Consider the following 56,804-nt stretch of genomic DNA (forward strand, 5'->3'; position numbering starts at 1 on the left):
CGCAGGCTCTGCGGGAGTTTGCCGAAGAAGAAATGCAGCAGTGAGAGAGGCGGCAGCCGGCATCCGGGATACAAAAGAAGCTGGAAAAAGGAAGAAACGATATGAGACAGCGAAAAGAAACCTGGATTCTGACGTTTGCGGGGACAACGCAGGCGATGCAGATGGAGCAGTATGCGAGAGCGCACGGCCTGCCGGGAAGGATGATCCCCGTTCCGCGGGAAATTACGGCGGGCTGCGGCCTTTCCTGGAAAGCAGCGCCGGAAGAGGGAAAAGAAATCCTTGCGGCACTTCAGACGGCGGGACTTGCCTATGAGGCGGAGTACCGTGTGCTGTTGTAGAGGTGTGAGGTGGAAATGGAAGAAAAAGAAGAAACATTACGACAGAAGCTGCGGTACGACATGCGGCTGCGCGTCAGCCGGACGGATCATGCCTTCGGTCCCGGTGTGGCGGAGCTGATGGAGCATGTGGAAGCAACCGGCTCCCTTTCGAAGGGCTGCAAATGCATGCAGATGGCGTACTCGAAGGGATGGAAAATCTTAAAGCGCGCCGAGGAGGATCTCGGCATCCCGCTGGTACAGGGCAACCGGGGCGGCAGCAACGGCGGCCAGACGGTACTGACCCCGGAGGGAAAAGAATTCCTGAAGCGGTACCGGAAGTTTGAACAAGAAGTCCGCGCAGGCGCCGATGCGTCGTTTCAGAAGTGGTTTGGAACAGAAGAAAAATAACATTTTTTACGGGGACACGTTGACAAAACGGGTCCTTTCCTGTATTTTTATTAATGGAAAAAGCGTTATTCTCGCACGAGAATAACGAGGCAGACCGCGGAAGACGGAAGAAAACGGCGGCTGCTGAAACGAAAGAAGGAAGACAGCGAAGATGAAAAAGAAAGATCTGATCGTGGTACGGGGAGCAGGAGATCTTGCAACCGGTACGATCCATCGTCTGAAAAAAGCGGGCTTTCGTCTGCTGGTTCTGGAAGCAGAGCACCCGGCGGCGATCCGGCGGCAGGTGGCTTTGAGCGAAGCGGTATATGCCGGCAGCGCCAGGGTAGAGGACGTGGAAGCCGTGCGCATGGACGTGGATCTCGCAGAGAAAAAGAACCGGAAAGAACTTCTGGAACAGGAAATGGAGCGGATCTGGAAGAAAGATGGTGTTCCGGTGCTCGTGGATCCGGCGGGACTAAGCATTGCAGCACTTCGCCCGGCCGTCGTGGTCGATGCGATTCTGGCGAAGAAAAATCTCGGGACGACAAAAGAGATGGCGCCGCTTGTGATTGCCCTCGGACCGGGCTTTACGGCAGGAGAAGATGTGGATGTTGTAATTGAGACGAAGCGCGGTCATAATCTTGGACGCGTGATCCGAAGCGGGAGCGCGGTTCCGAACACTGGCATTCCGGGCATCATCGGCGGGTACGGAAAAGAGCGTGTGATGCATGCACAGGCGGAAGGTATTCTGCGGAATGTGGCTTCGATCGGAGACATTGTGGAAGCCAGGGCTGTGATTGCAGAGATTGAGACAGAAAACGGGACGGTACCTGTGGAAGCATCTCTCTCCGGTCTGCTGCGCGGGCTGATCCGCGACGGCTATCCGGTGACGAAGGGATTTAAGATTGCGGACATCGATCCGCGGAAAGAAGAACTGCAGAACTGCTTCACGATTTCCGATAAGGCGCGGTGCATCGCCGGAAGCGTGCTGGAAGTGATCTGCGGGGAACTGGAATAGATTCAAATAGAAAAAGTGAGGCGTTTCAGATGAAACTGATGAAAACAGAAGACGCGGTAGGCCAGGTGCTCTGCCACGATATTACACAGATTATCAAAGGTGTGACAAAAGATGCGGTATTCCGCAAAGGCCACATCATTACAGAAGAAGATATTCCGGTGCTGTTAAGTGTCGGAAAGGACAACATTTACATCTGGGAAAAGGACGATACAATGCTGCATGAAAATGAGGCGGCACAGATTCTTTACGATATGTGTAAAAACGATCACATGCATCCGTCCGATGTCAAAGAAGGAAAAATTGAACTGATCGCGGACTGCGACGGTCTTTTGAAAGTGGACCGCGAGAAGCTGAAAAAAGTAAACAGCCTCGGCGAGATGATGATTGCGACGCGCCACGGTGATACATACGTGAAAAAAGGCGACAAACTGGCGGGGACGAGAATTATTCCGCTCGTCATCAAAAAAGAGAAGATGGAGACGGCACAGGCAGTCTGTTCCGACGGGCCGATCCTGACCTTAAAGCCGTTCCACAAGAAAAAATTTGCGGTTCTGACAACGGGAAATGAAGTGTATTACCATCGGATCGAGGACACCTTCACACCGGTTATCCAGGAAAAGCTGGCAGAATTCGGCGCGGAGATGATCTTTCATGAGGTTTACGATGATGATGCATCGAAGATCACAGACGGATGCCGACGCGCGATGGAAGCGGGTGCCGATCTTGTCTTCTGCACCGGAGGAATGAGTGTGGATCCGGACGACAAGACGCCGCTGGCGATCAAAAATACCGGAGCACGCATCGTTTCTTACGGCGCGCCGGTGCTGCCGGGAGCCATGTTCCTTCTGGCGTATGCCGAAAACGGAACACCGATCGTCGGCCTGCCGGGATGCGTCATGTATTCGAAACGGACGATTTTCGATCTTGTCCTGCCGCGCCTCATTGCAGATGATGAGGTGACAGCGGAGGAACTGGCCGGTCTTGGCGAGGGCGGTCTCTGCCTGAACTGCAAGGTCTGCACCTTCCCGAACTGCGGTTTTGGAAAAGGCAGATAAACGATGAAGGATCAGTATGGCAGAACGATAGATTACCTGCGGATTTCCATCACGGACGCGTGCAATTTGAGATGCCGGTACTGTATGCCGGAGAGTGCGGCGGGCTGTGCACTGGAGCAGGCGGAACAGAATCCGCCGCTTACCGTCGAAGAGATGCTGAAGATTGTGCACGCCGCGGCTGGGCTTGGCATCACGCATTACCGGATTACCGGAGGGGAACCGCTGGTAAGAAAAGAGTGCGTGGAGCTGGTGCAGAAAATAAAAGCAGTGCCGGGCACCGCATCCGTTGGGATCACGACGAATGGCGTACGCCTGGCATCGTGTGCGAGGGATCTGAAGGCGGCCGGCTGTGACAGTGTGAATGTGAGCCTGGATACAGTGGATGCGGCAGAGTTTGCGGCGCTTACCGGACGCGATGCGCTGGAGCAGGTAAAGCAGGGCATCTGCGCGGCCAAAGAGGCGGGTCTTTTAGTGAAGCTGAATGCGGTGCATCGAAAAGAACTGCATGCGCAGGAACTGCTTGAATTTGCAGAGCAGGAAAAAGTCCCGGTGCGGTTCATCGAGGTGATGCCGGTGGGCGCCGGAAAATCGTACGTGGGTCCGTCGAATGAGGCGCTGAAAACAGAGCTGGAACAGTGGTATGGGGCATGTACGCCGGACCAGGAAAAAGAAGGAAACGGTCCTGCGGCTTATGTGCGGTACGAAAAGCTGTCGATGCCCGTCGGCTTTATCAGCGCGATCCACGGAAAGTTCTGCGGAAGCTGCAACCGCGTACGGCTGACAAGCCGCGGCTTTTTAAAGCTCTGTCTCTGCTATGAGAACGGCGTGGATCTGCGGGAGGTTCTGCAGAACGGAACGGCGGCGGATCTGCGTGATGTGATGGCACAGGCAATCTTAAAAAAGCCGATGGAACACTGCTTTGAGCGGCCGAAGGATATGACAGAGCACCACCTGATGTCCGGTATCGGCGGATGAAATGACGGCGGTTCGAAAAGAAGAGGAAACAAAAGAAATGGGAAAAATCATAGGAATCTGTATCAGTGAAAAACGGGGAACGGCAAAGCACGAGGTGGAAACGGCGAAGCTGGTGGAAGACTGGGGCATCGAGGGCGATGCACACGCCGGGCACTGGCACCGCCAGGTGAGCCTTTTGTCGTATGAAAAAATAGAAGCCTTCCGTGCAAAGGGGGCGGATATTCCGCTCGGCGCCTTCGGGGAAAACCTGATCGTGGAAGGATATGATTTCCGGAATCTGCCGGTCGGCACGCGGTTTTCCTGCGGGGATGCGCTGCTTGAGATGACGCAGATCGGAAAGGAGTGCCACAGCCACTGCGAGATTTTCAAACGCATGGGTGAATGCATCATGCCGCGGGAGGGCGTTTTCGCGGTGGTGCTGCGCGGCGGCACGATTCAAAAGGGTGACACCATCGAACTGGTGACGGAAAAGTAGACCAGAGATCAGACACAAGGAGAGGAAACATGGACGAACTTTACCGGAAACTGCTTGCACAGCTGGAAGAGGGACAGGACACGGTTCTTGCCTTTATCACCGAAGGGGACGGCTCCATTCCGCGCACGACGGGCGCCTATATGCTGGTCGGCCGGGAAGGACGGGTTTTCGGAACTATCGGCGGCGGAAACCTGGAATATCAGGCGGTTCTGCATGCGCAGGAGCTGGTGCAGGAGAAGAAAAGTGAATACAGAGAATACGATCTCGGAACCGGAGAGGGGAAGGGGCTTGGCATGGTCTGCGGCGGCAGAGTGAAGGTGTGCTTCTATTTTATGAATGGAGCGCACGGCGAAGCAGAAAGTCTGGCGCAGGCGCTTGCGGCGCAGGAGCGGTACCGCAGTTACTGGATTTTTTTTGCGCTGGACGGAACCGGTATCCGCGTGCTGGAAAAAGAAGCGTGGGAAATGCTTCCGGCGGCACAGGAAAAAGCGGGCCACTGCCGGATTCTGGAACTGGACGGGAAAACGTATTACGCCGAGGAATTCTGCTACGACGGAAAGGTTTATCTGTTCGGCGGCGGCCATCTGGCCCAGGAACTCGTTCCGGTGCTGCATCATCTGGATTTCTGCTGTATCGTACTCGATGACCGGGAGGAATATGTGGACAAAGCATTGTTCCCGGATGCCGGGCAGACCATGCTGGTGGATTTTACGAAACTGGACGAGATTCTTTCGATCCGGAAAAATGATTATCTCGTGATTGTGACACGCGGCCACCGGTGCGATGCGGATGCCGAGGCGTTTGCGCTTCGCACCGGCGCGTCGTACATCGGTGTGGTGGGAAGCCGCAGAAAGACAAAGTATGTGCGCGAAAAACTGGAAGCGCAGGGTTTTACCGGAGAACAGCTCGACAGTGTCTATGCCCCGATCGGAATCGAGATCGGAAGCGAGACGCCGGCGGAGATTGCAATCAGCATTGCCGCACAGCTCATTCAGATCCGGTCAGCAAAAACCGGAAAACGAAAAGGTGCACATCCGGCGCTTCATACGTAAATATACAAAATGAGGAGTCAATTATCATGAAAACGAAAACCGTATCCATTCTTCTGATGGCAGCTATGGCACTTTCTCTTGCCTCATGCGGATTTTCCAATTCCACAGATTCTTCCAGTAAGAGCAGCTCCAAGGCAGAGAGCACATCTGCATCCAGCGCTTCTTCGGAAGCAGAGAGCGCATCCAGCGCCAAGAGCACAGCAGACGGCGAAGTATTTGACGATACCACCGTCACCGTATTTGCCGCAAAGAGCCTGAACTCCGTAATGGAGATGCTGATCATCGAGTACAATAAGACCCAGCCGAATGTCAAACTGGTTGGAAGCTATGACAGCTCAGGAACCCTGATGACACAAATCGAAGAGGGTGCATCCTGCGACGTATTCTTCTCCGCAGCAGCAAAACAGATGGATCAGCTTGAGAAAGAGAATCTCCTGGTTGAGGGAACCCGTCACAACATCGTAAACAATCAGGTCTGCGTTGTAACCTATGAGGGAAGCAATACAGAAGTTACGGGCCTGGAGGATCTGAACAAGGCATCCAGCATCGCACTGGCAGACGGTTCCGTTCCGGTTGGAAAATACACAAGAGAAGCACTGGTCAATGCAGGCATTCTGGAGAAAGCAGACGACGTATCGGCCATCACAACCCAGCAGGTTTCCGAAGCGCTCGGCGGCGTGGAAATCAATGAATGCGCAAACGTAGGAGCCGTTACTTCCGCTGTTGCAGAGGGATCCAACGAGGTTGGTACGGTTTACTATTCTGATACCTACGGTCTGGAAGACCGCCTGAAGGTTCTGCAGGTCGTTCCGTACGATCTGACCGGAAATGTCATCTACCCGGCAGCACAGGTTGTCAACAAAGAGGCAGATGAGACCGAGCAGGCAGCAGCGAAAGACTTTGTAGAGTTTCTGACTTCCGATGAGGCAGCCGCAATCTTCCGGAATTATTACTTTGATACAGAGGTAGAATAAAAAGAAGATCCCACAAAAAACAGCAGGGATTTGAAATCACCGTCCGAAAAAGAAAGATTTCGTTTCTACGGACGGTGGTTTTGCATCAGAGCAAATCCGGGCAGGATGCGTGATGCAGGTATGCAGGGCTGCCGTGGATAGAAAGGAAATGTTATGCAGGAAATACTGGATTTTTTACAGTCACTGGACTGGAGCCCGCTTGTCATTTCGATCAAGACCGGTATTGTGGCGACGATTCTGTCCTTTTTCTTTGGCATTTTTGCCGCACGTGCGGTGATGAAGCTGCGTCCCGGTGCGCGTGCCGTGATTGACGGCTTTCTGACCCTTCCGATGATTCTGCCGCCGACCGTTGCAGGCTTTTTCCTGCTTCTGATTTTCAGCCTCCGCCGTCCGTTTGGTGCTGCACTATATGAGAATTTCGGTATCAAGGCAGTGCAGACATGGCTTGGCTGTATTCTGGCGGCAACGATCATCGCATTTCCGCTGATGTACCGCAATACGAGAGCGGCATTTGAGCAGGTGGATACGAACCTGATCTATGCGGCGCGGACGCTTGGTATGTCGGAGTGGAAGATTTTCTGGAAAGTGGTCATCCCATCGGCAGGTCCCGGCGTGCTCTCCGGTACGGTGCTGGCATTTGCAAGGGCGCTCGGTGAGTACGGCGCGACGTCGATGCTGGCCGGAAATATTCCGGGAAAGACGGGTACCGTTTCCCAGAAAATCGCAATGGTGATTCAGGACGGGGATTATAAAACGGCGGGTTTTTGGTCTGTTGTCGTACTGCTCGTCGGATTCCTTACGATGACAGCGATGAATCTTCTCGGCAACCGGAGAAAGAAAAATCAGAAACAGTGGTAGAGAGGATAAATCATGGCGCTTGAAGTAGATATTACGAAAAGACTGGACGGCTTTTTTATGCATATGCAGTTCCGGGCGGAGCAGGAGATTTTTGCGATTCTCGGCGCGTCGGGCTGTGGAAAAAGCATGACCTTAAAGTGTATCGCCGGAATCGAAAAGCCGGATGAGGGGCGGATTGTCCTTGACGGCAAGGTGCTGTTTGATTCGGAGAAAAAAATCAATCTGCCGCCGCAGAAGCGGAAAGTCGGCTATATGTTCCAGGATTACGCCCTGTTTCCGCATATGAATGTTGTGCAGAATATTGAGGCAGGCATGGGAAAACGGCCGGACCGGAGCCGGACGGAATCGTTGATCCGCCAGTTTCAGCTGGAAGGGCTGGAGAAAAAGATCCCGGGACAGCTTTCCGGCGGACAGAAACAGCGCGTCGCGATGGCACGGATGCTCGCAGCAGAGCCGGAGCTGATTCTGCTCGACGAGCCGTTTTCAGCGCTCGATACCTATCTGAAATGGCAGTTGGAGCAGGAGATGTACAAACATCTGAAGGAGGCCGGAAAACCGGTCATCTTCGTATCACACAACCGCGATGAGGTGTACCGCCTCTGCGATACGGTCAGCTGTATGAACCGGGGAAAGATGGAAGTCATGGAACCGCTGAAGGAATTTTTCCAGAATCCGAAGACGCGCACAGCGGCAATTTTGTCGGGCTGCAAGAACATTTCGGCGGCCGAGCGGGTGGATGCGCACACGCTGCGGGCCGTGGACTGGGGCGTAACGCTGCACGTAAAGGAGCGGGAAATTGCAGACGATATCCGCGCAGTCGGCATCCGGGCACATTTTCTGGCCACAGTAGAAAGGCCGGGTGAGGAAAATGTATTTCCGGTCAACGAATCCGAAATCTGGGAAGATCCGTTTGAATGGAACATTTCGTTCCGGAAGAATGCCGAATGCAGCTGGCTGCAGTGGAAGATCGCAAAAACAGACTGGAGTCCGGAAATGGGGATTCCAAAGGAGCTGTATCTGAAGGAGGAAGATATTCTGCTGCTGACGGATTCCTGATGCTGGTGTGACAGATTTGGATAAAAAAAGATTGTTTTCGAAATCGTGATCGTGTTTCGAAAACAATCTTTTTTCATCGTTTACAGATTCATTACATGGTGATCCAGCCGAATGCATTTGCCACGGAGCTGAACAGAATGATCAGCGCAAACACCGGGCAGAGATACTGGATCATGACAAGAAAGATTTTCTTTCTGCGGAAGCGGCTCTCGCCATGGATGATTTCTTCCTCGATTTTTGCCACACCGATGACTCTCGAAACGAGAAGACAGGTGGCAATGGCAGCAATTGGCATCATTACGGAGTTTGTCAGGAAGTCGAAGAAATCCAGGAACTGCATGCCAAGAATGGTGACGGAGGAAAGCGGTCCGTAGCCAAGGCAGGAGAGCGTTCCGAGCGCAATCATGATAACGCCGATCAGAACGGTCGATTTTTTACGGCCCCAGCCGAGCTCATCCTCAAAGGTGGAAACGGCGCTTTCTGTCAGTGCAATGGAGCTGGTCAGTGCGGCAAACAGCACCAGAAGGAAAAACAGAATACCGATCACAGTGCCAAAGCCCATATTGGCGAATACCTTCGGGATGGTGATAAACATCAGGGAAGGTCCTGCCTGCAGGGTATCCGGATTTCCGCCGGAGAAGGCAAAGACGGCAGGAATGATCATCAGGCCTGCCATGATCGCAATGGCAGTGTCAAAGATTTCGACGTTGCGTGTGGAATCCTCGATCGAGGTGTCTTTTTTCATGTAGGAGCCAAAGGTGATCAGAATACCCATCGCAATCGAGAGGGAGTAGAACATCTGTCCCATGGCGGCAACAACGGACATCCATGAAAAGTTTTTGAGGTTCGGAACAAGGAAATACTTCACGCCTGCCAGTGCGCCCGGTCTTGTTACGGAATAAACGGCAATGATAACGGAAAGGACGATCAGAATCGGCATCATCACCTTGGAAACGCGTTCAATGCCGTTTCGCACACCGGCGTAGATGATGGCGACCGTAATAAGGCAGAAAACGGCAAAACAGAGCTCTGTGGAAACTCCGTTTGAGATGAAGCCGGAAAAATAGCCGTCCTCTGCGAGCAGGGTACTGTTGCCCTTCACGTATTCGATCAGATATTTGATGACCCATCCTCCGATGACAGAGTAGTATGGAACGATCAGAATCGGGATAATGGCGTTGATCCAGCCCCCGGCGGAAAGCCATTTCGATTTGCCGAACGACTGGAAAGCGCCGACCGGGCTTTTTCGTGTCATGCGTCCGATGGCGGACTCGGCAACGATCATGGAGTAGCCGAAGGTGAGCGCCAGCAGGATATAAATGAGGAGGAAAATTCCTCCGCCGTATTTTGCTGCGAGGTAGGGAAAACGCCAGATATTTCCAAGTCCGACGGAAGCGCCTGCTGCAGCCAGCACGTAACCGATTTTGCCGGAAAACGAGCTGCGGGATTTGTTGTGTTTGTTCATAGAGTTCCTTCCTTTTGTGTGTTACAAAAATTTTGGGTTTATGGTCAGTTCTTGAAGATTTTTTATGCTGACACCATAAAGAAGATTGTAACATTATTGGGAAGGAAAGTCACTACTAAATTTTTTATTTTTTGCTGTCCGGCAGGGATTCCCCGGCCAGTTCCGCCATCAGCTCCGGCACGGTGGTCATGTGATCGAGACGCCATGCATTTTCTCCGCAGAAAAGGAGAGCGTTGTCGGTATCGCCATCGGCAGCGCGGGTCAGGGCAGTGGTAATACAGTAGGGAATGGAGGCTTTGTCGCATTTTTTGAGGCACTGGTAGCAGTGTGAGATTTTTTCCCGTTCCTGTTCGCGTTCCGTCAGAAACGGATTGCGGATTGCGCGGCCCGGCATGCCGACCGGACTGTGCATGATCGTGATATCTTCTTTTTTTGCATTCAGGTATGCCTGTTTGTAGCGGGGATCGGCATCGCATTCTTCCGTGACAACGAAACGGGTAGCCATCTGGACGCCTGCGCAGCCAAGCGACAGATAGTGAAGGATATCCTCATGGGTGTAGACGCCTCCGGCAAAGACGACGGGGATGGTACAGGCATATTTTTCTTCGTAGACATGTACAATCTGCAGAATTTCCCGGATTTCGTCATCGTAGCCGCGCCGTGCTGTTTCTTCCACGGTTTCGGCGGAGTAGCCGAGATGGCCTCCGGCTGCAGGACCTTCGATGACAACGAGATCAGGAACGCGGTGATAGTGATTGTCCCAAAGCTTCAGAAGAACCTTGGCGGTCCGGGGCGGGGAAACGATAGGCGCGAGCTTGATGGAGCTTCCCGCTGTGTATTTTGGCAGATCAGTCGGGAGACCGGCCCCGGAGATGATGAGATCGGCTCCGTTTTCGATGCAGCAGCGGACGTATTCCTCGTAGTGGGTCAGGGCGCACATGATATTGACGCCGATGATGCCGCCGTTTGAAATTTCTTTGGCGCGGCGGAGGTGGAAGGCGAGTGCGCGGAGATTGGCACTTAAGGGATCACGCGCGAATTCCGGATCGCGCCAGCCGGGCTGGGCAGCGGAGATGACGCCGATTCCGCCGGCTTTGGCAACGGCACCGGCGAGGGATGAGAGGCTGATGCCGACGCCCATTCCGCCTTGGATGATGGGGTATTTGGCGGTGAGATTTCCTATTTTTAAATTTGGTAACATATGAATTCTCCTTTTTGATAAATGGACGATCCCGTGCCCGCCGCCGCGCCGGGGATGTTCCTCCAGGATGGCGCGGTTTCGGAGGCCAGGAAACTCTAAGGCTTTGGGATTTTGCTAAGGGCGCTTGAAAAAACGGCGAACTCGCTGCACTCAGACAGTGCCGTTTTTTCAAGCAACGCAAAATTCCATAGCCTAAGAGTTTGCAGGCCTCCTGCAAATGCGCCATCCTGGAGGAACATCCCCGACACGGCGGCGGGCACGGGATCTGGTATTGGTAAAAATGTAATGTAAAAAACCTTACTATGTGGTTTTGAAAACTAGATATATAATACTTTGAATATCAAAGTATGTCAAGAGGGAAAATGAGAAAAAGGTGATTGATAGGGGGTGGGAGGTGTGGTAGAGTGGGAGATAGAAAGAAAAGTTAAGACAGGAGGATGAAGAATGATGTTAAAGGATCTGGTATTAAAAAACAGGAGTTATCGTGGTTTTGATGAGTCGGTGAGGATTTCGCGGGAGACGTTGGAAGGGTTTGTGGATTGCGCGCGGCTTTGTCCTTCGAGTGTGAATAAGCAGCCGTTGAAGTATTTTCTGGCGTGGGAGCCGGACGAAGTGGAGAAGGTGCAGGGTCTGACGAAGTGGGCGCGGGCGCTGCCGGATATGGTACTGCCGCATCCGGGAAAACGGCCGACGGGTTTTGTTGTGATCTGCCAGGATAAGAGGATTGATGAGAATCTGAACCGGTATCAGAAGGATGTCGGGATTGTGGCGCAGACGATGCTGCTTGCGGCTGTGGAGCAGGGGCTTGGCGGCTGCATGATCGGGAATTTTCAGGCGGGCGAGGTGATGGAAGTGCTTGGACTGCCAGAGGAGATCCGGCCGCTTTTGATTGTGGCGTTTGGAAAACCGGCGGAGGAGATTCATCTGGTAGATGTGCCGGAGGATGGGAATACGAATTATTACCGGGATGAAAATGATGTGCACTATGTGCCGAAGAGAACGCTGGCGGATGAATTGCTGAACTGAAGATAGAAACTGAAGATAGAGCCGGAAAATTCCGGAAAAATGTCGGATGAACCGTCCTAAAAAGTTAGATCTAAAAAATCTGATTTCTTGGGGCGGTTCAAAGAATCCGGCATTTTTTTACTTTGCAGGAAACTTCGTTGAATTTTCCTGTAAAGTCAAAAGCCCTCCGGGCAGGATCGCACTGCGGCGGAGGGGAAAGGAAAGCACAGGCTCTTATTAGTTTCGGTGTAGCCCGAAAAAGGGAAAATGTCCCATACTTTCTGGCAATCCGGGGAGATGTCTGGTGGGCAGGAAATGGTGCAAATAAAGATGTTTTTTCCTGCAAAACAGAACCTTTTTTCTCGAAAGGGATCATGATAAAATGAGAAAAAATGGGGGAATTTTCAAAAATAAGATGGAGGAGGATATTGAAATGAAAATTTATCACGCACAGGTGAATCATCTGGAAAATCCAATGGGGTTCCGGATGGAGAGAACGGTCTTTTCCTGGAAAGTGAAAGACGCGGAAGGAAAAAAACAGAGCTATGCGAGAATCCGTGTAGCATCGGATGCAGCGATGGAGCATCTGCTGTTTGATTCCGGAGAGGATGATAAGGCGAGCAGTCTTTTCTATCCGGTGAAGCTGGATCTGGAGCCGAGAACGCGGTATTACTGGAACGTGGAAGCGGGCAGTGATGCCGGGGAGACGGCGGTGAGTGAAGTACAGTTTTTTGAGACCGGAAAACGGAATGAAGCATGGACAGGAAAATGGATTTCCTGTGACAGTAAGGAGAACCGTCATCCATATTTTGAAAAAGAAATTGTTCCGGCAAAAGAGGTAGCGAAGGCCAGGCTGTATGTCTGCGGACTTGGACTGTATGAGGTGTATGTGGATGAGAAGCGTGTCGGGGATGAGTACCTGACGCCGTACAGCAATGATTACAATGAATGGGTACAGTATCAGACGTATGATGTGACAGAGGAGGTTTCAAAACAGGGAATGCTCCGTGTGCTGCTTGGAAACGGCTGGTACAAGGCGCGGTTTGGATTCAGTGCGTTTGAGGACAAGGGATTTTACGGCAATGAGTGGAAGCTGATTGCGGAGCTGCATCTGACGTATGCGGACGGTTCGGAAGAGGTGATTGGCACGGATGAATCGTGGCAGGTGCGGCGCAGTAAAATTGCATTCTCGAATCTTTACGACGGTGAGCACCGGGATGACACGCTGTCGGAACTGCCATTGGAGAAGGCGGTTTTTTGTGAGGCACCAAAAGGAGAACTGACGGAACGCATGAGCCTTCCGGTGACGATTCATGAGACGTTTGAACCTAAAGAACTGCTTCATACTCCGGCCGGCGAGCTGGTCTTCGATATGGGGCAGGAGTTTACGGGAATTTTCAAGCTGCATGTCAACGTGCCGGCAGGAACCAAAATTCATGTTCAGACAGGTGAGATTTTGCAGCGCGGCAATTTCTACAATGACAATCTGCGGAGTGCAAAATCCGAATACATCTATATTTCCGATGGAACCGAAATGGATCTTGTGCCGCATTTTACGTTCTACGGCTACCGTTACGTGAAGATCGAAGGCATTCCGGATCTGAAAAAAGAGGATTTCACGGGTCTTTCTTATTACAGCAACATCACAGCGACAGGCTGGATGAAAACAGGAAGTGATTTGGTCAATCAGCTCATCAGCAATGTGCGCTGGGGCTTAAAGTGCAATTTTGTGGATGTTCCGACCGACTGCCCGCAGCGTGATGAGCGCATGGGATGGACGGGTGATGCGCAGGTGTTCTCGCCGACGGCGATGTATCTCGAAGATACGTATGCATTCTATGCAAAATACCTGTACGACATGGCAAAAGAGCAGAGCGTGTTCGGCGGAAAGGTGCCGCATGTGGTGCCATCGTGCGGCATCGAGGATGCAGCGTGTGTCTGGGGCGATGCGGCGTGTATCATTCCGTGGAATCTATATCTGTTTTATGGGGACAAGAGCATTCTGGAAGATCAGTTTGTGAGCATGAAATCGTGGGTGGACTACATCACGAAAGTGGATGGGGACAACCATGGCTGGAGATATGTATTCCACTTTGGCGACTGGCTGGCGCTTGACAATCCGGTGCAGGGCGCTGAGCAGGTCATGGGTGCAACGGACGAGGAGTTTATTGCAAACCTGTATTATGCGATCAGCGCAGGAATCGTGGCAAAAGCGGCCGGTGTGCTGGGATACCGCGAGGAGCAGGAGAAGTATCAGAAGCTGTCCGAGGAGCAGTTTGCTGTGGTACAGGAAGAATATTACAGCGCAACAGGCCGTTGCTGCATCAAAACACAGACGGCGCTGCTGCTGACGCTGAAATACCATCTGTCGAAGAATGAAGAGCTGACAAAACGGCAGCTTCTGAAGCTGTTTGAGCAGAGTAACCACAAACTGAAGACGGGATTTGTCGGAACACCATTGCTGAACAATGTGCTCACCGACAACGGCATGAATGATCTTGCCTACGAACTGTTGCTGAACGAGGAATTTCCGGGTTGGCTTTATGAGGTTAAGCTTGGTGCAACTACCGTCTGGGAACGCTGGAATTCTCTTCTTGCGGACGGTACGATTTCCGGCATCAGCATGAACAGTATGAACCATTATGCTTACGGCTCCATCCAGGAATGGATGTTCCGTCACGTTGCCGGTATTAACACGATGGAGTCCCATCCGGGTGTCAGAACCGTACAGTTTGCACCGACGCTGAACTGGGATTTGAGGTATGCAGAGGCAAAATATGATTCTGCATCGGGAATGTACAGCATTCGCTGGGAGCTTTCCGATAAAGAGCACGTGACCATCACCATGGATGTTCCGTTCGACTGCACCGCAGAGGCCGTACTTCCAATGGTTGCCAAAAGTGAAAAAGAAGCGGTTGCAGAAGTGCTCGGATCAGAAGAAAACGGCAGATACCTGCTGGAGCCGGGACACTATGAGGTAAGCTATCAGCTTTCCGGTTGGAAAGAAAAAACGGCAGTATGTGTGGAATAAAACCGCAGTTTTTTTCAAAAAATAAGAAGCGAGGTGAACGCTGCAATTTTGCAATGGGACAAAATGAGAAAATTGTTCCAATTATTATGAAAAGAATGTAAATAAAAACAAATAATTTGGAAAATATACAAATTCATTTGTCTTATGAAAACGTTTATGGTACAATCTGACTAAGCGGTTACAAAAATGGAAGACAGAACGCAGACCCGAAAGTCTGACAAAAAAGAGACGGCAGAAAGGGACAGGATATGAAGAAGTGGACGGGGATGATTACCAATCTCACAATGTTGACACAATTCGGACTGTCCCTTGTGACGCCTCTTTTTCTTTGTCTGGCACTTTGCTGGTGGCTTTGCGACCGCTTTTCGGTTGGAACATGGATTTATCTGCTCGGCTTTTTCTTTGGGATCGGAGGCGGTGCCGTGACAGCCTGGAAATTCGGGCAGAGCGTTCTGCGGCATCAGAAACGTATCGAGACGGAGCCGGACGGAAAAAAGAAGAAAAAGCGGGTGTCTTTCAACCGACATATTTAGAACGTGTCTGAAAAAGTTTTCACAGTTGACGAAGATCAAGTGGCAGAGAAAAGATTTCAGACTGATTTTAAGGGGAAAATCCCTTAGAAAGGAAACAAGGCGATATGAGCAATTTCGGAGACAAGGTCCAGCCGGCCGTAAAAAAGGAGACGAAAAATGTTGCCATCTATACTGTTGTCGGCGTGGTTGTGATGTGGGTCGGGTTTCTGATCCTGCACCTGATCTGGCCGGAAAAAATCCCATTTGACTATCGGGTGATCCTCGGGGGAATCGGAGGCGGTGCCGTTGCGGTGCTGAACTTTTTCCTGATGGGCATGGCAGTACAAAAAGCAGTGTCCGAGACAGACGAGGCGGGAGCAAAACGGCGGATGCAGGCAAGCTATTCGCAGAGAAACCTGATGCAGATGCTCTGGGCAATTCTGGCGATTGTGCTTCCATGCTTTCAGTTTGCCGCAGGAATCCTGCCGCTTTTAATTCCGGGAACGGCCATCAAGCTGAAGGGCATAAAAAACAGCATAAAGCGCTGAACCTGATCTTTGGCGAAAGCCGCAAAGACGGGACGGCGTTTTGAAACCGAAACAGCGAAGCAGCGATTCGGTTATGAGCAAGCAGCGAAGCGGATTGTGAAGATCCGCTTTGACAAAAGGTTCAAATTTTTTATTTTATCTCATACAGAGGAGGTGAGAAAAGAGAATGGAGGTTGATATCTCCGGTGCAAAAGTCTTTTTTACGATCCCGATCGATTTTCCGCTGTTCGGGAAAATTCAGATCAGCGAAACGCTGGTGGTAAGCTGGATTGTAATGGCACTCATTACCGGACTTTGCATCTGGCTCACAAGAGATTTGAAGATACGGAACATCTCCAAACGCCAGGCGGTGGCAGAAATGATTGTGGAGACCGCAAATAAATTCGTCATCGGCAACATGGGAGAAAAATTCCGCTATCTGATTCCTTTTGTGTCGGCGCTTTTCGCGACCAGCGTTGTCTCAAACCTGATCAGCCTGATCGGACTTCGAAGTCCGACAGCGGATCTTTCCACCGAGGCGGCCTGGGCTGTTGTGGTCTTTATTATGATCACAACACAGAAGATCAAAACGAATGGTTTTGGCGGATATCTGAAAGGCTTTACGACTCCGATTGCGGTTATGACACCGTTTAACGTTTTGTCGGAGCTCGCAACGCCGATCAGTATGGCGTGCCGTCACTTTGGAAACATCCTTTCCGGCGTTGTGATCAATGCCCTGATCTACGGATCGCTGGCACTGGCAAGCGGAAAGCTGCTGGGACTGCTTCCCGGCGTGCTCGGAAGAACCCTTTCACAGATCCCGATTCTGGACGTCGGTGTCCCGGCTGTTCTGTCGGTCTATTTTGACTGGTTCTCCGGCGTGATGCAGGCCTTTATTTTCTGTATGCTGACTGTCATGTACATTGCGAATGCAGCAGAAGAAGGCTAAAGAGATTAAAAAATGAGGTTTACAAAAAGAAAATACAGGAGGAAAACAAGATGGATTTTCAGATTTTAGCAAAAGGTATCGCTCTCGCAGGATGCGCAATCGGCGCAGGATGCTCCCTGATCGCAGGTATCGGACCTGGTATCGGTGAAGGTAACGCCGTAGCAAAGGCACTTGAGGCAATCGGACGTCAGCCGGAATGCAAAGGTGATGTAACAAGTACGATGCTTCTTGGCTGTGCGATCGCAGAGACCACAGGTATTTACGGTTTCGTAACCGGCCTGCTTTTGATCTTCGTAGCACCGGGAATGTTCATGAACTTCCTGAAATAGTTGCAAGGAGTAAATGATTGCTAGGAGGAAAGAAACTATGCAGGTTCAGGAACTGGTAGGAATTGTCCCCTGGACTTTTATCGCACAGATCTGCAACCTCTTCATCCAGATGTATCTGATCAAACGGTTCCTTTTCAAACCGATCAATGAGATGCTGGAAAAACGGCGTGCGGCAGCCGATGCGGAGATCACAGACGCAGAGGCGGCAAAAAAAGAAGCCAACGCCATCAAAGAGGAATATGAGCAGAATATGCAGGAGGCCAAGGCAAAGGCCAACGAGATTCTCGAAAGCGCCAGAAAGACAGCGACGCTGCAGAGCGAGAAAATCGTAAAAGAGGCTTCCGAACAGGCAGCTGCCCTGAAAAACAAGGCAGAAAAAGAGATTGCCCAGGAGAAAAAGAAAGCGGTCAATGAAGTCAAAGGCGAGATCGGCGGCATTGCCATGGATATTGCCGGAAAGGTCATTGAACGTGAGATTAATGAAAAAGACCATGAGAAGCTGATAGATGAATTTATATCGAATGTAGGTGAAGCATCATGACAGAAACTGCCAGAGTATACGGTGGGAGCCTGTATGAGCTGGCCGCAGAGGAGCATCTCGAAGAGGAAATCCTTTCCGAGATGAAGGAGATCCGAGCTCTGTTCCGGGAAAACTCGGAGTATCCGCGCCTTTTATCGGAGCCTTCGATTCCGCGAAAAGAGCGGATCGGGCTGATCGACGCGGCATTTGGCAGCCAGGCGGAACCGTATTTGGTCAATTTTATCAAACTGCTGTGTGAAAAAAATCTTCTCCGTGAATTCGGCGGATGCCAGGAAGCATTCCAGCGCAGATACTACGCAGCCCACAATATTGCTGAGGCAGTTGTGACGAGCGCAGCATCCCTGTCGAAGGAACAGGAAGAGCTTCTGAAGAAAAAACTGGAAACAATGAGCGGAAAAACGGTCGTGATGGAACTGAAAACCGATCCGTCCGTTCTGGCGGGTGTCCGCGTGGAGCTCGACGGAAAGCTGTTTGACGGAACCGTAAAGGGACGTTTGGCCGAGCTTTCCAGAAGAATCAGCGATACAGTGGTGTAGGAGGAAAACATGCAACTGAAACCAGAAGAAATATCCAAGGTCATCCGCAGCCAGATCAAATATTATGAAAATGCGATCCGGCAGGATGAGACAGGCACCGTTCTGATGGTCGGAGACGGAATCGCAAGAGCCAGCGGTCTTTCGAACTGCATGGCAGGCGAGCTGCTGGAATTTGAGGATGGAAGCTATGGAATGGCACAGAACCTCGAGGAAAACAGCGTATCTGTCGTTTTATTCGGTTCCGGCGAGAACATCAGCGAGGGACAGCTTGTAAAAAGAACGGGAAAAGTTGTTTCGGTTCCGGTCGGAGAAGGCATGATCGGACGCGTTGTCAACGCGCTCGGCCAGCCAATCGACGGCGCAGGCCCGATTACGGCAGCAGAGTACCGTCCGATTGAAAGCCCGGCACCGGGCATCTGTGAGAGAAAAGGTGTTAATCAGCCGCTGCAGACCGGTATTAAAGCGATCGATTCCATGGTTCCGATCGGAAGAGGTCAGCGAGAGCTGATCATCGGAGACCGTCAGACCGGAAAGACAACGATTGCAACCGATACCATTCTGAACCAGAAAGGCAAGGATGTGATCTGTATTTACGTTGCCATCGGACAGAAACGTTCGACAGTAGCGTCCTTAGTAGAAAATCTTGAGAAGAACGGCGCAATGGCGTACACCATCGTCGTGGCAGCGACGGCATCCGAAGCGAGCCCGCTGCAGTATATCGTACCGTATTCCGGCTGTGCCATGGGCGAGTACTTTATGTATCAGGGAAAAGATGTGCTGATCATTTATGATGACTTAAGTAAGCACGCGGTTGCATACCGTGCACTTTCCCTGCTGATCCGCCGTCCGCCGGGACGTGAGGCTTATCCGGGAGATGTTTTCTATCTCCATTCCAGACTTCTGGAGCGTGCCGCAAAGCTGGACGATGAACACGGCGGCGGATCCATGACGGCCCTGCCGATCATTGAGACCCAGGCAGGCGATATTTCCGCCTATATTCCGACGAACGTCATCTCCATCACAGACGGACAGATTTTCCTTGAGACAGAGCTGTTCCACTCGGGCGTTATGCCGGCGGTAAACCCTGGCGTATCCGTATCCCGTGTCGGTGGAAATGCGCAGATTAAGGCGATGAAGAAGGTAGCCGGAACTCTGAAACTGATCTATTCCCAGTACCGCGAGCTGGCAAGTTTTGCACAGTTCGGATCCGATCTGGATGCCGATACAAAGGCGCGTCTGGAGCAGGGTGTGCGTATCGTGGAAGTATTAAAACAGAACCAGAATGCACCGGTTCCGGTAGAAAAACAGGTGGCCATTCTTTATGCGGTAACGAAAGGAATTCTGTCAAAGGTTGCAGCTGAGGATGTCCGCGCCTATGAGGACGGACTGTATACCTGGCTTGATACCGACGCAGAGGGTGCTGCCGTGATGCAGGAGATTTCCGCAACCGGAAAACTCGAGGCAGATACCGAAGAGAAGCTGAAAAGTGCGCTCGAATCGTACACCGAAAACTTTATCAATACAAGACCTGCAAAATAAGGAAAGAAGGAGGAGCCTATGGCTGCAAACATGAAAGCCGTAAAGCTGCGGATCAAAAGTGTCGAAAGCACGATGCAGATTACCAAGGCGATGGAACTTGTAGCGTCCTCCAAGCTGCGAAAAGCGAAGGAGCGGGCTGATACCTGCCGTCCGTATTTTCAGGAGCTGTACCGCACTTTGCAGGATATTGCAAAAGGAAACACGGAATTTTATTCCATTTATGCAAAAGAGGCAAAAAACGAGAAATGCTGCTACGTGCTGGTTGCCGGAGACCGCGGCCTTGCGGGCGGATACAACGCGAATCTGTTCCGATGCTTTGAGGCAGATGCCAAAGGAAAAGAGATCTGTGTGGTTCCGGTCGGCAAAAAGGCAGTGGAGTATGCGAAATCCCGGAAGCTGGACATTCTGACGGACAGCTTTGCCGAGATCGCAAATCTTTCCGTGGCAGACAGCTTTGAGATCGCGCGCGCACTGTGCCGTGAGTTCCGGAAAGGGACCTTCGGACATGTGGAGCTTTGCTATACGAAATTCGTGTCGATGCTGTCGCAGATGCCGGTTTCCGTGCCGATCCTGCCTCTGATTGACATTGCAAAAGAGGACGGAGAGGATCCGGAAGCGAAAAAAATCCGGAATCTGATCCTGTATGAGCCAAACGGTGTCGAGGTATTCGAAGCGATTGTGCCGGAATACTTAGGCGGCCTGATCTACGGCGGTATCTGTGAGAGTGTGGCAAGTGAGCTTGCGGCACGCCGTACCGCAATGGAGGCGGCAACGGGAAATGCAGAGGAGATGATTGAACAGCTCAATCTGTATTACAACCGTGCCCGTCAGGCAAGCATTACGCAGGAGATCACGGAGATCGTCGGCGGTGCGGAAGGCGTGTAAGAGTGGAAACAAGAAAAGTGAGGAGAAGTCGTTAAATGAGTGAAAAACACATTGGCGAGGTTGTGCAGGTAACGGGTCCTGTTCTGGACATCCGTTTTCCGGAAGGAGAGCTGCCGGCACTTCTGAATGCCATCGAGATAGACAACCACGGCGAGAAGCTGGTTGTGGAAGTGGCGCAGCAGACAGGCGACAACATGGTTCGCTGCATTGCCATGAAGTCCACAGACGGACTTGTCCGCGGAACGAAAGCAGTCGACACGGGCGGCCCGATCGCCGTTCCGGTCGGAGAGGAGTGCTTAGGCCGCGTGTTCAACCTGCTCGGTGAGACCGTAGACAATAAGCCGGCACCGGAAACAGTAGAAAAATGGCCGATCCACCGCGATCCGCCGTCCTATGAGGAACAGGTTCCGGCAACGGAAATCCTCGAAACCGGAATCAAGGTCGTTGACCTGATCTGCCCGTATGCCAAGGGCGGAAAAATCGGTCTGTTCGGCGGTGCCGGCGTTGGAAAAACAGTCCTTATCATGGAGCTGATCCACAACGTGGCAACGGCGCACGGCGGACTTTCCGTTTTCACCGGTGTCGGAGAGCGTACCCGTGAAGGAAATGACCTTTACAACGAGATGAAAGAGAGCGGTGTTATCGATAAAACAGCACTGGTCTATGGACAGATGAACGAGCCGCCGGGAGCGCGTATGCGTGTCGGACTTTCCGGCCTTACCATGGCAGAATACTTCCGTGATGTGAAAAATCAGGATGTGTTGCTGTTCATCGATAATATTTTCCGATTTACGCAGGCAGGTTCCGAGGTTTCTGCTCTGCTTGGCCGTATGCCGTCCGCAGTAGGATACCAGCCGACGCTGGCAACCGAGATGGGCGCACTGCAGGAGCGTATTACTTCCACAAGAAAGGGTTCCATCACATCGGTACAGGCTGTTTACGTGCCGGCCGATGACCTGACCGACCCGGCTCCGGCAACAACGTTTACCCATCTGGATGCCACGACGGTACTTTCCCGTGAAATCTCCAGCCAGGGTATTTACCCGGCTGTTGATCCGCTCGATTCTACCAGCCGTATCCTGACACCGGAAATCGTAGGCCATGAGCACTATGAGGTAGCACGTGCCGTACAGCAGGTGCTGCAGAGATACAAAGAGCTGCAGGATATCATCGCCATCATGGGTATGGATGAACTGTCCGAGGAGGATAAGCTGACGGTCAGCCGTGCCCGTAAGGTACAGCGTTTCCTGTCCCAGAGCTTCTCGGTAGCGGAGCAGTTTACCGGTATGGAAGGAAAATACGTGCCGTTAAAAGAAACCCTGCGCGGATTCCGCATGATCCTCGATGGCGAGTGCGACGATCTTCCGGAGAGCTGCTTCCTGTTTGCAGGTACCATCGACGAGGTATTTGAAAAAGCAAAAGCACTGAATCAGTAAAGGAGGAATGACGTATGAGTACATTTCCTTTACGTGTCGGCACGCCGGACGGACTTCTCTATGAGGGTGACGTAGCGCGAGTTGTCTGCAGAACTATCAGCGGCGACCTGGCAATTCTGCCGGGCCACTGCAATTACTGCACTGCGCTCGGCATGGGCGAGGCGCATATTGTGCTGGAGGACGGAACGAGAAGAAATGCCGCCTGCATCGGCGGAATGCTTTCCATGATGAACGGGGTCTGCCGTGTCCTGGCAACAACCTGGGAGTGGGAAGAGGATATTGATGCAGAGCGCGCCGAGGCTGCCAAACACAGGGCCGAGCAGGCGCTGGCAAACGGCGGTCTGACAGACAAAGAATACCGTATTGCCGAAGCCAAGCTGCAGCGTGCGCTGGTGCGGTTGAGTGTAAAAGAATAAAAAAACAAAAAAAGCCTTCGATGAATCTGGAAAAATCCGATCGTCGAAGACTTTTTTTATTTTAAGGGGGCTTTTTAAAGAGCAAAAATTCCGCAGATTAAAAATCCCGCTACGGAGAGAGCAGCACTGATCAGGACGTAAGGGAACTGCGATACGGCATGTGACATATTGTCAATCTCGCAGGTCGCGGAGGAAAGAACCGTTGCGTCGGAATAGAAGCATGCATGGCTTCCGAAAACACCGCCGGATACGACAGCACCAAGGGCCAGGAGTACATTTGCATCAAGGGCGATGGCAAGCGGAACAACGATGGAAACGGCTATGGCCTCAATTCCCCAGAAAGAGCTGGTGACAAAGGTCAGAACTGCAATGACAACAAAAATAATAGCTGCCAGTGTTTTGGCATTCATGTACGGAACACACAGGTTGATGACGTATTCCGAGAGTCCCATTTCGCCGCAGGCAGTCTTGATCATAAAGGATGCAAGAAGAATGGCGAGAACCGGAAGAATATCTGCAAAGCCGGCAAAGAACAGTTCCACGTACCGCGTAAAGGTCATTTTTTTCCGCGGAAGATAAAGAATCATACAGGAAGCAAGAGCAAGAATAATCGCCTGCATCATATCCTGTGTGGCTACTGTCACACCGATCAGAATTCCGATGGGGATCAGAAAATCCAGTATATTTCCGGCATTGGTATTTTCGGGCGGGTAATCAACGCTCATTCCGGCCATGGCAATGTCAACGGAAGGGGCATTGTGCATTTTGGGATGCTCCGGTGTCTGCTCTTTCTTTTCCAGATCGGTATAGGCATCTTTCATTTTTCCGAGCTTTGGCATCAGTTTGCAGGCAAACAGAATGACAACCAGAAGTGCAGCCATGGGATAAAACATATAAGGAAGCACTTTTAAGTAAACACTCATACCGGTGGAAAAGCCCATATTGAGAATGCCCGGTTCCTGAATAAAAACACCGGAATAAAAAACTACCCAGGTGGAAAAGGGAATCAGTGCGCAGACAGGTGCACCGGTTGAGTCAATGATATAGGCAAGGGCCTGGCGTGGGACTTTTCGTTTATCACAGACATCCTTCATACAGGTTCCAACGGTCATGATGTTGAGATAATCATCGACAAAAATAATGATTCCGAGAAATACCGACATCATCATGGTGATCCGTTCATTTTTACAGAAGCGGCTTAACAGGTTGGAAAAACCAAGTGTTCCTTTTGCCTCGCGGAGCAGGAAGATGAAGCCTCCGAACAGTCCGCAGAGAAGAAGAATATACTGGTTATCTGCGTTGCTGATCTCCGAAAGCAGCAGATCACACCAGGGCCCGATAAAAGCCGCTTTGTACATGATGAGATAGGCAATCAGGGTTCCGAAAATCAGAGCTTCGAAAGATTTTTTTGTTTTTAATGCAAAAATCAGCATCGCTGCAGGCGGCAGCAGACATAAAACTCCATATTGCATAGCGGTTCTCCTTTGTAGTTAGAATATGTGATGCAGCGTACCGCTGTAGGAAGCGACGGGGCTTTACTGTTTCGTCATGATACGGTAGGTTTCCGGCCGCCGGTCACGGAAAAGGCCCCAGGAAAAACGTTCTTCGCGCAGGCCATCCAGATCGAAGGAAGCATACAGGATTTCCTCGGTATCTCTTCCGGCAGATGCCACGAGTTCACCGGTTGCATCGGCAATAAAGGAAGAACCGTAGAAAGTAAGAGAAGAGGACTGGCCGCCATTTTCTTCACAGGGCGTTACGGTTTCGGTACCAATCCGGTTTGCAGCAGCAACCGGAATAAGATTTGCGGCAGCATGTCCCTGCATGACGCGTCGCCAGTGCCCGCTGCTGTCTACATTCAGGATCGGCTCACTTCCGATAGCGGTAGGATAGAGCAGGATTTCAGCACCCTGAACGGCCATGCATCGTGCTGTTTCCGGAAACCACTGATCCCAGCAGATGCCGACGCCGATGGCTCCAAAACGTGTTTCAAAGACCTTGAATCCCGTATCCCCGGGAGTGAAATAGAATTTTTCCTGATAAAAATGGTCGTCCGGGATATGAGTCTTGCGGTAAACGCCAAGAATGGATCCGTCTGCATCGATCATGGCAACCGAGTTGAACAGGCGCTGAACATCCCTTTCATAAAAGCTGACCGGAATCACGACTCCAAGTTCTACGGCAACGGCCTGAAAACGCCGGACGGCGGGATTTTCTGTCAAGGGCATGGCATAATCATAATAATCGTATCGCTTTTCCTGACAAAAATACGGTCTTTCAAACAATTCAGGAAGAAGGATGAGATTGGCTCCGTTGGAAGCGGCTTCACGGACCATGGTCTCTGCTTTGTCTATATTTTCCTGTACCTGACTGCAGCACGAAAACTGCAGTGCGGCAATTTTTATATTTCGCATAATCTGTTTCCTCTTTTCTTTGCCGGAATCTGCTGGGTAATACAGTGAATGTTGCCTCCGCCGGTCAGAATGACGCGTGCATCGATCGGAAGGATTCGTCGATCCGGGAAGCATTTTCCGAGAATTTCTGCAGCCACGGTGTCGTTTTCATCGCCGAACCGGGGAAGAAGGACACAGTGATTGGCAAGGTAAAAATTGATATAACTGGCGGCAAGACGTTCGCCGGCTTCCCGCTGGTCTTCGCCAGCTTCAAAATTATAGCCGAGAAGATCTTCTTCTGTAATACAGATGGGATGCTTTGGAATGGGCAGCTTGTGAATCACAAAGCTTCGTCCCTTCGCGTCAACGGTATGGGAGAGAAGATCAAAAGCGGCCCTGCTTCTGGCATACTGAGGATCGTTTTCGTCATCTGTCCAGGCAAGAAGCACTTCTCCTGGCTTTACAAAGCAGCACATATTATCAATATGGCCGTTGGTTTCATCGTTGTAAATACCAAAAGGCAGCCAGATGATTTTTTCAACCGAAAGATACTGACGCAGCTTTTCTTCAATTTCCGCTCTTGTAAGAGAAGGATTGCGCCCCGGACTCAGCAGACATTCTTCGGTCGTAAGCAGGGTTCCTTCCCCGTCAACATGGATGGAGCCGCCTTCCAGAACAAAGGGGCGGGCATTATAGAAGGAATCTCCGAGAAAATTGCAGATTCGTTCCGGAACCTCACGGTCATGTTCAAAGTGGGAGTACAGACCGTCATACTGGCCGCCCCAGGCGTTGAATTCCCATTGAATGCCTCTTCGCCCGCCCTGATCGTTGACCACAAACGTAGCGCCGGTATCTCTTGCCCAGGCATCCTCTGTCGGGGCTTCGATCAGATGAATCCGGTCGGAGGAAAGCAGTTCCTGTGCCGATGCTTTATCCTGTGGCCGGACGAAAAGATAAACCTGCTCATAAGCGGCAATTGCTTCTGCAATTTCTGCAAATGCCGCTCTTGCCGCTTTTGCTCCGTAATTCCAGGAGCCGGGGCGCCACGGCCAGATCATCAGCGTGCCTTCGTGGGGCTCAAATTCGCCCGGCATGTAAAAGCCATCGGCTTTTGGGGTTCTAAGACAATCGGTTTTTGAAATCTTCATATCCAAACTCCTTTATCATTCGGCAGTTTCCAGCTTTGTCCATCACCGCGATGGAAGGGAGTGGGATTCCGTTAAAGGTATTGGTTTTTACCATCGAATAAATCGCCATATCTTCAAAATACAGTCTGTCACCGATCCGGATTTGGGAATCGAAGGAATATTCGCCGATTACGTCGCCCGCCAGGCAGGTATTGCAGGAAAGGCGGTAGGTATAAGGCTTTTCCCCAGGCAGTCCGCTGCCTTTGAGCGGAGGGCGGTACGGCATCTCAAGCACATCCGGCATATGGCAGGCGGCGGAAGTGTCAAGAATTAAAATTTTTCCGTTATTTTCAACAATATCGAGAACTTCCGTGACATTGTAGCCTGCGTTTAAGGCAACTGCTTCCCCGGGCTCCAGGTAAATCTGAAGACCATACGTTTCTTTCATATGGTTGATACAGGAAATCAGGCGTTCGATATCGTAATCCTCACGGGTGATATGATGTCCGCCTCCCATGTTAAGCCAGTTCATTTTAAAAAGCCACTTGCCGAATTTTTCTTCCACGGCGCGCAGCGTGGTTTCCAGATCATCCGAATTCTGTTCACAGAGGGTATGAAAATGAAGACCGTCCACAAGATCAGCCAGTTCGTCTGTAAAATCGCAGGCGCGGATGCCCATGCGGGAGCCGGGCGCACAGGGATCATAAATCGCATGGCCTTCCTGCGTGGAGCATTCCGGGTTGATGCGAAGTCCGGCTTTTGCGGTTCCGGAAGCCTTAAGTACAGGGAGGTACGTTCGGAGCTGCTTTTCTGAATTGAAAATAATGTGATCGCAGATCTGTGCGAGCTCTTTCATATCCTGCGGGCGGTAGGCCGGAGAATACACATGATTCTCCAGCCCCATTTCTTCCTTGCCAAGCCGCGCCTCATAGAGTCCGCTGGCAGTCGTTCCGCTGATGTATCTTCCAATCAGCGGATATTCCGAAAAGCAGGAAAAGCATTTCTGAGCCAGCAGAATTTTTGCACCGGTGCGTTCTTCTACCTGATGCAGGAGCTTTAAGTTTTCTTCCAGTTTGCCTTCATCAATGACAAAACAGGGAGTTGGCAGTTCGTTTATCTTATACATAGGCTTAATCTACTAAAACAGGATTTTCTACGACCTTCCACGGAAGACCCCACTTGTTGAGTGCTTCCATATACGGATCCGGATCGAATTCATCTGTGGTGTAGACACCCGGCTTGTTCCAGAGGCCATTCACGACCATCATGGTTCCGATCATGGCCGGAACGCCGGTGGTGTAGGAAATCGCCTGAGACTCTACTTCCCGGTAGCATTCCTGGTGGTCACAGACATTGTAAATGTAAATGCTTCTTTCTTTTCCATCCTTGATACCGGTAAAAATACAGCCGATGTTGGTTTTACCCACGGTGCGCGGACCAAGAGTGGAAGGATCCGGAAGAAGCTCTTTTAAAAACTGGATCGGTACGATCTGCTGTCCATTGAAGGTAATCGGAGTGGTCGAGAGAAGTCCTACATTTTCCAGACATTTCATATGGGTCAGATAGCTCTGGCCGAAGGTCATGAAAAAGCGGATTCTTTTTACGCCCGGGATGTTTTTGGCAAGAGCCTCAATTTCTTCATGGTGAAGAAGGTACATATCCTTCTCGCCTACCTCATCGAAGTTATATTCCCGTTTGATCGACATTGGCGGAATTTCCACCCAGTGGCCGTTTTCCCAGTAAGAACCGGGAGCGGATACCTCGCGGAGGTTGATTTCCGGATTGAAGTTGGTTGCAAACGGATATCCATGATCGCCGCCGTTGCAGTCCAGAATATCAATCGTGTGAATTTCATCGAAATAGTGTTTCTGTGCATAGGCTGCAAAAACGCTGGTGACACCAGGGTCAAAGCCGGTTCCGAGAAGACCGGTGATGCCGGCTTCCTTGAAACGGTCCATATAGGCCCACTGCCAGGAGTAATCAAAGTAAGCAGAAAAGCCAAGCTCTTCGCATCTCTTTTCGTAGATCGCACGCCATGCCGGATCATCCGTGTTTTCTGCTTCGTAATTTGCAGTATCAATGTAAGGAACCTTACATGCAAGGCAGGCATCCATAATGGTAAGATCCTGATAAGGAAGAGCCAGATTTAATACGGCATCCGGCTGATACTGTTTGATTAAGGCGATTAATTCTTCTGTACAGTCGGCATCCACCTTTGCTGTTGTGATAATGGTTTTTGTGGTCGGAGCCAGCTTTTCTTTTAAAGCATCGCACTTGGAAAGGGTGCGGCTTGCAATCATAATTTCAGAAAATACTTCGCTGTTCTGGCAGCATTTGTGAATGGCTACGGATGCAACACCGCCGCATCCGATGATCATAACTTTTGACATTGTTTGGTTCTCCTTTTTCAGAAAATGGTGTTGGGTTCATCTTTGGCTATAAGCACGAAAAAAAGACAGATGACGTGCATCATCTGTCTAAAAATCGAAATTTATACATGATCGTATTGTGCAAACTTCAGGGGATGGACAAAAATCCAGGCTTCTCCCTGTTTTCCTATGCAGAAATATATAGTCACGTACTCTTATTGACCGTTTCATAAGATGATGTGCTCGTCGTAGAGCATCGATTATAAAGTAATCAACTCATAAAATTTGCGCTTTTAACGCAATCAATAATGTGGCTCTTAACCACGCTCGGCAACTACCCCTGCCTGTCCGTCGGTTTTTTACCAGGGGCATATATTTTGCATAAGAACAGAATTGTTCGCTTGCAGTTCCAAATTATAAAGTGAAATGACATGGATGTCAAGAAAAATTTGTGAAACTATTCAGAGCTATGCGAAATGGAAGATTAAAAATCACAGGGTGATCCAGTAACGCTCCAGTGTTTTGTTTTCATCGGCACGATAAGCGGTGCCGTCGAACCGGCCGCCATTTTTCAGGATCGTTCTGCGGCTTCCCTCGTTGGTATCCAGGCAGCAGACCAGAATTTCGGAAAGGCCGAGGCTTTTGCAGTACGGCTGCACATTTTTCAGCATCCAGGAGGCATAGCCTTTTCTGCGTTCCGACGGGCGGACAGAGTAGCCGATATGGCCGCCAAAGGTGCGCAGAAAATCGTTCAGGTAGTGGCGCATCTGAATCATGCCGACAAGGCGGTTGTCTGATTTGCGGATGCACAGAAACTGTGTTGCGAGAACCATGCCCTCCGGCAGAGTCTCCTCTCTGGTATACTGCATGGTATCTTCAAGATACGCCTTCATATCATCAAACCGGCGAAGCGGTCCGCAGCCGTCCATGGAATCGCTGTTTTCCAGAAAATCGTTCCGGTAGGCGGCGAGCTCGGCGAAGTATTCCTCCGACGGTTCAACTAACATCAGTTCATCGTTCATCCTTAGCATTTCTCCGGTTCCGGATACTCGACGCCGAAGGTCTCAACGGTAACGGTAGCCATTCTCTGCGGCTGCAGCGGTTTGTCGCTGTAGTCGGTGTTGACAGATGCGATTTTATCTACGACTTCCAGGCCTTCTGTTACTTTTCCGAAAGCAGCGTATGCGCCGTCCAGATGCGGAGCGGCTTTGTGCATGATGAAGAACTGGCTTCCTGCGCTGTCCGGGAACATGGTACGTGCCATGGAGAGAACGCCTGGGGTGTGTGCGAGGTTGTTCTCAAATCCGTTCTGGGAGAACTCACCCTTGATGCAGTAATCCGGGCCGCCGGCGCCTGTGCCTGCCGGATCTCCGCCCTGGATCATGAATCCCGGGATGACACGGTGGAAGATCAGGCCGTCATAGAAGCCTTTTTTTACCAGACTGATGAAGTTGTTTACGGTGTTCGGCGCGATTTCCGGGTAAAGCTCTGCTTTCATCACATCGCCGTTTTCCATAGTAATTGTAACGATTGGGTTAGACATCATTGTTTTCCTCCTGATTTTTAAACGATTTTTTGATAAGACGTAAGCAGCCATTTTTCGAAGAAAAATGGGCGGATTACGAATGTTTTTGATGATTGCCGGAGTGCAAAGCACGTAGCAATCTGGTATCAAAGGGGTCCCCCCTTTTTCAGACATGCTCCAGGAATGTCTCATGGATCGCACGCATTGCCTGATCTGCGTATGCTTCGTCGATCAGGGCAGTGATGCGGATTTCTGAGGTGGTAATCATCTCGGTATTGATTCCTGCATTGGCGAGCGCGCCGAACATTTTGGCAGCCACGCCCGAATGGGAGCGGACACCGGCTCCGATGACGGAAATCTTTGCCACGTTCTCATCATAATCCAGCTTTTTGATGCCGAGCGAATCCTTATTGTCGTTCAGCACATCGATCGTGCGCAGCATATCCGGCTTTGCAACGGTAAAGGAAACGGACTTTGTGCCGTCCTTTCCGAGTGACTGGATCATGACATCGATGTTCAGATTGTTCCGATCCAGTAAATTTAAGAGGCGGAACGTGCTCTCCGGATCGTTGCCAAGGCCTGCAACACGGATTTTTGCCACATTTTTGTCGGCAGCCACGCCGCTGATTAACATTTTTTCCATTTTGGTTTTCTCCCTTACCATCGTTCCGGAATTCCGGTTCAGACTGGAGCAGACCAGAAGTTCCACGCCGTATTTTTTTGCGATTTCCACGCATCTGCTGTGAAGGACTTTTGCGCCGAGCGAAGCCATCTCCAGCATTTCATCGTAAGTTACCTCTTCCATCTTGCGCGCATTCGGTACAATCCGCGGATCTGCGGTGTAGACGCCGTCTACATCCGTGTAGATTTCACAGACATCCGCGTGCAGCTCTGCAGCGAGGGCAACCGCAGTCGTATCGGAGCCGCCGCGTCCGAGCGTTGTGATATCATCGTATTTGTTGATCCCCTGGAAGCCGGTGACAATGACAATTTTGTTGTCATCCAGCTCTTTACGGATGCGCTCGGTGTCGATCCGTTTGAAGCGCGCGTTCTGATAATCGGAGGTCGTGTGCATCGGTACCTGCCAGGCATTTAAAGAAACAGCACTGACGCCCATCTGAATCATGGTTATGGCCATCAGGGAAACGGAAACCTGTTCACCGGTGGCAAGAAGCATATCCATCTCGCGGCGTGACGGTTTTTCCGTAATCTGTTTTGCGGTTGCAATCAGTCCGTCCGTCGTTTTTCCCATCGCGGAGAGAACGACAACGACCTGGCTTCCGGCCTGCTGTTTTTCGATGCAGCGCTGTGCTACATTGCGGATGTGTGCAAGATCTGCGACGGAGCTTCCGCCAAATTTCATTACAGTCAGCATAACAGTTTTGATCTCTTTCCTTTTTGATTTACGCGGACAAAAGCGCAGAGCGTGTTTTACCGCGTTTTCCGGGCCGAAAAAACAGGAGTGGGACGTTTTCGGGCCGCGAAACTCTGATACATAGTATAGCGAAAACAGATAGAAAAAGCAAGGAAAAGCACAAGGAAAAGCGGTTTCGTTCTGCGGTTGTATTACCTTTTTGTTTGTGTTAAAATGATAGGCAGAAAAAGAGGAGAAGAAAGCATATGATTATAGAAACAAATTCTGCGTCGGAGACGCTTGCCCTTGGCGAAAAGCTGGGAAAAGCGGCGAAGCCTGGCCAGATTTATACATTAAACGGAGACCTTGGTGTTGGAAAAACCGTTCTGACGCAGGGCTTTGCAAAAGGACTTGGCATCACAGAGGCAGTCAACAGTCCTACATTTACCATTATTCAGGAATATACCGAAGGGCGCCTGCCATTTTATCATTTCGATGTTTACCGGATCGGTGATATAGAAGAAATGGAAGAAATCGGATACGATGATTACTTTTTCGGTGAGGGTGTCTGCCTGATCGAATGGGCAGAACTGATTGAAGAGCTGATCCCGGAGGGTGCGATTTCGATTACGATAGAAAAAGACCTCGAGAAAGGGTTTGATTACCGGAAAATTACGGTGGAATAAAAGAAAAAAATCCTGAATGTGGTGGAAAAACAAAAGGAAATCGTAAAGATTCCTGTTTCCGGCAGACTGCCAAAATGAGTTGCACAGGAAGGAAATATCGGAAAGGAAACAAAAAATTATGAAAATACTTGCACTGGACAGCTCCGGCCTGGTGGCTTCGGTGGCTGTTGTTGAAAATGACACACTGCTTGCGGAATACACCGTAAATTATAAAAAAACACATTCCCAGACTCTGCTTCCGATGCTGGATGAAATCTCGAACATGACAGAGCTGGATCTTTCGACGATCGATGCGATTGCAGTTGCCGGAGGTCCGGGCTCGTTTACCGGTCTTCGCATCGGTTCTGCAACAGCCAAGGGACTTGGTCTGGCACTTGAAAAACCACTGATTTCCATTCCAACGACGGCGGCAATCGCGTACAATATCTGGGATACTAACAAATTTGTCTGCCCGATCATGGATGCGAGAAGAAACCAGGTCTATACCGGAGTTTACTGCTACACGGATCATCGTCTCGATACGGTCTGGGAACAGGATACGATGAGCATTGAGGCACTGGCGGAGGGCCTGAACTGCCTCGACCACGAAGTGATTTTCCTCGGGGACGGCGTTGCGGTTTACCGGGAAAAATTGCAGGAGCTTCTTACGATTCCGTTTTCGTTTGCACCGGCGCACGTGAACCGCCAGAGAGCGGCCGCAGTCGCAGCACTGGCTGAGGTTTATTATAAAGAAGGAAAGATTCAGACGGCCGAGGAGCATGAGCCGGAATACCTGAGAAAATCGCAGGCGGAGCGGGAAAGAGCCGAACGGGAATCTGTGAAGCATGCCGATGTGCTGAAAAAACAGAAAAACGGAGAGAAGAGCGAATGATCACAATCCGGGAAATGCAGATCAACGATCTGGAGCAGGTGATGCCGATTGAGGAGGCCAACTTTTCGATTCCATGGACAGAAACCGGATTTTTTACATTTCTGATCCGTGACGACGCACTGTTTCTTGTAGCAGAGGAGGACGGTGAAATTTTAGGATATCTCGGAATCCTGATTTCCTTTGATGAAAGTGAGATCACAAATGTCTGCGTGGCAGAAAAAGCGAGAAGACGCGGCATCGGCCGTGCACTGATGGAAGAGCTGTTCCGTCGGATGCAGGAGAGAAAGGTGCGCGTGATTCATCTGGATGTGCGCATCGGCAATACGCCGGCACGGAATCTGTATGAGAGTCTTGGCTTTGTGCAGGACGGCCTCAGGAAGGGGTATTACGATCTCCCCAAGGAGGATGCGGTGCTGATGAGCCGGACGGATGAATCGGTTCCGAAGAGGTAGAGAGAAATTGTTATTGTATACGCATTTAACGCACAGGACTTTCCTTTCATTCCCAGTAGGAATGGCGGGAAAGATGTGTTACAATCGACAGGACACAGGAGAATCTGATTTCTGTTTTGTGTCAGGAACGAAGAAAGAAACGTTTTTTGATACACGGGAGGAAGAAAAATGCGGAAATACAACAAAAACACAAATGAGCTGGAAGCGGCGGTGTGTAACTGCTGCGGAAAAAGCATGAAAATACAGAATGGAATGCTGCTGGAGGGGATCTGCTCGGTCGACACGACGTGGGGGTACTTTTCCGGGAAGGACCTGGAAAAGCATGAGTTTGATCTGTGCGAGGAGTGTTACGATCGGATTACGGCATCGTTTGCGGTTCCGCCGAAGATTTCGGAGGATATGGAAGGTTAGAACGTGCCTGAAAAGGCTTAGTCGTTTCGACTCGTTTTCGGCAGAAAGGGGAAATAGCTAATGAGGAGAGAATTTACGATTCAGTCGAAGGTGGATGGGCTGGTTCTTGACGGACTTGTAGTGGAGCCGGAGGAGGGCGTACAGCGGACGGCACTTCTGCAGCTCAGCCATGGAATGAGTGAGTATAAGGAGCGGTATCTGCCGTTTATGGAATATATGGCGGAACACGGTGTAGTGTGTGTGATTCATGATCACCGCGGGCACGGAAAGAGTGTGAAGTCGGATCAGGACCTCGGATTTATGTACGGCGCAGGCGGCGCAGGACTTGTGGAGGATCTGTTTCTTGTCACGAAGTGGGCAAAGAAGGAGTACCCGGATCTTCCGTTTGTTCTGATGGGACACAGTATGGGATCCCTGGTTGTGCGCGCATACGCGAAGGAACATGACCAGGAGCTGGATGCGCTGATTGTGTGCGGTTCACCGAGCAAGAATTATCTGCGGCCGCTGGGTGCGGCTGTGGGACACGCGGAAGCGGCGGTGCTCGGGGATGAGCATCGGAGCAATCTTCTGGAGGCGATGTCGTTTGGATCATTTGCGGCGCGGTTTGCGGATGAGAAGAGCCGGTTCGCCTGGTGCTGTTCGGACCCGGAGGTGGTGCGGGAGTATGAAGAAAACCCACTCTGTGGCTTTACGTTTTCGGATGATGCTTTCTTTGCGCTGAATGATCTGCTGAAGGAGACGTATGGATTCCATGGATGGCATTGCACAAACCGGAAACTGCCGGTGCTGTTTTTGTCCGGCGGGGATGATCCGTGTTATGTGAATGTGCGGCGCTTTAAAAAATCCATTGACCATATGCGGCTGATCGGGTACCGCAATGTCAGAGGAAAGCTGTATCCGGGAATGCGGCATGAAATACTGAACGAGAAAGAGAAGTACCGCGTATATGGCGATGTCTGGAAGTGGTTGAAGAAAGAAAAAGTGGTGGAGAATGTGGAGGGGGGAAGCACACCCCCGCAGACCCAGGATGGCGCTCTGGCAGGGAGCGGCGGTGTTTGATCATTTTTTGAAAAAACGCTCATCAGCAAAAAACTGATGAGCGTTTTTCAATGAAAGTAAATTTTTGACGATCACATGATCCATCCAAATACGGTGGAAAGGACGATCATAATCATAGAAAAGACAAACGAGTTCACCGACATCAGCGTCGCCCGCTGCCTGGACGGGATCATGTCATTGAGCAGAATATCGGTCCGGACTTCAAGAAAATCATCGGAAAAGGATCCGATAAATCCGCCGAAGACCATAAGGGCCGGCAGTCCGGTAAAGCTCATAAGAAAGGCGAAAAGTACACAAATGGCACTAAACAGCAGAATCGCGCGGTAGCGGTATTTGTGAAAGTATGCCGTCATCCGCGATCCAAGTGCCGCGCCGAGTCCCATCACGAAGAGGGCAGGTCCAAGCAGCGCGCTGTTCATGCCGGTGAGTGGCAGCTTCGCCTGTAAAAAGAAGAGAACCAGCGTAGAAACGGCACCGATGAGTGCGTTCACCAGCATAATATTTCTTGCTTTTTTCTCACGGACAAGAAACTGCCAGCTTTCCTGCACAACCGAAACGATTTCCTGTCCAACAGGATCATGAACTGGTGTTGCGTCCGTTTTTACTTCCGCAAGGTGGAATGAAACGCCAAGCGCAATCAGCCCGAAGAAGAGATCAATCGCATACGCGCGCCGGTATCCCAGCCACAGGGCAAGGCCTGCGCAGAGCGTTGCGGTGGAATTGGTGATACGGTACAGCATCATTTCGGTAGAAGAAAAACGGGCATAAAACCATTCGTCCCCGTTCTGCTTCAGACTGTCATACGCAAGTGCCTCCCGTGTGCCGGATGCAAGGTTATAGCTGAGCGCACTGCATCCAAGCGCAAGCGCCGTTGTAGCAAAGCCGGTGGAAAAAATCATCAGCGTACCGGAAATCAGGGAGGCCATCTGACTTGCAATCAGCGTTTTCCGTCGCCCGAAAACATCGGCGACAACGCCGGAGGGGAGTTCAAAGCAGAGGCTCACGATATGGAAAATACTTTCGAGCATCCCGATCTGCAGCAGCGAAAATCCACGGAGTGCGAGCAGTGCAACCCACGAAGCCGCCGCAATCTGAAAATAGCCGACCGTGGTCATAAGATATAAAGTTCGTATTTGTTTTCTGGTATTTTTCTCAGACATAAAAAAATCTCCTTGTCAAAATATAGTAAAATTCTGATGGGGAGATACGTGCATTTTCTGTGTGATTTTAAGAATACAAGATGTGAAGTTTACTTAAAAAAGAGCGCACTATCCCCATAAACAGCTGAAACATCGCCATTTGTGAGGTGAAGAAACTGGTTTTTCCAGATCATAGTGCTACTCCTTTTGTAATCATAATTTTTTATCAGAATACCACCGGAAACGGAAAAAGTCAAAGAAAAATTTTGACGAAAATAAAAAAAACTATTGACTTTCAAGTATACTTTAATGCTACAATTTTCTCAACAATACTGAGGAAACGAAGGTTTTCCGCGGAAAAGAAAGGGGATTTTATCATGAGTGTAGATGTAACAAAAATGCCGAAATTAGGATTTGGCATGATGCGCCTTCCGGAGAAGGACGGAGAACTGGATTTGGAGCAGATCTGTAAAATGGTCGATGCGTACCTTGCCTCCGGAATGAACTATTTTGACACCGCCTATATGTACTGCGGCGGAAAATCGGAGAGCATCGTGAAAAAAGCGCTGGTAGAGCGTCATCCGAGAGAAAGCTTTACTCTGACAACCAAACTTCCGCAGTGGATGATGGACGAGGGCATCGAAGGCCGTGACCGCATTTTCAACGATCAGCTCGCGCGCACCGGAGCAGGCTACTTTGATTATTACCTGCTGCATAGCGTAGAAGACGGCGCAAACTATGAAGGCTATGTGAAATACGACTGTTTCAACTGGGCCAAGAAGAAAAAAGAAGAGGGATTGATCAAACACTTTGGTTTCTCCTTCCACGGAACGCCGGAGCTGCTTGACAAGATTCTCTCCGAGCATCCGGAGGTCGAAATTGTCCAGATCCAGATGAACTATGCTGACTGGGACAATCCGCTGATCCAGTCCGGACGTCTGTATGAGGTGCTTCGGAAATACGATATGCCGTTCCTTGTTATGGAGCCGGTAAAGGGCGGTTCCCTTGCATCAGCAGGCAAAGAGATTGAAGCAGAGATGAAACGCGTTCATCCGGATGCATCGATTGCGTCCTGGGCACTCCGCTTTGCGGCTTCTCTCCCGGGTGTTGCAACCGTGCTCTCCGGTATGTCAAACGAGGAACAGATGGAGGATAATATCAAAACCTTCCGAAATTTTGTACCGTTAAACGAGGAAGAAAAAGCAGTGATCGCCAAAGCACAGGAAGCGCTGAAAAAGAGTCCGGCAGTTCCATGTACCGCCTGTCGTTACTGTTGCGACGGATGTCCGATGGGAATCGCGATTCCAGATGTATTCAAGGCATTGAATACCATCCGCCTGTATGGAGAAGAAGACCGCGCGAAAAATTATTATAAAAAGCTGCTGGAAACATCGGGAAAAGCAGAAGACTGCGTGCAGTGCGGTCAGTGTGAGAGTGTATGCCCGCAGCATCTGCCGATCATTGACCTGTTAAAAGAAGCGTCCGAAAAGCTTGACGTGCCGGTGACGGAATAAGAGGATTGCGAATATCCGCTTTTGCATATGCTTTAGAAAAAGGCTCCCCGGAATACTCTGAAAAAAGAGTATTCCGGGGAGCCTTTTTTTCTATGGGAAATCTTGTTGGAATTTCCTGCGGAGAAAAAGATCCTTTGGGCAGGATTGCACTGCGCGGAAAAAATGTGCCACTTGCGAGAGATGTGACGGAGCGGTTTACGACCGGAAAAATGGAATGTAAAAAAGAAAAAACTCATGTTTTACATAAACTTAACATCTCTGAGATTTTGCATTTTACACGCCGTTGTTATGATGATACCTGTAAAAACGAAATGTAAAAAACATCGGGATTGCGATTTTACAAAATAGAAATCACAAAAATCCCGTGTGAAAAGAGGAGAAAAGAATATTATGAAGAGAAAAGTAATTGCAATCACCTTAACCGCAATGATGGCTGCAGGAATGCTTGCAGGATGTGGAAGCAGCGACAGCAGCAGTTCTTCCACAGCAGACACTACAAAAGAGGCTTCTGCAACAGAGGCAGATGGCAGCACAGACGGTGACAGCACCGCAGCAGGCGGAGATTTCTCCGGACAGATCAGCGTGATCTCCCGTGAGGATGGTTCCGGTACCAGAGGTGCATTCATCGAGCTGTTCGGTGTAGAAGAGAAAAACGATGCAGGTGAGAAAGTAGACAATACCACCGTTGATGCACAGATCACCAACAATACTTCCGTTATGATGAGCACAGTGGCAGGTAACCAGTACGCAATCGGTTATATCTCCCTTGGATCCTTAAATGATGAAGTCAAAGCACTGAAAATCGACGGAGCAGAGGCAAGCGCAGAGAACGTAGAAAACGGTTCCTATAAAGTAAGCCGTCCGTTCAACATTGTAACAAAAGACGGTCTTTCCGCAGATGCGCAGGATTTCATGGACTACATCTTAAGCACCGACGGACAGCAGGTTGTTTCAGATGACGGATATATTGCAATCAAAGATACCAAAGCCTACGAAGGAAACTGCAGCGGTGAAAAGGTTGTGGTAGCAGGATCTTCCTCTGTAACACCACTGATGGAAAAATTAAAAGAGGCTTATACAAAAGTAAATTCAAACGCTAACATCGAAGTACAGCAGAGCGATTCCACAACAGGTATCACTTCCGCAAGCGACGGTCTCTGCGACATCGGTATGGCATCCCGTGACTTAAAGGATGAGGAGAAATCCTCAGGGCTTACCGCAACCGTAATCGCAACCGACGGTATTGCTGTCATCGTAAACAAAGAGAACCCGACCGACGGGCTGACCAGCGATCAGGTAAAGAGCATCTATGTTGGCGACACAACCGACTGGGCAGATGTAAAATAAAGAATATATAAAGCAATGGAAAAAGAAGTAAGGGCGAACAATGGAAAATCGCTCTTACTTCCGTATCCAAAAATGTTCAGAAAAAGAAGCTGTCTTTCGGAACGTGCTTGAAAAAGCAGTTCGTAAGAAAAAACGAAAGTCTTTTTCAAACACGCTCCGCGAAACAATGAAATGAAAGGATTTATCTTATGAAACTAAGAGAAACGATCATGAAACTTGTATTCCTGATTGCGGCATGCTGCTCCGTACTGGCTGTTGCACTGATCTGCATTTTCCTGTTCATGAATGGCGTTCCTGCCATTTTTAAAATCGGACCGCTGAAATTTTTGACCGGTACCGTGTGGAAACCGGGAAACAATATTTTCGGCATCCTGCCGATGATTGTCGGCAGTATCTGCGTGACCGGTCTTGCAATCCTGATGGGTGTGCCGGTTGCCATTCTTACTTCGGTGTTTCTTTCTCGTTACTGTCCGAAAAAATTTTACGGCATCTGTAAATCAGGCATTAACCTGATGGCCGGTATTCCATCTATCGTATATGGATTTTTCGGACTGGTTGTAATCGTCCCATTGATGGCACAGCTGACCGGAAAAAACGGAAACACAATGCTGACGGCATCCATTCTTTTGGCCGTTATGATTCTTCCGACCGTGGTCGGTGTAACAGAATCCGCCATTACGAGTGTTCCGGAATCCTACTATGAAGCAAGCCTTGGTCTTGGTGCCACGCATTCCCAGAGTGTTTTCTTTGCAGTTGTCCCGGCAGCAAAATCCGGAATCCTGGCAGGTATCGTGCTTGGCATCGGACGTGCCATCGGAGAGACAATGGCAGTGATTATGATTGCCGGAAACCAGCCTCGTATGCCAAAAGGAATCACAGAAGGCCTTCGTACCATGACAGCCAATATTGTACTGGAGATGGGATATGCATCCGGACTTCACCGGGAAGCGCTGATTGCAACGGGTGTTGTGCTGTTTGTCTTTATCCTGCTGATCAATTTATCGGTGTCTATGCTGAACCGGAGGGTACCTTATGGTGATTAAAGGAAATGGAGCTGTAAATACAATGGAAGCTGTAAAAATAAATACAAAAGAAAAAGAAAGAACAAAGGTTACGTATCACAAAAGTGTTTTTTCCTCCGTGCTGACCGGAATTACCTGGGGAGCAGCCATTCTTGCACTTGCCGTTCTGGTTTTCCTGGTTGGATTCATTCTGATTCGTGGCGTGAAAAACCTGACACTGGAGCAGTTTGCCTGGACCTATAATACAGAGAATGTTACGATGCTTCCGGCGATCATCAACACTGTTACGATGACGGTACTTTCCCTTCTGCTTGCTGCGCCGCTTGGCATTTTCTCGGCAATTTATCTGGTTGAATATGCCAACAAGCGCGGAACGCTGGTTGGCCTGATCCGGATTACTGCAGAGACCCTTTCCGGTATTCCGTCGATCGTTTACGGTTTGTTCGGTATGCTGTTTTTTACGAAAACCCTGAAAATGGGATACTCGATGATGTCCGGTGCCTGTACCCTTGCCATCATGATTCTTCCGCTGATTATGCGAACAGCAGAAGAAGCCTTAAAATCGGTTCCGGATTCCTATCGGGAAGCAAGCTTTGGACTGGGAGCCGGAAAGCTTCGTACGATTTTTAAAATTGTTCTTCCATCTGCCGTACCCGGCATTCTTTCCGGTGTCATTCTTGCGACAGGCCGTGTCGTAGGAGAGACGGCAGCGCTTCTTTTCACAGCAGGAACGATTGCAAAGGTGGCAGGCCTTATGGATTCCGGCCGTACCCTTGCCGTTCATATGTATGCACTTTCCAGTGAAGGCCTTTATATGAATCAGATGTATGCAACCGGCGTCATCCTGATGCTGATTGTCCTTCTGATCAACGGCTGTTCCGGAATGATTGCGAAGAAAATTGCAAAGAAATAAAAGAGAGACGAGGAAAAAACATGAGTAAAATAGATGTATCCAATATGGATCTTTATTACGGAGACTTTCATGCCTTAAAAAATATCAATCTGAGCATTGATGCCAATGAGGTGACGGCTTTTATCGGACCTTCCGGCTGTGGTAAATCGACCCTGTTAAAATCCATCAACAGAATGAACGATCTCGTTCCGGGCTGCCGGATCACCGGTGAAATGCTGTTGGACGGAGAAAACATCTACAGCGGAAAAATGGATGTCAACGGACTCCGCAAACGGGTCGGCATGGTATTTCAGAAACCAAATCCGTTCCCGATGAGCATTTACGACAACATTGCCTATGGACCGAGAACCCATGGTGTCCGTTCCAAAGCAAAGCTGGATGATATTGTGGAGCAGTCTCTTCGACAGGCGGCAATCTGGGATGAGGTGAAGGACCGTTTGAAGAAAAGCGCACTTGGCATGTCCGGCGGACAGCAGCAGCGTCTTTGCATTGCGCGTGCCCTTGCCGTACAGCCGGAGGTTCTTCTGATGGATGAACCAACCTCGGCACTGGATCCGATTTCTACGTCCAAAATCGAAGATCTTGCGGTAGAACTGAAAAAAGATTATACTATTATCATGGTAACCCACAATATGCAGCAGGCAGCCAGAATTTCCGACAAAACCGCATTTTTCCTGTTAGGAGAGGTAGTAGAATACGGAGAGACCGAACAGATCTTCTCCATGCCGAAGGATAAACGGACAGAGGATTACATTACAGGGAGGTTTGGCTGATATGAGGGAAAGATTTGAGCAGCAGATGGAAATTCTGCACACGGAGCTGATTGAGCTTGGCGCACTCTGCGAGCAGGCAATCGGACGGACATATGAGGTTCTGCTGGAGGGAAACCAGAGAGCGGCAGAAGAGATTATCAAAAAAGACCAGGTTGTCGATGCGAAAGAACGGGAGATCGAGGATCTCTGCTTCCGCATCATTTTACAGCAGCAGCCGGTAGCACGTGATCTGCGCCAGGTATCTGCGGCATTAAAAATGATTACCGACATGGAGCGGATCGGGGATCAGGCAGCGGATATTGCGGATATCGTAAAGGTAACGAGTCTTGGTGTGCCGGATGCAAGCATCCGTCTGAAGGATATGGCGAAAGCAACAGCTTCTATGGTAACAAAATGCATCGATGCGTACGTTAAGCAGGATCTGAAGCTTGCACGGGAGGTTATCGATTCCGATGATATCGTGGATGATCTTTTTGATGAGGTCAAGGATGAAATTCTGCAGGGTATGCGAAAGGGAATTACCACAGATGTCCAGTCTCTGGACTATCTGATGATTGCAAAATATTATGAAAGAATCGGTGACCATGCAACAAACATTGCGGAATGGGTTGTGTACTCCATTAACGGTCACCATAAAGGGGAATAACAGATGATCTACTGCGTGGAAGATGAAAGAAATATACGGGAACTGATCGTATACACACTGGAATCGAGCGGTTTTACCGCAAGAGGCCTGGAAAGCGGAAAAGAGCTGAATGCAGCTATTGCAGAACAGCTTCCGGATCTGATTCTCCTGGATATCATGCTTCCGGGAGAGGATGGTCTTGAAATTCTTTCACGCCTCAAGGCATCGGAAGTAACAAAAGAAATTCCGGTCATTATGGTAACGGCAAAGGGCGCTGAGTATGATAAGGTCATGGGCCTGGACTGCGGAGCCGATGACTATATTACCAAGCCGTTCGGCATGATGGAATTTATCGCAAGGGTACGTGCCGTGCTGCGCCGTGCCGGAAAAGAAGAGAAGGAAAACGATGTGCTGGAGACCGGGGATCTGCAGATCCAGGTGAAACAGCATCAGGTTCTGGCCAAAGGGGAGAAGGTTACCCTGACCTTAAAAGAGTTTGAACTGCTGAAATTTTTAATGGAAAATAAAGGAATTGTCCTTACGAGAGACCGTCTGCTCGGCCATGTCTGGGGCTATGATTTTGACGGAGAAACCCGTACGGTAGACGTTCATGTGCGTACACTCCGCCAGAAGCTGGGCGAATGCGGCGAGCTGATCGAGACGGTCCGCGGCGTGGGATACCGGATAGGAGGCTGAGAAAGTAAGATGCGTAAAAAAGTCTTTCAACATGCGGGAGCGTTGATTATCGCTGCGATTATCCTGACTTTTTTCACCATGAGCTGGGCAATGTACAACAATACGGCGGAGCAGCTTCGTGTTTCGGTGAGAAATGAATGTGAGTATTACAGGTATTTTCTGGACAAGATGGGTGATGACAGTCTGGATAAACCGGCCGGAAAGATTACAGCAAGTCGGGTCACCCTGATTGACACGGACGGAACCGTTCTGTTTGATTCGGTCGAGGATGCGAAGATGATGGGAAATCATTCCGGGCGGCCGGAGGTGATTGAGGCAGAAAAGACAGGGGAAAGCAATATTTCCCGTTATTCCGAAACGCTGCGGAGCAAAACATATTATACGGCACTGCGCCTGGACAATGGAAAAATCATCCGTGTTTCCCTGACAACGGACAGTGTGTTCGGTGTGATGCTGCGGAATATATGGCTTGTGGCTGTGCTGATTGCGGCAGTTCTTGTCGTAGAGCTGATGATGGTCAGCCATATGACAAAGGCACTCGTAAAGCCGATCAATGAGATTGATCTGAATCATCCGCTGGACAACAAAGCGTATGAGGAATTGAGTCCGCTGCTTGGCAGAATTCATCAGCAGCAGAAGCAGATCCAGCAGCAGATGGAGGAGCTCCGCCATAATCAGGAGGAGTATCTTGCCATCACGGAATATATGAAGGATGGTCTGATCGTGACAAACCAGTCGGTTGTACTCTCCATCAACCGCTCGGCACAGAATTTGTTTGATGTGACGGCAGAGGAGTGCATCAATCACAATATTGTGACAGTCAGCCGCAATGAGCAGCTGAAGGAGGCGCTGGATCATGCTCTGGAGGGCAGTTCCGAGGAGCGGATGCTGGAATTAAACGGAAGAGTCTATCAGCTTCTTGCTAATCCGGTGCGTGTGGACAATGTTGTATCCGGTGCGGTCATCCTGGTGCTGGATGTGACAGAAAAACAGAAAGCGGAGGTGATGCGCCGTGAGTTTTCTGCCAATGTGTCACATGAGCTGAAAACACCACTGATGTCAATTTCCGGATATGCGGAGATCATAGAAAATAACATGGTAAAACCGGAGGATATTCCAAAATTTGCGGGAAGAATCCACAGTGAGGCGAGCAGGTTAAGCTCTCTTGTCGAGGATATTATCAAGCTGTCCAGACTGGACGAGAACGACCAGTCGATCCCGATGGAGGAAGTGGATCTGATGCAGATCTGCCGTGATGTCGAGGGACATCTTTCCATACGGGCAAAGGAGCAGCAGGTGAAGATGACACTGAGAGGAGAGAGCTGCCGGATCAAAGGTGCACGGCAGGTTCTTTATGAGATGATCTACAATCTCTGCGACAATGCGATCAAGTACAACCGCAGGGACGGTGAGGTCGAAGTGACGGTTTCCCGCGGAAGAAACGGACGGGCAGTGGTATCTGTGGCAGATACCGGAATCGGAATTGCAAAGGAAGATCAGGAGCGGATCTTTGAACGGTTCTATCGTGTAGATAAGAGTCATTCCCGTGAAACGGGAGGTACGGGACTTGGACTTTCCATTGTGAAGCATGGAGCGATTCTTCATGATGCGAAGATTAAAATTGAGAGTACACTTGGAACTGGAACAAAGATTATTCTGGAGTTTTAAGTGAAAAACGGATACCGCAAAAGACAGCATGCGGGGACAGAACCTATATGGGAGGCTTGAAAAATTCATGATTTTTAAGTGACCAAAGCGGTTCCGTCCCCGCATGCTGTCTTTTTATGTATGGCTTTGCATCGTTACAAAAATGCAAATTCGTTGTTTTGAATAAACAGAGTATTCAATATTTGGTAAATATGATAAGGGGGTTGGGGGTTGTTTTTTGATGCAGAGTATGGTATTGTAAATATAACGAGTTCCGGAAACGTTACCGACACCGTTTCCGGAAATGCAGACGAGATACCGACAGCCCTGTTTTTACGAAACAAAATGAGCTGGTTAGAAGGGCTGTATAAGTTACAATTTGCTGCGTATCCGTGAACAGGAATTATGTATTTGTGGGGTCGGATGGATAGAAAAAACGACAAGGAGAAAGGGTTTAAAAATGAGAGCAAGTGGTATTTTACTTCCGGTAGCTTCGCTGCCGTCCCGATATGGTATCGGATGTTTTTCGAAAGAAGCGTATGAATTTGTGGATCGCCTGGAGGAGGCCGGCCAGAGCTACTGGCAGATTCTTCCACTTGGACCGACGGGATATGGAGATTCGCCGTACCAGTCGTTCTCTACTTTTGCAGGAAATCCATATTTTATTGATCTGGAGACCCTGGTAAAAGAGGGACTTCTGACAGAAGAAGAGTGTGATGCGTGCGATTTCGGCGACAATGCAGAGTATATTGATTACGAAAAGATTTATCTGTCCCGTTTCAAAGTACTCAGAAAAGCATTTGAAAGATTTGCGGCAGATGACGTATATGATGCATTTGTATCGGAAAATGGTTACTGGCTGGAAGATTATGCGCTGTATATGGCGATTAAGGATGCACTCGGCGGAATCAGCTGGAGTGAGTGGCCGGCAGAATTAAAGGACAGAGAAGAAGCAGCACTGAATCAGAAACGGGAAGAACTTGCCGAGGAGATTGCATTTTACAAATTCCAGCAGTTTATGTTCCTGAAACAGTGGAAAGCACTGAAGGCATACGCAAATGAAAAGGGTATCCGTATCATCGGTGATATTCCGATTTATGTTGCATTTGACAGTGCCGATACCTGGGCAAATCCGGTTCTGTTCCAGTTTGATAAGGACAACCAGCCAAAAGCAGTTGCCGGATGCCCGCCGGATGCGTTCTCCGCAACCGGACAGCTCTGGGGCAACCCGTTATACAAATGGGACTATCATAAGAGCACAGGTTATGCATGGTGGCTGTTACGTCTGGCTCACGTGTTTAAACTGTACGATACTGTCCGCATCGACCATTTCCGCGGATTTGATGAATATTATTCCATCCCATTCGGTGATCAGACGGCAGAGCGCGGCCACTGGGAAAAAGGACCGGGCATGGACCTGTTCAATACCGTCAAAGAAAAGCTCGGCGATGTGGACGTTATCGCAGAAGACCTGGGATACCTTACCGAGAGCGTGATCGAAATGGTAAAAGAGTCCGGCTATCCTGGTATGAAGGTGCTGCAGTTTGCTTTTGACTCCCGTGAGGAGAGCGATTATCTGCCGCACAATTACGAGAGAAACTGTGTTGTTTACACCGGAACACACGACAACGATACGATTCTTGGCTGGTATTATGTGATGAGCGAGGAAGACCGCGAATTCTCCAAAGAGTATATGGGAAATGCAAAGAGTACCGATGAGGAGCTGCCGTGGGATTTTATCCGCATGTCAATGGAGAGTGTGGCAAATCTGGCTGTCACTCCGATGCAGGAGTTTTTAGGCCTTGGCACGGAGGCAAGAATCAACTATCCGTCCACACTTGGAAATAACTGGAAATGGCGCCTGCTTCCGGGACAGTTTACACCGGAGCTGGCCAAGAGAATTCATCGGCTGACACAGATTACAGCACGTATTACAAAATAAAAACACGCGCTGGAAAGAAAGCAAAACAGGCCGGGGAAACAAGCCGGAAGAGATTCCGGCAGAACAGGTACAGAGTTTAAAGGAGAGGCCTGCAGAATATGGAACAGGTAACAATCAGGGACATTGCCCGCAAATGTAAGGTAGGCGTGAGTACCGTATCGAGAGCGATGAACAATCATCCGGACATCAATCCGGAAACAAAAGAGATGATTTTAAAGGTGATTGCTGAATCGAATTACGTACCGAACAACAGTGCCAGAAACCTGAAGCGGTCGAATGCCAAAGCGATTGCCATTCTGGTAAAAGGCATGGACAACATGTTCTTCAACAACATGATCAGTGTGATTGAAGAGGTTGTGCGAAAAAAGAAATACGCCTGCATTATTGAGCGAGTAGAGGAAAAGGCAAATGAGGTAGACTCCGCGATCGAGATCGTCAAAGAAAAACGGCTGCGCGGCATCATTTTCCTCGGCGGAAACTTTACGCATCCGCATGAGAAAATGGCGCAGATCCCGGTTCCGTACGTGATCAGTACAATCGGGGCGGTTTCAGACGGAGGAAAACCGTGCGCGAGCGTATCGGTCGATGACTACAGGGAAAGTTATAAGATGGTAGATTATCTCTGTGGTCTCGGGCACCGGCGCATTGCCATCATTACCGCCTGCGAGGACGACATCAGTATCGGACGGCTCCGTCTGAATGCGTACCGCCAGGCTTTACTGGATCATGGGATACCTTATGACCCTGATCTGGTATTTCATATGACGAAGGACGATACGTATTCTTTCGCCACAGGGTACAAGATAACAAAAGAAATTCTGGAAAAAAAGACGGAGTTTTCCGCACTGTATGCCACCGCGGATACGCTGGCAATCGGTGCGTGCCGTGCCTTAAAAGAGGCAGGGCTTACCGTGCCGGATGACATTTCCGTCGCCGGATTTGACGGAATTGATGCAGGAGAGTATTATATACCCAGCATCACAACGATCCGTCAGCCGGTGGAGCAGCTTGCCGCAGAGACGGCGAAGATGCTGTTTTCCTTAATTTCAGGAAAAGAAGAACCCTGCAGCAAAGTATACGATGGGGAACTCGTCGTAAGGGAATCTACGAAGTCGCGGATCGCGCAGCAGTAAAATATTTGCTGTTTCGCTGCCCCCAAAAGTGATTCAGAAGTGAACCGTCCCATTCAGGGAAAAGCTTTGAATGGAACTGCGAAAGCTGCCAATTGCAGGAAATCCGGAATGGCAGCGCAACTAAATGACACTGTGGGAATTTATCCACAGCAATACGAGGAGAAAAAAATGGAAGAAAGAATTCAGGCAATCTTAAAAGAGCGTTTTGGAAGAGATCTGGACAACTGCACAAAGAGCGAAATCTTTGAAGCCCTGATGGTTATCACCAAACAGGAGATGGCAGGTCGCAAAAGAAACACCGGAAGTAAGAAGCTGTATTATATTTCAGCAGAGTTTCTGATCGGAAAACTGCTGTCCAATAACCTGATTAACCTTGGCATGTACGAGGAAGTTGAAAAAGCACTTGCAGCTCACGGAAGAGAGCTGACCGAGATCGAGGAGATGGAAATGGAGCCGTCCCTTGGAAACGGAGGTCTCGGCCGTCTGGCAGCATGCTTCCTTGATTCTATCGCAACGCTTGGCCTGCCGGGAGACGGTATCGGCCTTAATTATCACTTCGGTCTGTTCCGCCAGCTTCTGGTCGACCACAAACAGAAAGAAGTGAAAAATCCATGGATCACAAATGAGAGCTGGCTCGTCAGACAGCCGGTATCCTTTGCAGTTCCGTATAAAAACTTCACGATGCATTCTACCCTGTATGATATCGACGTACCGGGTTACAACAATGGCTGTAACCGTCTGCATCTGTTCGATGTAGATACGGTAGACGAGAGTATCGTTCCATCAGACAGCATCAACTTTGACAAGCATCAGATCCAGAAAAACCTGACACTGTTCCTCTACCCGGATGACAGCGACCGTGCCGGACAGCTGCTTCGTATCTACCAGCAGTATTTCATGGTCAGCAACGGCGCACAGTTCATCCTGATGGAGTGCGAGCAGAAGGGCTACGATCTGCATAAGCTGTATGATCACGTTGTGATCCAGATCAACGATACCCATCCGTCCATGGTCATTCCGGAGCTGATCCGTCTGCTGCAGGAGAGAGGCTTTACCATGCAGGAAGCCATCGATGTTGTAAGCAAGACCTGTGCTTACACCAACCACACCATCCTGGCAGAGGCACTGGAAAAATGGCCGATCGATTACCTCGAGGAGGTTGTTCCGCACCTGATGCCGATTATCCACGAGCTGGACGCACAGGCAAAGAAGAAATACAAAGATGAGAAAGTAGCGATCATCGACAAGGATCAGCGCGTCCACATGGCACACATGGATATCCACTACGGATTTTCTGTTAACGGCGTTGCAGCACTGCACACCGAGATCCTGAAAAACTCCGAGCTGAAACCGTTCTACGATATTTATCCGGAGAAATTCAACAACAAGACAAACGGAATCACTTTCCGCCGCTGGCTGCTGCACTGCAACCGTGAACTGGCACAGTATATCGAGAGCCTGATCGGACCGGGATTCAAAAAAGATGCCGACGAGCTGGAAAAACTGCTCAAATACAAAGACAACAAGAAGGTTCTTGCAAAACTTGAGGAGATCAAACACAACCGCAAACTGGATCTCAAACAGTTCCTGTATGAGACACAGAATATCGCGCTGGATGAAAATTCCATCATCGATGTACAGGTAAAACGTCTTCATGAGTACAAACGCCAGCAGATGAACGCCCTGTACGCTATTTACAAATACATGGATATCAAGAGCGGCAACAAGCCGAAAACCCCGATCACCATGGTGTTTGGTGCAAAGGCTGCACCGGCTTATATCATCGCAAAAGATATCATCCATCTGATCCTGTGCCTGCAGGAGCTGATTGATAACGATCCTGAGGTAAGCCCGTACTTCAAAGTGATTATGCTTGAGAACTACAACGTATCAAAAGCTGCAAAGGTGATCCCGGCAGCAGATATCTCCGAGCAGATCTCCCTGGCATCCAAAGAGGCTTCCGGAACCGGAAACATGAAATTCATGCTGAACGGTGCCCTGACGCTTGGAACAGAAGACGGTGCAAACGTTGAGATTGGCGATCTTGTCGGAAAAGAGAACATCTACATCTTCGGAAAGAAACCGCAGGATGTCATCGACCTGTACGCAGATGCTGCTTACTGCTCAAAAGACATCTATGACGAAGATCCGGAGATTGCAAAGCTGGTTGATTTCATCGTCAGCGATGAGCTTCTTGCTATCGGCGACAAGGTTTGCCTGGAGAGACTCTACAAAGAGATCCTGAACAAAGACTGGTTCATGACGCTGCTCGACCTGAAAGAGTACATCAAGACAAAAGAAAGAGTATACAAAGACTACGAGAACAAAGATGCATGGAACAAGAAGTGCCTGATCAACATCGCAAAAGCAGGCTTCTTCTCCTCCGACCGTACCATTGCACAGTACAACGAGGATATCTGGCATCTGGCATAAGTGCAGAACATGCATACAAAACGCCGCCGCAGACGATTCGGTTCGTCCGCGGCGGCGCTTTTTAATGCAATTTTTATGAAAGATTCAGCCGTCTGCTTAAGATATAGCGGCAGATCAGGAACAGAACAACGCAGAGCACCACGGTGATGATAAGTGTGGAAACCGAGGATGTGGTAACCACAGCAGTCGGTGTGGAGTCCTGGAAAACACGGACGATGCTGATTCCGCCGAAGATCTGGATCACGGTAGTCATGCCGATGTAAGAGAGGACAGCCGTCAGAATTTTGTGGCTGGATACCAGGCTTCCGATGCTGATGGCGGCATAGAACAGAAGAATGCCAAAGAACAGCGAAGCGAAGAAGCCAACGATGGAAAACAGTGCCATACCGATGTGGTTCGTGATGCCGATCAGGGAAAAAGCAGCATCGGCAACACCGGTAATCTGTGCCCAGAGATAGGACAGAAAATCGGAAAAGGTCATGGCCTTGTTGTAAAAAAGCAGGGTGTTTGCGGTAAAATACCGGATTGCGGACGGCAGAAGCAAAAAAGCGAAGGAAGCGAGAACGGAAAGTGCGTTTAAGATGCTCCATGCGCCGAAAACCAGCATTTTGGAGAGAATATGATCCGTTGCCGATACCGGAAGGACGTTGGTCAGATACCCTTCGTCGGTAAAAAGATTTTTATAGTAGCGCTGGATCATCAGCACCTGTGTCATGACGGATGCGGCGATCACAATCAAAACGTATGCAAACAGATAGAGGACGATCAGCAGATCCGGCAGCTCAGAAATCTGGGAAAAGAGGAATCCGAAGCCTCCGAGAGCGCCCATGAAAATGGCGGCACCGTTCAGCAGCGCCATGTTTTTCCAGCATGCTTTCCACTCATGTTTCAGACATTTTTTTAACATTTGAATACCTCCCTGAAATAAGAATCAATCGATTCACCCTCCTGCATCCGGATATCCTCAACCGAGGCGTGCAGTTTTAACTGGCCCTCCTGGATAAAGATGACCTCATCGAGAATATTTTCGACGTCGGAAATCAGATGTGTTGAGATGAGGATGGATGCGTCTGGTTCGTAGTTGTTTAAAATCGTAGATAAAATGTAATCGCGTGCTGCCGGATCGACGCCTGCAATCGGCTCGTCGAGGCAGTAGAGCTTTGCGCGGCGGCTCATCGTGAGGATGAGCTGGACTTTCTCTTTCGTTCCCTTCGACATCGTTTTCAAACGGTCCTTCGGGCTGATTTTTAAGGATTCCAGCATGGCATTGGCGCGGGACATGTCAAAGTCCTCAAAGAAATCGCTGTAATACGTTAAAAGATCCGAGACGCGCATCCAGCTGCCGAGATACATTTTATCCGGCAGATAGGAGACGATCCGTTTTGTCTCAATACCGGGATGATTTCCGGCGATGAGGACTCCACCCTCACTCGGGGTCAGCAGTCCGTTCAGCAGCTTTAAGAGCGTCGTCTTTCCGCTTCCGTTGGGCCCCAGCAGTCCGATAATTTTCCCGGAATCCAGGGAAAGGTTGAGATGATCGAGCGCGGTGTGGTTTCCGAAGCGCTTCGTCAGGTCTTTACACGTTACAAGTTCACTCATGATTTTCTTCCTCCTCAATCGTTTCGGCAAGTAGCTGCCGGATTTCCTCCGGGGTTATGCCGAGCTGTTTCATGTGGGCAACAAAAGCAGATACTTCTGCGGCGGCAAGTTCTTTTTTCATCTGATGAATCAACTCCTTATCTTCGGTAATAAAGCGTCCGCTGGTCCGCTGGGAATAGATCAGTCCGCTGCGTTCCAGTTCGGAAAGCGCTTTCTGCATTGTGTTCGGGTTGACGGCGGCCTCCTGCGCGAGATCGCGGACGGACGGAAGCTTATCGCCCGGCTGATAGCGCCCGGTGATGATGTCCATCTGTACCCGCTCGATGATCTGCAGATAGATCGGCCGCGAGGAATCAAGATTCCATGGCATATGGCATTCACTCCTTTTGTACTACTGTATTAACTTGATAGTACAATCATACAATCGGTTTATGGATTTGTCAAGAAAATTAAGAAAAAATTTTAGATTTAGAGGTTAAATTGTGGTAAACTAAGCGTAAGTGCGGCACATTAGTATTAGAAGAAAAACCGCAGAAATAGTTCCGTCTAAAAAGATGGATGAAGGGAGAAATATGGCAGAAATTAAACTGAAAAAAAGAGAAGAGATGGATCCGGCGTACTGCTGGGATCTTTCGAGTTTGTTTGGTAGTGATGAAGAATTTGAGAAAACAGAGCAGGAGCTTGCGAAGAAAATAGAAGCGTTCCGCGCAAAACAGGGAACAATGAAAGAGAGTGCAGAAGCGCTGTATGACGTTCTTTCCGGTCTTGATGACATCAGCCGCGTCTTTTCCAGCCTGTATGTCTATGCAAGCCAGAAATATCACCAGGATATGGGAAATCAGAAGTATCAGGGCTATGCCGGAAAGATGGACAGCATGATGGCTGTTCTTGCGGATGCCTCTTCTTTCGTAGAGCCGGAGATCCTGGAGCTTGACGAGGAGACGGTTACAGAATTTGAAAAAGCATATGAGCCGCTCCGTCTGTACGATCGCATATTAAAAGAAAATTTCCGCAAGAAAGAGCACATTCTCTCGCCGGAGATGGAGGCGGTTCTTGCAAAAGCCGGAGAGATGGCATCCAGCCCGGATCAGATTTTCTCGGCATTTTCGAACGCAGACCTCAGATTCCAGCCGGTCACGGATGAAGAGGAAAATCAGGTTCCACTGAGCCACGGCACCTTCGTCGGATTTTTACAGTCGAAGGACCGCCGGGTCAGAAAAGAAGCGTTTGAGAAGTATTATGCGGAGTATGAAAAACACAAAAACATGCTCGCCGCAACGTTCGGTGCCAATCTGAAACAGGCCGCATTCTTTGCAGATGTAAGAAAATATCCATCTGCACTGGCTGCATCGCTGGATGGCGGAAATATCCCGGTTTCGGTTTACGACAAGCTGCTCGAGGCGATCCATGCAAAAATGCCGGCGATGTACCGCTACGTGGCACTGCGTAAAAAGCTGCTCGGTGTGGATGAACTTCATATGTATGATGTTTACGTTTCTCTGACGAAAGAGTACGAGCAGAAATATACGTATGAGCAGGCGATCGAGATCGTGAAGAAAGCGCTTGCCGTGCTCGGGGATGATTATGTGGCACTGCTGGACAAGGGCTTTTCGGAGCGCTGGGTGGATGTTTATGAGAACGAAGGAAAAAAGAGCGGTGCTTACTCCTGGGGTTCTTACGATTCCCATCCGTATGTGCTGATGAGCTTTAACGGAAATATCGATTCGGTCTTCACACTGGCGCATGAGATGGGCCATTCGCTGCATTCCTGGTATTCGAACCATACACAGCCGTTTACGTATGCGGAGTACCGCCTCTTTGTCGCTGAGGTGGCATCAACCTGCAACGAGGCACTGCTGATCCGCTATCTGCTGAAGCATGCGAAAGAAAAAGAGGAGAAGATTTTCCTGCTGAATTATTTCCTGGATCAGTTTAAGGGAACGGTGTTCCGCCAGACGATGTTTGCGGAGTTTGAGAAGCGGATTCATGAGAAGATGGCAGAGGAAGGCACGCTGACGGCGGACGGTATTTCGGAGCTGTATCTGTCGATCAACAAGGAGTATTTCGGACCGGATATGATTTCGGATCCGCAGATCGCGCTGGAATGGGCGAGAATTCCGCATTTTTATACACCGTTCTATGTATATCAGTATGCAACGGGATTTTCGGCGGCGATTGCGATCAGCAGCAAGATCCTGGCAGGGGAGCCGGGTATCGTGGAGAAGTACAAACAATTCTTAAGCGGCGGCTGCTCGATGGATCCGATCGACCTTTTGAAGATCTGCGGCGTCGATATGACGAAGCCGGAGCCGGTGGAAGAGGCGCTGGATGTGTTTGCTTCTTATGTGGAGGAGCTGGAGAAGCTGACCGCGGAAGCGTAAGCACAGGTTTTAAAGTTGCATAAATTTGATGGGAAATATGTGTGAAAAATATACAAAATTTGGCGCGTTTTTCCCTTGAAAAAGTTTTTGGATATGTTACAATATTATTACAGAGTAAAAATGGATGAGCTGGAAATTGAAAAATATTTGCGATTAAGAGGGAGAATTTCCGTATTTCTGTCGAATGCGGAAGATTAAACGTAAATTTTTCGGAATGCGGCTTTGCTCCTGTAAAAATGGGGAGCGGGCCGCGGCCGGCTATGAAAGAAATATTACTGTTCATTCAGCAGTGAACTGTAACAAAAACAGACGGATAGCAGATGAAGTAAGGGTGAGAGTATGAATTTATATGAGGCTATTTTTGTTAGAAAATCAGTAAGGAATTATTGTTTTGATACGCTTCCGCCGCAGACTTTGGATAAGATTTGGGAGCATTATAAGGAGATGCCGGCACTGTTTTCGGGCATCGGTGTGGATATGGCGATTCTGGACAACAGAAAAGGGCAGGAGAGAATGCTCAGTATGTTCAGTGTGAAGGCGCCGTATTATATGGCTTTTTATTCGGAGGAGTCAGAACGATATCTGATGAACGTGGGTTATATTATGGAACAGATGGTGCTGTATCTGTGCAGTATCGGACTGGGAACCTGCTTTATCGGAAGTAATCGTGTGAAAAAGGCGGAGCTTGAGAAGAACGGAAAGCGGCTGGTGGGGATCGTCGCTTTTGGTAAGAGTCATGGTTCGCATACGAGACGGCAAAGTGAAGCAAAGAGACTGCCGCTGGAGGATCTTTGTGTGTTCAAAGAGGTGCCGCGGCAGTGGATGACGCAGATGCTGGAAGCGGCGAGACTGTCGCCATCCAGTATGAACAGCCAGCCGTGGAGATTTGTGGTGTATGATAACAGAATTCATATTTTCTCGAAGAAGCACAGTGTGGAGAAGCTTCGGAAGTGGGATGAGGTGAATTTCGGGATTATGTTTGCAAATATGATGGTGGCAGCAGAGGAGCTGTGGCTGGATGTTGACCTGATCAGACTCGGGGATATTTCGCAGAAAAACTTCTCAAATAATCAGTATGTGCTGAGCGCGATTCTGAAGGCGTAGAGGTGAATACGGACGACCTCGTGCGGCTTCGTACCTGCGGTGCAGCGGGCGAGAAAAAGAGGGCGGAACTTGTGGCGCGGAAGGGGCCCGGAAAAATGGGAATCAACGCAATTCGTCAGGAAACCTGATGGTTTCCCGACTCAGTGCGTTTTGACCTCTGGTGTTGTGCACCAGAGGTCATCCCATTTTTCCGGGCCCCTTCTGCGCTCACAGTTCTTGCCCTCTTTTTCTATGCCCGCTGCACCGCAGGTACGAAGCCACGCGAGGTCTGACGGTGGGGACGGGGGTAAAGCGTCTGGATCCGCCAGGAGGCGGATCGGCGTGAGCATGTGGGGTTGGGAGGACGGATGGAAAGGAGTCTGGATTCGTCAGGAGGGTGGTTCGGTGTGAATTTGTGGGGGGAAGACAGCTGTGCGGGGGTCTGATGGAGAGCGAAAATTGAGGGAATCGTAGATACTTTTGATTTTTTTTGAAAAAAATTGAAAATAGGTATTGACAAATGAGGGGAGTTCCTGTATAGTATCATTTGTAAGGTGCAGCGAGCACTTAGCAAGATAAAAATTAATAAATGCGCGAGTGGCTCAGGGGTGGAGTACAACCTTGCCAAGGTTGGGGTCGCGGGTTCGAATCCCGTCTCGCGCTCTACTGGAAACCGGAATGTGTAAGCATTCCGGTTTTTGCGTTGTGGAAAAATAGATGAAAAAGAAATCTTATTTTTAAAACTTAAGAATATTGCATTTTAAATTTTCATATGCTATAATGCCGATAGGCAATGAAATGAATGGCTTGCAAAGTCAACAAAAGCCCCACGAGCTGCAACTCGTGGGGCTTTCTGTGCCTTTTGGGCAAGGCGGCTTAAACCTTAGGCTGGCTGCCAGTTATTTCTTACCGTCCAGCCATTTGCAGATATAGTAGGCTACTATACTTGCCATAACGGAAAGAAAAAATGAAATGAATAGTTCTTGCACTGTCAACCCTCCCTTCTCTGCCTGTCTGGGAGTGGCAACGTTCATTAGTATAACATACAATTCTTATTTCTAAAATAAAAAAATTCCCTGTTTTTATAAAAATTCAAGGCTTCGAAAAAAAAGTTCTTGCCCGGTAGTTACTACCGTACGGTATGCTAAGGATAACAAAGCAAATCAGCGAAAGGGGAATGTAGTATGAACATTACGATGGAGAATTTTAAAACCGCAAAGTATGATGTGTTTTCTATTTTTGATGACCGCTGGGGTTTGTGTACTGCGGGTACGCCAAGGGAGTATAATACGATGACGATCGGATGGGGTACGATGGGGACGATCTGGGGACCGCCAAAGAAAGGAAAGCAGATCATTACCGTATTTATCCGGGAAAGCCGCCGGACGCATCAGATTCTGCAGAAGGAAGACGAGTTTACGGTCTGCTTTTTTCCAGAGAAATATCGGAAGGATCTTGGAATCCTGGGATCAAAATCGGGAAATGATGTGCCGGATAAGATCAGTCTGACCAGTCTGACACCGAAGATGCTGGGAAATGCGGTTGGATTTGAAGAGGCAGAGCTGACCTTTGTCTGCAAAAAAATCTATGCGGTCAGAATGGAGAAAGAAGATCTGCCGGAATTTACGCGCGATACTTTATATAAAGATGGCGATCTCCATTATCTGTATATGGGCGAGATTGAAGATGTCTTTGGCATGATTGAGGAATGAAACAGGAAAATTGGCGTGATGTATCAGTATTTCTTATCACAATCTTGTATATACTGCAC

The 56,804-nt window shown here is 49.6% G+C and carries 58 protein-coding genes and 1 tRNA gene (1 of these 59 only partly in view); 45 read left to right on the forward strand and 14 right to left on the reverse strand.

What is annotated here, in order from left to right; genetic code table 11:
* The 11 genes from DWY63_RS10580 to DWY63_RS10630 form a co-directional block, all read left to right on the forward strand.
* A protein-coding gene (locus DWY63_RS10580; protein WP_117802060.1) for an aminotransferase class V-fold PLP-dependent enzyme crosses the window boundary here: on the forward strand, positions 1–44 show its end. 1,105 nt of this gene lie to the left of the window's left edge; the window shows 44 of its 1,149 coding nt (coding positions 1,106–1,149); the start codon falls outside the window, past its left edge; its stop codon occupies positions 42–44.
* Between the two features lie 57 nt (positions 45–101).
* Positions 102–338 carry a DUF3343 domain-containing protein gene (locus DWY63_RS10585; RefSeq protein ID WP_022462466.1) on the forward strand — a complete coding sequence of 79 codons (237 nt, stop codon included), beginning with the start codon at positions 102–104 and terminating at the stop codon, positions 336–338.
* A 15-nt stretch (positions 339–353) separates the two neighbouring features.
* The gene (locus tag DWY63_RS10590; RefSeq protein WP_022462465.1) at positions 354–725 is read left to right on the forward strand and encodes a winged helix-turn-helix domain-containing protein; all 372 of its coding nucleotides are present in this window, start codon (positions 354–356) and stop codon (positions 723–725) included.
* Between the two features lie 151 nt (positions 726–876).
* Complete coding sequence (gene yqeB, locus DWY63_RS10595; protein ID WP_117802061.1) at positions 877–1,722, forward strand: selenium-dependent molybdenum cofactor biosynthesis protein YqeB; 846 nt, start codon at positions 877–879, stop codon at positions 1,720–1,722.
* A gap of 29 nt (positions 1,723–1,751) precedes the next feature.
* A complete protein-coding gene (locus DWY63_RS10600) occupies positions 1,752–2,777 on the forward strand; it encodes a molybdopterin-binding protein (protein WP_117802062.1) in 1,026 nt (341 codons plus the stop codon).
* Between the two features lie 3 nt (positions 2,778–2,780).
* Positions 2,781–3,752, forward strand: a complete 972-nt coding sequence (moaA, locus tag DWY63_RS10605; RefSeq protein WP_117802063.1) for a GTP 3',8-cyclase MoaA — start codon at positions 2,781–2,783, stop codon at positions 3,750–3,752.
* A gap of 37 nt (positions 3,753–3,789) precedes the next feature.
* On the forward strand, positions 3,790–4,227 hold the full coding sequence (locus tag DWY63_RS10610; protein WP_022462461.1) for an MOSC domain-containing protein: 438 nt from the start codon (positions 3,790–3,792) through the stop codon (positions 4,225–4,227).
* 29 nt (positions 4,228–4,256) lie between these two features.
* Positions 4,257–5,279 (forward strand): XdhC family protein, encoded by a 1,023-nt coding sequence (locus DWY63_RS10615; RefSeq protein WP_117802064.1) that lies wholly within the window; start codon positions 4,257–4,259, stop codon positions 5,277–5,279.
* Positions 5,280–5,305: 26 nt separating this feature from the next.
* Positions 5,306–6,253 carry a molybdate ABC transporter substrate-binding protein gene (gene modA / locus DWY63_RS10620; protein ID WP_117802065.1) on the forward strand — a complete coding sequence of 316 codons (948 nt, stop codon included), beginning with the start codon at positions 5,306–5,308 and terminating at the stop codon, positions 6,251–6,253.
* Positions 6,254–6,406: 153 nt separating this feature from the next.
* Positions 6,407–7,111, forward strand: a complete 705-nt coding sequence (gene modB / locus DWY63_RS10625; protein ID WP_055227953.1) for a molybdate ABC transporter permease subunit — start codon at positions 6,407–6,409, stop codon at positions 7,109–7,111.
* Positions 7,112–7,123: 12 nt separating this feature from the next.
* The gene (locus DWY63_RS10630; protein ID WP_117509359.1) at positions 7,124–8,167 is read left to right on the forward strand and encodes a sulfate/molybdate ABC transporter ATP-binding protein; all 1,044 of its coding nucleotides are present in this window, start codon (positions 7,124–7,126) and stop codon (positions 8,165–8,167) included.
* Positions 8,168–8,258: 91 nt separating this feature from the next.
* Here the strand turns inward: DWY63_RS10630 and DWY63_RS10635 are convergent, their stop codons facing one another.
* Together DWY63_RS10635 and DWY63_RS10640 are read right to left on the reverse strand one after the other, a co-directional pair.
* Positions 8,259–9,632, reverse strand: coding sequence for a sodium-dependent transporter (locus tag DWY63_RS10635; RefSeq protein WP_117760655.1), 1,374 nt, complete (start codon positions 9,630–9,632; stop codon positions 8,259–8,261).
* 124 nt (positions 9,633–9,756) lie between these two features.
* Positions 9,757–10,833: an NAD(P)H-dependent flavin oxidoreductase gene (locus tag DWY63_RS10640; RefSeq protein WP_117802066.1), complete on the reverse strand. Its 1,077-nt coding sequence runs from the start codon at positions 10,831–10,833 to the stop codon at positions 9,757–9,759.
* Between the two features lie 444 nt (positions 10,834–11,277).
* Here DWY63_RS10640 and DWY63_RS10645 point away from each other — a divergent pair, with 444 nt between their 5' ends.
* The 12 genes from DWY63_RS10645 to atpC all read left to right on the forward strand — a co-directional run bounded on the left by DWY63_RS10645 (position 11,278) and on the right by atpC (position 22,539).
* A complete protein-coding gene (locus DWY63_RS10645) occupies positions 11,278–11,859 on the forward strand; it encodes a nitroreductase family protein (protein WP_226906299.1) in 582 nt (193 codons plus the stop codon).
* A 412-nt stretch (positions 11,860–12,271) separates the two neighbouring features.
* The gene (locus DWY63_RS10655; protein ID WP_117802110.1) at positions 12,272–14,869 is read left to right on the forward strand and encodes an alpha-L-rhamnosidase; all 2,598 of its coding nucleotides are present in this window, start codon (positions 12,272–12,274) and stop codon (positions 14,867–14,869) included.
* A 248-nt stretch (positions 14,870–15,117) separates the two neighbouring features.
* Positions 15,118–15,402 carry an AtpZ/AtpI family protein gene (locus DWY63_RS10660; protein ID WP_055227958.1) on the forward strand — a complete coding sequence of 95 codons (285 nt, stop codon included), beginning with the start codon at positions 15,118–15,120 and terminating at the stop codon, positions 15,400–15,402.
* A 104-nt stretch (positions 15,403–15,506) separates the two neighbouring features.
* The gene (locus DWY63_RS10665; RefSeq protein WP_055227959.1) at positions 15,507–15,929 is read left to right on the forward strand and encodes a hypothetical protein; all 423 of its coding nucleotides are present in this window, start codon (positions 15,507–15,509) and stop codon (positions 15,927–15,929) included.
* 166 nt (positions 15,930–16,095) lie between these two features.
* Positions 16,096–16,857 carry a F0F1 ATP synthase subunit A gene (locus tag DWY63_RS10670; RefSeq protein WP_022462450.1) on the forward strand — a complete coding sequence of 254 codons (762 nt, stop codon included), beginning with the start codon at positions 16,096–16,098 and terminating at the stop codon, positions 16,855–16,857.
* Between the two features lie 50 nt (positions 16,858–16,907).
* Positions 16,908–17,186: an ATP synthase F0 subunit C gene (gene atpE / locus DWY63_RS10675; protein WP_022462449.1), complete on the forward strand. Its 279-nt coding sequence runs from the start codon at positions 16,908–16,910 to the stop codon at positions 17,184–17,186.
* A 37-nt stretch (positions 17,187–17,223) separates the two neighbouring features.
* Positions 17,224–17,727 carry a F0F1 ATP synthase subunit B gene (atpF, locus tag DWY63_RS10680; RefSeq protein ID WP_022462448.1) on the forward strand — a complete coding sequence of 168 codons (504 nt, stop codon included), beginning with the start codon at positions 17,224–17,226 and terminating at the stop codon, positions 17,725–17,727.
* Positions 17,724–18,263: an ATP synthase F1 subunit delta gene (gene atpH, locus DWY63_RS10685; protein WP_117802067.1), complete on the forward strand. Its 540-nt coding sequence runs from the start codon at positions 17,724–17,726 to the stop codon at positions 18,261–18,263. The genes atpF and atpH overlap by 4 nt, the downstream gene beginning before the upstream one ends.
* Positions 18,264–18,272: 9 nt before the next feature.
* On the forward strand, positions 18,273–19,802 hold the full coding sequence (gene atpA / locus DWY63_RS10690; protein ID WP_055220549.1) for a F0F1 ATP synthase subunit alpha: 1,530 nt from the start codon (positions 18,273–18,275) through the stop codon (positions 19,800–19,802).
* Between the two features lie 18 nt (positions 19,803–19,820).
* On the forward strand, positions 19,821–20,687 hold the full coding sequence (gene atpG, locus DWY63_RS10695; RefSeq protein WP_055220552.1) for an ATP synthase F1 subunit gamma: 867 nt from the start codon (positions 19,821–19,823) through the stop codon (positions 20,685–20,687).
* A gap of 35 nt (positions 20,688–20,722) precedes the next feature.
* The gene (gene atpD / locus DWY63_RS10700) at positions 20,723–22,123 is read left to right on the forward strand and encodes a F0F1 ATP synthase subunit beta (protein WP_117802068.1); all 1,401 of its coding nucleotides are present in this window, start codon (positions 20,723–20,725) and stop codon (positions 22,121–22,123) included.
* Positions 22,124–22,137: 14 nt separating this feature from the next.
* Positions 22,138–22,539 carry an ATP synthase F1 subunit epsilon gene (gene atpC, locus DWY63_RS10705; protein WP_022462237.1) on the forward strand — a complete coding sequence of 134 codons (402 nt, stop codon included), beginning with the start codon at positions 22,138–22,140 and terminating at the stop codon, positions 22,537–22,539.
* Positions 22,540–22,613: 74 nt separating this feature from the next.
* On the opposite strand, the gene DWY63_RS10710 is transcribed toward atpC, so the two are convergent.
* From DWY63_RS10710 to DWY63_RS10745, 8 genes are all read right to left on the reverse strand, one after another.
* The gene (locus DWY63_RS10710; protein WP_117802069.1) at positions 22,614–24,011 is read right to left on the reverse strand and encodes a Na+/H+ antiporter NhaC family protein; all 1,398 of its coding nucleotides are present in this window, start codon (positions 24,009–24,011) and stop codon (positions 22,614–22,616) included.
* A 63-nt stretch (positions 24,012–24,074) separates the two neighbouring features.
* Positions 24,075–24,953, reverse strand: coding sequence for an N-carbamoylputrescine amidase (gene aguB / locus DWY63_RS10715; protein WP_117802070.1), 879 nt, complete (start codon positions 24,951–24,953; stop codon positions 24,075–24,077).
* Entirely contained in the window at positions 24,941–26,080 is a 1,140-nt protein-coding gene (gene aguA / locus DWY63_RS10720; RefSeq protein WP_117802071.1) for an agmatine deiminase, read from the reverse strand. Before aguA ends, aguB begins: the two co-directional genes overlap by 13 nt.
* A complete protein-coding gene (gene nspC, locus DWY63_RS10725; RefSeq protein WP_117802072.1) occupies positions 26,052–27,185 on the reverse strand; it encodes a carboxynorspermidine decarboxylase in 1,134 nt (377 codons plus the stop codon). The genes aguA and nspC overlap by 29 nt, the downstream gene beginning before the upstream one ends.
* A gap of 4 nt (positions 27,186–27,189) precedes the next feature.
* Complete coding sequence (locus DWY63_RS10730; RefSeq protein ID WP_022462242.1) at positions 27,190–28,449, reverse strand: saccharopine dehydrogenase family protein; 1,260 nt, start codon at positions 28,447–28,449, stop codon at positions 27,190–27,192.
* A gap of 470 nt (positions 28,450–28,919) precedes the next feature.
* A complete protein-coding gene (locus DWY63_RS10735) occupies positions 28,920–29,450 on the reverse strand; it encodes a GNAT family N-acetyltransferase (RefSeq protein WP_158568348.1) in 531 nt (176 codons plus the stop codon).
* A gap of 2 nt (positions 29,451–29,452) precedes the next feature.
* Entirely contained in the window at positions 29,453–29,971 is a 519-nt protein-coding gene (locus DWY63_RS10740) for a peptidylprolyl isomerase (protein WP_055227969.1), read from the reverse strand.
* 148 nt (positions 29,972–30,119) lie between these two features.
* Positions 30,120–31,328: an aspartate kinase gene (locus tag DWY63_RS10745; protein ID WP_117509349.1), complete on the reverse strand. Its 1,209-nt coding sequence runs from the start codon at positions 31,326–31,328 to the stop codon at positions 30,120–30,122.
* A 245-nt stretch (positions 31,329–31,573) separates the two neighbouring features.
* On the opposite strand from DWY63_RS10745, the gene tsaE reads away from it, so the two are divergent.
* The 5 genes from tsaE to DWY63_RS10770 all read left to right on the forward strand — a co-directional run bounded on the left by tsaE (position 31,574) and on the right by DWY63_RS10770 (position 34,786).
* Positions 31,574–31,993 carry a tRNA (adenosine(37)-N6)-threonylcarbamoyltransferase complex ATPase subunit type 1 TsaE gene (gene tsaE, locus DWY63_RS10750; protein WP_022462246.1) on the forward strand — a complete coding sequence of 140 codons (420 nt, stop codon included), beginning with the start codon at positions 31,574–31,576 and terminating at the stop codon, positions 31,991–31,993.
* 118 nt (positions 31,994–32,111) lie between these two features.
* The gene (tsaB, locus tag DWY63_RS10755; RefSeq protein ID WP_055220568.1) at positions 32,112–32,864 is read left to right on the forward strand and encodes a tRNA (adenosine(37)-N6)-threonylcarbamoyltransferase complex dimerization subunit type 1 TsaB; all 753 of its coding nucleotides are present in this window, start codon (positions 32,112–32,114) and stop codon (positions 32,862–32,864) included.
* A complete protein-coding gene (rimI, locus tag DWY63_RS10760) occupies positions 32,861–33,316 on the forward strand; it encodes a ribosomal protein S18-alanine N-acetyltransferase (RefSeq protein WP_243001879.1) in 456 nt (151 codons plus the stop codon). The genes tsaB and rimI overlap by 4 nt, the downstream gene beginning before the upstream one ends.
* Positions 33,317–33,484: 168 nt before the next feature.
* Positions 33,485–33,727, forward strand: a complete 243-nt coding sequence (locus DWY63_RS10765) for a hypothetical protein (RefSeq protein ID WP_117802074.1) — start codon at positions 33,485–33,487, stop codon at positions 33,725–33,727.
* A gap of 60 nt (positions 33,728–33,787) precedes the next feature.
* Positions 33,788–34,786: an alpha/beta fold hydrolase gene (locus DWY63_RS10770; protein WP_117802075.1), complete on the forward strand. Its 999-nt coding sequence runs from the start codon at positions 33,788–33,790 to the stop codon at positions 34,784–34,786.
* A 71-nt stretch (positions 34,787–34,857) separates the two neighbouring features.
* On the opposite strand, the gene DWY63_RS10775 is transcribed toward DWY63_RS10770, so the two are convergent.
* Positions 34,858–35,946, reverse strand: a complete 1,089-nt coding sequence (locus DWY63_RS10775; protein WP_117802076.1) for an MFS transporter — start codon at positions 35,944–35,946, stop codon at positions 34,858–34,860.
* Positions 35,947–36,302: 356 nt separating this feature from the next.
* Here DWY63_RS10775 and DWY63_RS10780 point away from each other — a divergent pair, with 356 nt between their 5' ends.
* From DWY63_RS10780 to DWY63_RS10835, 12 genes are all read left to right on the forward strand, one after another.
* Positions 36,303–37,439 carry an aldo/keto reductase gene (locus DWY63_RS10780; protein ID WP_226906298.1) on the forward strand — a complete coding sequence of 379 codons (1,137 nt, stop codon included), beginning with the start codon at positions 36,303–36,305 and terminating at the stop codon, positions 37,437–37,439.
* Between the two features lie 390 nt (positions 37,440–37,829).
* The gene (locus DWY63_RS10790; RefSeq protein WP_117509344.1) at positions 37,830–38,786 is read left to right on the forward strand and encodes a substrate-binding domain-containing protein; all 957 of its coding nucleotides are present in this window, start codon (positions 37,830–37,832) and stop codon (positions 38,784–38,786) included.
* A 188-nt stretch (positions 38,787–38,974) separates the two neighbouring features.
* Entirely contained in the window at positions 38,975–39,829 is an 855-nt protein-coding gene (pstC, locus tag DWY63_RS10795) for a phosphate ABC transporter permease subunit PstC (protein ID WP_226906297.1), read from the forward strand.
* On the forward strand, positions 39,819–40,721 hold the full coding sequence (gene pstA / locus DWY63_RS10800) for a phosphate ABC transporter permease PstA (RefSeq protein WP_226906296.1): 903 nt from the start codon (positions 39,819–39,821) through the stop codon (positions 40,719–40,721). Before pstC ends, pstA begins: the two co-directional genes overlap by 11 nt.
* A gap of 20 nt (positions 40,722–40,741) precedes the next feature.
* Positions 40,742–41,494, forward strand: a complete 753-nt coding sequence (gene pstB, locus DWY63_RS10805) for a phosphate ABC transporter ATP-binding protein PstB (protein WP_117802078.1) — start codon at positions 40,742–40,744, stop codon at positions 41,492–41,494.
* A 1-nt stretch (position 41,495) separates the two neighbouring features.
* Positions 41,496–42,140, forward strand: a complete 645-nt coding sequence (phoU, locus tag DWY63_RS10810) for a phosphate signaling complex protein PhoU (RefSeq protein WP_117509341.1) — start codon at positions 41,496–41,498, stop codon at positions 42,138–42,140.
* A gap of 3 nt (positions 42,141–42,143) precedes the next feature.
* Positions 42,144–42,815 carry a winged helix-turn-helix domain-containing protein gene (locus DWY63_RS10815; protein WP_022462258.1) on the forward strand — a complete coding sequence of 224 codons (672 nt, stop codon included), beginning with the start codon at positions 42,144–42,146 and terminating at the stop codon, positions 42,813–42,815.
* A 9-nt stretch (positions 42,816–42,824) separates the two neighbouring features.
* The gene (locus DWY63_RS10820; protein WP_117802079.1) at positions 42,825–44,483 is read left to right on the forward strand and encodes an ATP-binding protein; all 1,659 of its coding nucleotides are present in this window, start codon (positions 42,825–42,827) and stop codon (positions 44,481–44,483) included.
* 210 nt (positions 44,484–44,693) lie between these two features.
* Positions 44,694–44,858, forward strand: a complete 165-nt coding sequence (locus tag DWY63_RS17975) for a hypothetical protein (RefSeq protein WP_158568349.1) — start codon at positions 44,694–44,696, stop codon at positions 44,856–44,858.
* A gap of 64 nt (positions 44,859–44,922) precedes the next feature.
* A complete protein-coding gene (malQ, locus tag DWY63_RS10825; protein WP_117802080.1) occupies positions 44,923–46,404 on the forward strand; it encodes a 4-alpha-glucanotransferase in 1,482 nt (493 codons plus the stop codon).
* Between the two features lie 98 nt (positions 46,405–46,502).
* A complete protein-coding gene (locus DWY63_RS10830; protein ID WP_117802081.1) occupies positions 46,503–47,537 on the forward strand; it encodes a LacI family DNA-binding transcriptional regulator in 1,035 nt (344 codons plus the stop codon).
* 168 nt (positions 47,538–47,705) lie between these two features.
* A complete protein-coding gene (locus DWY63_RS10835) occupies positions 47,706–49,970 on the forward strand; it encodes a glycogen/starch/alpha-glucan phosphorylase (RefSeq protein ID WP_055227980.1) in 2,265 nt (754 codons plus the stop codon).
* 73 nt (positions 49,971–50,043) lie between these two features.
* Here DWY63_RS10835 and DWY63_RS10840 read toward each other — a convergent pair whose 3' ends face one another.
* From DWY63_RS10840 to DWY63_RS10850, 3 genes are read right to left on the reverse strand one after another with little or no spacing between them, the layout of a single operon-like run.
* Positions 50,044–50,877: a hypothetical protein gene (locus DWY63_RS10840; protein ID WP_117802082.1), complete on the reverse strand. Its 834-nt coding sequence runs from the start codon at positions 50,875–50,877 to the stop codon at positions 50,044–50,046.
* Positions 50,871–51,569 carry an ATP-binding cassette domain-containing protein gene (locus DWY63_RS10845; RefSeq protein ID WP_117802083.1) on the reverse strand — a complete coding sequence of 233 codons (699 nt, stop codon included), beginning with the start codon at positions 51,567–51,569 and terminating at the stop codon, positions 50,871–50,873. The genes DWY63_RS10840 and DWY63_RS10845 overlap by 7 nt, the downstream gene beginning before the upstream one ends.
* Positions 51,562–51,939, reverse strand: a complete 378-nt coding sequence (locus DWY63_RS10850; protein ID WP_022462266.1) for a GntR family transcriptional regulator — start codon at positions 51,937–51,939, stop codon at positions 51,562–51,564. Before DWY63_RS10850 ends, DWY63_RS10845 begins: the two co-directional genes overlap by 8 nt.
* Before the next feature lie 202 nt (positions 51,940–52,141).
* Here DWY63_RS10850 and pepF point away from each other — a divergent pair, with 202 nt between their 5' ends.
* The 5 genes from pepF to DWY63_RS10875 all read left to right on the forward strand — a co-directional run bounded on the left by pepF (position 52,142) and on the right by DWY63_RS10875 (position 56,745).
* Positions 52,142–53,950 (forward strand): oligoendopeptidase F, encoded by a 1,809-nt coding sequence (gene pepF, locus DWY63_RS10855; RefSeq protein WP_226906295.1) that lies wholly within the window; start codon positions 52,142–52,144, stop codon positions 53,948–53,950.
* A 339-nt stretch (positions 53,951–54,289) separates the two neighbouring features.
* Positions 54,290–55,054 (forward strand): nitroreductase family protein, encoded by a 765-nt coding sequence (locus DWY63_RS10860; protein ID WP_022462268.1) that lies wholly within the window; start codon positions 54,290–54,292, stop codon positions 55,052–55,054.
* 2 nt (positions 55,055–55,056) lie between these two features.
* Complete coding sequence (locus DWY63_RS18620) at positions 55,057–55,182, forward strand: hypothetical protein (RefSeq protein WP_264466072.1); 126 nt, start codon at positions 55,057–55,059, stop codon at positions 55,180–55,182.
* Positions 55,183–55,624: 442 nt separating this feature from the next.
* Positions 55,625–55,696 (forward strand) — tRNA-Gly (locus DWY63_RS10865).
* Positions 55,697–56,217: 521 nt separating this feature from the next.
* Positions 56,218–56,745 carry a flavin reductase gene (locus DWY63_RS10875; RefSeq protein WP_117509337.1) on the forward strand — a complete coding sequence of 176 codons (528 nt, stop codon included), beginning with the start codon at positions 56,218–56,220 and terminating at the stop codon, positions 56,743–56,745.
* Positions 56,746–56,804 lie beyond the last annotated feature (59 nt).

Origin of the sequence: Blautia sp. AF26-2, from assembly GCF_003460955.1 — a bacterium.
GTDB lineage: Bacteria > Bacillota > Clostridia > Lachnospirales > Lachnospiraceae > Fusicatenibacter > Fusicatenibacter saccharivorans.

Bases quoted from the DNA above. Each gene is read 5' to 3' on its own strand.
- DWY63_RS10585 (WP_022462466.1), top strand. From the start codon at position 102: ATGAGACAGCGAAAAGAAACCTGGATTCTGACGTTTGCGGGGACAACG.
- DWY63_RS10590 (WP_022462465.1), top strand. From the start codon at position 354: ATGGAAGAAAAAGAAGAAACATTACGACAGAAGCTGCGGTACGACATG.
- yqeB (WP_117802061.1), top strand. From the start codon at position 877: ATGAAAAAGAAAGATCTGATCGTGGTACGGGGAGCAGGAGATCTTGCA.
- DWY63_RS10600 (WP_117802062.1), top strand. From the start codon at position 1,752: ATGAAACTGATGAAAACAGAAGACGCGGTAGGCCAGGTGCTCTGCCAC.
- moaA (WP_117802063.1), top strand. From the start codon at position 2,781: ATGAAGGATCAGTATGGCAGAACGATAGATTACCTGCGGATTTCCATC.
- DWY63_RS10610 (WP_022462461.1), top strand. From the start codon at position 3,790: ATGGGAAAAATCATAGGAATCTGTATCAGTGAAAAACGGGGAACGGCA.
- DWY63_RS10615 (WP_117802064.1), top strand. From the start codon at position 4,257: ATGGACGAACTTTACCGGAAACTGCTTGCACAGCTGGAAGAGGGACAG.
- modA (WP_117802065.1), top strand. From the start codon at position 5,306: ATGAAAACGAAAACCGTATCCATTCTTCTGATGGCAGCTATGGCACTT.
- modB (WP_055227953.1), top strand. From the start codon at position 6,407: ATGCAGGAAATACTGGATTTTTTACAGTCACTGGACTGGAGCCCGCTT.
- DWY63_RS10630 (WP_117509359.1), top strand. From the start codon at position 7,124: ATGGCGCTTGAAGTAGATATTACGAAAAGACTGGACGGCTTTTTTATG.
- DWY63_RS10635 (WP_117760655.1), bottom strand. From the start codon at position 9,632: ATGAACAAACACAACAAATCCCGCAGCTCGTTTTCCGGCAAAATCGGT.
- DWY63_RS10640 (WP_117802066.1), bottom strand. From the start codon at position 10,833: ATGTTACCAAATTTAAAAATAGGAAATCTCACCGCCAAATACCCCATC.
- DWY63_RS10645 (WP_226906299.1), top strand. From the start codon at position 11,278: ATGATGTTAAAGGATCTGGTATTAAAAAACAGGAGTTATCGTGGTTTT.
- DWY63_RS10655 (WP_117802110.1), top strand. From the start codon at position 12,272: ATGAAAATTTATCACGCACAGGTGAATCATCTGGAAAATCCAATGGGG.
- DWY63_RS10660 (WP_055227958.1), top strand. From the start codon at position 15,118: ATGAAGAAGTGGACGGGGATGATTACCAATCTCACAATGTTGACACAA.
- DWY63_RS10665 (WP_055227959.1), top strand. From the start codon at position 15,507: ATGAGCAATTTCGGAGACAAGGTCCAGCCGGCCGTAAAAAAGGAGACG.
- DWY63_RS10670 (WP_022462450.1), top strand. From the start codon at position 16,096: ATGGAGGTTGATATCTCCGGTGCAAAAGTCTTTTTTACGATCCCGATC.
- atpE (WP_022462449.1), top strand. From the start codon at position 16,908: ATGGATTTTCAGATTTTAGCAAAAGGTATCGCTCTCGCAGGATGCGCA.
- atpF (WP_022462448.1), top strand. From the start codon at position 17,224: ATGCAGGTTCAGGAACTGGTAGGAATTGTCCCCTGGACTTTTATCGCA.
- atpH (WP_117802067.1), top strand. From the start codon at position 17,724: ATGACAGAAACTGCCAGAGTATACGGTGGGAGCCTGTATGAGCTGGCC.
- atpA (WP_055220549.1), top strand. From the start codon at position 18,273: ATGCAACTGAAACCAGAAGAAATATCCAAGGTCATCCGCAGCCAGATC.
- atpG (WP_055220552.1), top strand. From the start codon at position 19,821: ATGGCTGCAAACATGAAAGCCGTAAAGCTGCGGATCAAAAGTGTCGAA.
- atpD (WP_117802068.1), top strand. From the start codon at position 20,723: ATGAGTGAAAAACACATTGGCGAGGTTGTGCAGGTAACGGGTCCTGTT.
- atpC (WP_022462237.1), top strand. From the start codon at position 22,138: ATGAGTACATTTCCTTTACGTGTCGGCACGCCGGACGGACTTCTCTAT.
- DWY63_RS10710 (WP_117802069.1), bottom strand. From the start codon at position 24,011: ATGCAATATGGAGTTTTATGTCTGCTGCCGCCTGCAGCGATGCTGATT.
- aguB (WP_117802070.1), bottom strand. From the start codon at position 24,953: ATGCGAAATATAAAAATTGCCGCACTGCAGTTTTCGTGCTGCAGTCAG.
- aguA (WP_117802071.1), bottom strand. From the start codon at position 26,080: ATGAAGATTTCAAAAACCGATTGTCTTAGAACCCCAAAAGCCGATGGC.
- nspC (WP_117802072.1), bottom strand. From the start codon at position 27,185: ATGTATAAGATAAACGAACTGCCAACTCCCTGTTTTGTCATTGATGAA.
- DWY63_RS10730 (WP_022462242.1), bottom strand. From the start codon at position 28,449: ATGTCAAAAGTTATGATCATCGGATGCGGCGGTGTTGCATCCGTAGCC.
- DWY63_RS10735 (WP_158568348.1), bottom strand. From the start codon at position 29,450: ATGAACGATGAACTGATGTTAGTTGAACCGTCGGAGGAATACTTCGCC.
- DWY63_RS10740 (WP_055227969.1), bottom strand. From the start codon at position 29,971: ATGTCTAACCCAATCGTTACAATTACTATGGAAAACGGCGATGTGATG.
- DWY63_RS10745 (WP_117509349.1), bottom strand. From the start codon at position 31,328: ATGCTGACTGTAATGAAATTTGGCGGAAGCTCCGTCGCAGATCTTGCA.
- tsaE (WP_022462246.1), top strand. From the start codon at position 31,574: ATGATTATAGAAACAAATTCTGCGTCGGAGACGCTTGCCCTTGGCGAA.
- tsaB (WP_055220568.1), top strand. From the start codon at position 32,112: ATGAAAATACTTGCACTGGACAGCTCCGGCCTGGTGGCTTCGGTGGCT.
- rimI (WP_243001879.1), top strand. From the start codon at position 32,861: ATGATCACAATCCGGGAAATGCAGATCAACGATCTGGAGCAGGTGATG.
- DWY63_RS10765 (WP_117802074.1), top strand. From the start codon at position 33,485: ATGCGGAAATACAACAAAAACACAAATGAGCTGGAAGCGGCGGTGTGT.
- DWY63_RS10770 (WP_117802075.1), top strand. From the start codon at position 33,788: ATGAGGAGAGAATTTACGATTCAGTCGAAGGTGGATGGGCTGGTTCTT.
- DWY63_RS10775 (WP_117802076.1), bottom strand. From the start codon at position 35,946: ATGTCTGAGAAAAATACCAGAAAACAAATACGAACTTTATATCTTATG.
- DWY63_RS10780 (WP_226906298.1), top strand. From the start codon at position 36,303: ATGAGTGTAGATGTAACAAAAATGCCGAAATTAGGATTTGGCATGATG.
- DWY63_RS10790 (WP_117509344.1), top strand. From the start codon at position 37,830: ATGAAGAGAAAAGTAATTGCAATCACCTTAACCGCAATGATGGCTGCA.
- pstC (WP_226906297.1), top strand. From the start codon at position 38,975: ATGAAACTAAGAGAAACGATCATGAAACTTGTATTCCTGATTGCGGCA.
- pstA (WP_226906296.1), top strand. From the start codon at position 39,819: ATGGTGATTAAAGGAAATGGAGCTGTAAATACAATGGAAGCTGTAAAA.
- pstB (WP_117802078.1), top strand. From the start codon at position 40,742: ATGAGTAAAATAGATGTATCCAATATGGATCTTTATTACGGAGACTTT.
- phoU (WP_117509341.1), top strand. From the start codon at position 41,496: ATGAGGGAAAGATTTGAGCAGCAGATGGAAATTCTGCACACGGAGCTG.
- DWY63_RS10815 (WP_022462258.1), top strand. From the start codon at position 42,144: ATGATCTACTGCGTGGAAGATGAAAGAAATATACGGGAACTGATCGTA.
- DWY63_RS10820 (WP_117802079.1), top strand. From the start codon at position 42,825: ATGCGTAAAAAAGTCTTTCAACATGCGGGAGCGTTGATTATCGCTGCG.
- malQ (WP_117802080.1), top strand. From the start codon at position 44,923: ATGAGAGCAAGTGGTATTTTACTTCCGGTAGCTTCGCTGCCGTCCCGA.
- DWY63_RS10830 (WP_117802081.1), top strand. From the start codon at position 46,503: ATGGAACAGGTAACAATCAGGGACATTGCCCGCAAATGTAAGGTAGGC.
- DWY63_RS10835 (WP_055227980.1), top strand. From the start codon at position 47,706: ATGGAAGAAAGAATTCAGGCAATCTTAAAAGAGCGTTTTGGAAGAGAT.
- DWY63_RS10840 (WP_117802082.1), bottom strand. From the start codon at position 50,877: ATGTTAAAAAAATGTCTGAAACATGAGTGGAAAGCATGCTGGAAAAAC.
- DWY63_RS10845 (WP_117802083.1), bottom strand. From the start codon at position 51,569: ATGAGTGAACTTGTAACGTGTAAAGACCTGACGAAGCGCTTCGGAAAC.
- DWY63_RS10850 (WP_022462266.1), bottom strand. From the start codon at position 51,939: ATGCCATGGAATCTTGATTCCTCGCGGCCGATCTATCTGCAGATCATC.
- pepF (WP_226906295.1), top strand. From the start codon at position 52,142: ATGGCAGAAATTAAACTGAAAAAAAGAGAAGAGATGGATCCGGCGTAC.
- DWY63_RS10860 (WP_022462268.1), top strand. From the start codon at position 54,290: ATGAATTTATATGAGGCTATTTTTGTTAGAAAATCAGTAAGGAATTAT.
- DWY63_RS10875 (WP_117509337.1), top strand. From the start codon at position 56,218: ATGAACATTACGATGGAGAATTTTAAAACCGCAAAGTATGATGTGTTT.